Below are 56,834 nucleotides of genomic sequence, written 5' to 3'. Positions count from 1 at the left end.
GGTCCGTCGCGAGGGCGGCCCGTACGGCGGAGGCGAAGTCCTCGCTGTCCGCCTCGACCGGGTGGGAGGTCGCCCGCCCGCCCTGGGCCTGCGAGGGCGGGGTCTTCTTGAGGCTGTTGACCGCGAACCAGGTGGACCGGCCGCCGTCGCGGTCCTCCACGACGGCGGTGCGGACGACCTCGCGCTCGGAGAGGTAGCGGGCGAACGGGACGACCATCGAGTCCGGGGAGGGGCGGGGTTCGAAGTAGGTGCGCTTGGTGGTCTGGCCGTCCACCGAGATGCCGTTCGGGACGGCGGCGAGGACGCTCACCAGGGGGACGGAGTGGTCGACGAGTTCGGCCACGGCGGCGGCGACGCTCGGGACGGTCGTCGGGCCGACGACGCCGACGAGCCTCTCGTCCTTGAGGAGGGTGCGGGCGGCGGTCGTGGCGCGCGCGCCCTGACCACCGTCGTCCAGCGTCCGCAGGACCACGTCGAAGGTGCGGTCCGGGCGGGCGTTGAAGGTCTCCACGGCCAGCCGGGCGCCGCGTTCCTGCGCCCGCCCGGCCGCCTTGGTGGGGCCGCTCAGATCGGTGAGGACGCCGATCGTGTACGCGGGGAGGGCGGCTCCCCCGCCCGTTCCCGTGCCCTTCCCGGCGGGGCCCCGGCCGAGGAGCCAGGCGGTCAGGCCGCCCGCTCCGGCGACGGCCGCCGCCGAGCCGGCCGTCAGGACGCGGCGGCGCGAGACCCCCGTGGGGGGTTCGGGGGCCGCGAGCAGGGTCGGTTCGGGGACCGGCAGATCGAGGACGCGCGAGGACCGCTGCGCGATGAGCGCGGGCAGACCGGGCGGCAGCCAGTCCCCCGCCGGTCCTCCGGCCTCCCCGAGGGCGGCCCGCACCTGCGCGGCCGTGGGGCGGGCCGCCGGGTCCTTGGCCAGGCAGGCCGCGACCAGGGGCGCGATCGTGTCCGGGACCTCGCGGAGGTCCGGCTCCTCGTGGACGGTGCGGTAGACGACGGCGGCCACCGCGCCCGTACCGAAGGGGCGTTCCCCGGTGAGGGCGTACGCGAGGACGCAGCCGAGCGAGAAGACGTCGGCGGCCGGGCCGACCTCGTCCGCGGCGCCGACGCGGGCCTGTTCGGGGGCGAGGAAGCCGGGGGTGCCGATCATCGCGCCCGTGGCGGTCAGCGCGGTCGCCCCGGCGGAGCGGGCGATGCCGAAGTCGATGAGGCGGGGGCCGTCGAGGGCGAGGAGGACGTTCCCCGGCTTGACGTCCCGGTGGACGAGTCCCGCCGCGTGCACGTCGGCGAGCGCGGCGGCGAGCCGGGCGCCCAGCGCCCGTACGGTCGGCTCGGGCAGGGCGCCGTGCAGCCCGACGGCCTCGGCGAGCGAGGGGCCGGGGACGAACTCGGTCGCCAGCCAGGGCTCCCGGGCCTCCGGATCGGCGCCGAGGACGCGGACCACCCAGCGGCCGGTGATCCGCCCGGCGATCCGGGTCTCGCGGCGGAACCGCTCCCGGAAGCCGGGGTCGGCGGCGTGCTCGGCGCGGATGAGCTTGAGCGCGGCGAGCGTTCCGCCGGCGGTACGGGCGAGATAGACCACGCCCATGCCGCCGGCGCCGAGGCGCCCGAGGAGCCGGTGGCCCGCGATCGAGGAGGGGTCGGCCTTGCGGAGCGGCTGCACGGGCGGTCAGGCCTTCGGTGTGTTCTGCCGGGGGACGGGTTGGCCGGGCGCGACGCCGATCGACTTGTAGGCGCCGTTCTGCACGCCGTGCACGAACGTGCCGACGCCGGCGAGGTCGCCGTCCTTGTCGAAGGAGTAACCGCCCATGACACCCGTGTACTTCTTGGCCCGGAGCTGGGCCCAGAGGCCCTTGCGGGCCGGTGGCCGGCCGGCCTTCGCGTTCGTGGCGAGCTGGTCGAGGACCATGTTCACGACGTCGTACGACTCGCCCGTGTAGTACGCGGGAGGGGCGCCGTAGCGCTTGCGGTACGCGGTGACGAATCCGGTGGTCCGCTTCCGGTCCGCGTCCTTGAGCTGGGGGTCCTTCTCGCGGGCCACGGGGTCGAGGACGGGCGCGCCGAAGAACCAGTTCTCGGCGGCGGGTCCGGCCTCCTTCAGGAAGGCGGGGCCGAAGGGGTGCTGGCCGCCGAAGCGGGGCCCGGTGAAGCCGAGTTCGAGGAGGGCGCGGGCGGCGAGGACGGCGGTCTCGCGGACCCCGCAGTGGACGTACGCGTCCATGCCGGCGTCGATCATCTCGCCGAGGATCCGGCGGTAGTCCCGCGTGCGGGCGGGGACGACCCGGTAGAGCGGGTCGATCTTCGCCTGTCCGAAGCCGAACTGGACGCCGCGTACGAGGAGCCAGCTGTACTGGTCGTCCGTGCGTTCCTGGAGGACGCCGGGCTTCTTGACGGTGGGCAGGAGCGTGACGGAGAAAGCGAGGTGCGCGCCGCCCATGGGGTGGTTGGGGATGGCCCGGAGGACCGTGGCGTTGGGCGGGCTCTGCTTGTCCCGCAGGGTGAACAGGTTGAACCCGGCCGAGGTGGTGAGCAGCGGGAGGCCGGCCTCCTCGAAGGCGGGGAGCGCGGCCTGTCCGGTGGCGTCGGAGGTGGGGCCGAGGACGGCGACGACGCCGGGGTCGGTGGTGAGCCCGCGGGCCGCCGCGAGGGCGGCGTTCCGGTCGCCCCGGTCGTCGGAGACCGCGAGTTCGAGGGTGAACGGCTTGTCCTCGCGGGCGTTGAACTGCTCGACCGCGAGGCGGGCGCCGCGCTCCTGGGCCTGTCCGATCTCCTTGGCGGGGCCGGAGAGGTCGGCGAGGACGCCGATCTTCCAGGAGGTGCGGGGAGGGGGGTTCTTGGCGTCGTCCTCGCCCTCGTCGCCCCGGAGGGCCGACCAGGCGGCGACGGAGCCGCCGCCGACGGCGAGGGCGGCGACGCCGGAGGCGAGGAGCAGGAAGCCGCGCCTGCTGCGCTTCGGCGGCCGTGCCGTTCCCGTGCCGGACGCGGTCGCGTCGATCTCGGGCAGGGCGAGCATCCGGGCGGAGCGCTCGGCGATGGTCCGGACGACGGGGGCGGGCAGCCACTCGGCGGTGTCGCCGGGGGCGTCCTCGACGAGCCGTACGCCGATCCCGGCGGCGGTCGGCCGGGCGGCGGGGTCCTTGGCGAGGCAGGCCCGGACGAGGTCGAGCAGCCCCTCGGGCACGCCGGTGAGGTCGGGCTCGTCGTGGACGGTCCGGTACAGGAGGGCGTCCGGGGCGCCGGTGCCGAAGGGCGGGCGTCCGGTCGCCGCGTACGCGAGGAGGCAGCCGAGGGCGAAGACGTCGGCGGCGGGGCCGATGGCGTCGGCGCGGGCCTCGGCCTGCTCGGGGGCGAGGAAGCCGGGGGTGCCGACGACCATGTCGGTGGCGGTGAGGGCGGTCTCGCCGGTGGAGCGGGCGATGCCGAAGTCGATGAGGCGGGGGCCGTCGACGGCGAGGAGGACGTTCCCCGGTTTCACGTCCCGGTGGACGAGGCCGGCCGCGTGCACGGCGGCGAGGGCGCGGGAGACGGCCCAGCCCAGGAGCCGGACGCTCCGCTCGGGGAGCGCGCCGTGCGCGGTGACGGCCTCGCCGAGGGAGGGCCCGGCGACGAAGGCGGTGGCCATCCAGGGCTCGGGGGCGTCCGGGTCGGCACCGGTGACGGGGACGGCCCAGGGGCTGGAGACCCGGCGGGCGGCCTCGACCTCGCGGCGGAACCGGGCCCGGAAGTCGGGCTGGTCGGCCTGGTCGGCGTGGGTGACCTTGACGGCGGCGAGCTCGCCGTTGGCCGTACGGCCCAGGTAGACGACCCCCATGCCGCCGGCTCCGAGCCGCCCGAGCAGCCGGTAACCGGCGATGAGGGAGGGGTCGGAGGGGAGGAGGGGGTGGAGGTCGCCGGGGGTGGTGCTGGCGGGCGGCGGGGGCGGGTTCCCTGCCGGGGGTTGGGACGGGAGCGGGGGTTCGGCCGGCGTCCCTGCCGGGGGCTGGGGCGGGGGCGGGTTCCCTGCCGGTGCGCCTGCCGGGGGCTGGAGCGGGAGCGGGGGTTCGGCCGGTGCGCCTGCCGGGGGCTGGAGCGGATACGAAGGTTCGGCCGGGGACGGGTTTCCTGCGGGTGCCCCTGCCGGGGGCTGGTGCTCCTGGTGCCCGGTCCCGGGCGGGGTCGGGCGCCCGGCGCCGGGCGGGGCCTCGTCCCCGGTCCCGGGCCGGTTCCGGTGGTCGGTGGCGGGCGGGGCTTCGCCTCGGGCCTGGTGGCCGGGTCCGGCCTGGGCCGCGCCCTGGGGCCGCCGCCTGGAGCCCGGCCGGACCGGGGCGCTCGGCAGGGGGCCGATCCGGGGGTCGCGCGGCGCCGGGGGCTCGGCGCCGTTCCCCGGCTCACGGCCGGCCTGCGGCCCATGACCGGCCGCCGGTCCCCGGACGTCCCGCGGCTCCCGGGTCGGCTCCGGCCCTTGGCCGGCCTCCGGTCCTCGGACGTCCTCCGGCTCCCGGCCGTCCTCCGGATCGTGTCCGTCTCTCGGGTTCACAGGGCTCATGACTGGACCTCCAGCTCGTCCTTGACGCGTTCGAGCATGGTGACGAGGGCCTGGACCTGGGCGGTGACGGTGCCGATCGTCGTGTCGGTCGTCTCCTCGCTGTAGCCCGGGGCGCCCTTGACGACGGTGGCGACGGTGACCTGGCCGATCCTCGACTGGTACCAGCCGTAGAACTGCTTCCCGGGGAACTCGGCGTTGTGGTAGCCGCCGCGCTCGCCGAGGGAGTCGGCGGCGGTGTAGTTGCCGCCGAGGCCGAAGGGGTTGCCGAGGGAGATGAGCCCCTCGATGCGTTCGCCGTCGCGCAGCTTCTGGTCCGGGCAGCGGAGCGCCTCCTCCAGGGTCCCGGCCATCTCCCAGTCGGCGTCGTCCTCGGTGCGGTGGACGGTGACGGTGGCGGCGACCCGGAGGGTCCCCCGGCCGTCGACGGCGGGGACCTCGCTGTAGGCGGTGACGCTGTGCAGGACGGTGGAGGGCCGGGTGCCGGTCTCCCACGAGCAGCCGTCCCCGAGCACGGGCCAGTAGTCGGGGTCGCTGAGGTGCGGGGTGCGCTTCACGTAGTCCGGGCCCCAGGCGTCCGGCCCCGCGACGACGGCGAGGGCCAGCCTCCGGGCGTCGGCGGCGTTCTTCGGCGCGCGCTTCGGGTCGGGGGTGAAGTCGAGCGCGGTGGGCGTGGGCGTGGGGGCCGGGGTCGTGCCGGCCCGGGTCGGCGTCCCGCTCGTACTCCCCTTGCCGTCGGGTTTCGCCCCGTCGCCGCGTCCGTCGGCGCACCCGGTCGCGATCAGCCCGCTCACCAGGACGGCACAGCAGGCACGCAGCAGTCTTCGGTCCCCGTACGCCACAGTTCCCCCACGGTCCCTACACGGATTGCCCGAACGGCGATCAGATCGTACGACCTGACGGGTCAACCCACCGTGGCTACAACCTCATTGGGACAAAGCGGTGGCACTCTCGCGACGTGCCTCGTCGTACCGCTCGCGGGCCTCCTGGACCGCGGCGACCTGCTGCTCGCTCCAGTGGGCGAGCTCCCAGACCTGGCGGGCGGCCTCGGCGCCGAGCGGGGTGAGGGCGTAGTCGACGCGGGGCGGGATGACGGGCTTGGCGTCGCGGTGGACGAAGCCGTCCCGCTCCAGGGTCCGGAGGGTCTGGGCGAGCATCTTCTCGCTGACGCCCCCGATGCGGCGGCGCAGCTCGCTGAAGCGGTACGGCCGCTCCAGGAGGGACGCGAGGACGAGCACGCCCCAGCGGCTGGTGACGTGCTCCAGGACGGCGCGCGAGGGGCACATCTGCGCGAACACGTCGGGCAGCGGGGGCACCACGCCCACTTCTTCACTTACTCCCATGCCAGTACCTTACTTCAAAGTGGGCACTGTCGAAAAGTTAGTGCCCCCCGTACGGTGAGTACGTAGCCCACCGCACCCCACGCAGAAGGAAGCACCATGAGCATCGTCGTCACCGGAGCCACCGGACAGCTCGGCCGCCTCGTCGTCGACGCCCTCCTCGACTCGGTCCCCGCCGAGCGGGTCGTCGCCCTCGTCCGGAACAAGGAGAAGGCGGCGGACCTGGCCGGGCGCGGGGTCGAGCTGCGGATCGCCGACTACGGCCGCCCCGAGACCCTCGCGGGCGCCTTCGGGGCCGGCGACCGGGTGCTCCTGATCTCCGGCAGCGAGGTCGGGCAGCGCGTCGCCCAGCACGCCGCCGTGATCGACGCGGCGAAGGCGGCGGGCGTGGCCCAGCTCGCGTACACCGGCGTCCTCGGCGGCGACGACGCCGACTTCGAGCTGGCCGCCGAGCACAAGGAGACCGAGAAGCTGGTCCTCGCCTCGGGCCTGCCGTACACCTTCCTCCGCAACGGCTGGTACAGCGAGAACTACACCGCCAACCTCGCCCCCGTCCTCGCCCACGGCGCCGTCGTCTCCAACGCGGGCGAGGGCCGGATCGCCTCCGCCTCCCGCGCCGACTACGCCGCCGCCGCGGCCGCCGTCCTGACCGGCCCGGCCGAGGAGCACCTGAACAAGGCGTACGAGCTGAGCGGCGACACCGCCTGGTCCTTCGCCGAGTACGCGGCCGAGGTCGCCGCCCGGTCCGGCCGGGAGGTCGCGTACACCCCCGTCTCCGCCGAGGCGCACCTGGAGATCCTCACCGGCGCCGGGCTCCCGCGCCCCTTCGCCGAGATCCTGGTCGACGTCGACCGGGCCGCCGAGCACGGCGCGCTCGCCCTGCGGACCGGTGACCTGACCCGGCTGATCGGCCGCCCGACCACCCCGGTCGGCGTCTCGGTCCAGGAGGCCCTGGACGCCTCCTGAACGCCGGAGGGCGCCTCCCGGGCCCCGCACGGAACAGCACGTGACCGTCATGACCGTATAGCGGTACGGGCATGACAACCCGCCCCGTGCGGCGCTACCGTCGACGGAACGGCCGACAGGACGGCGCGGCACAGGGCGGGAGGTCCGGTGAAGACGGAGAACGAGGGACGAGCAGGCCTGCTCTACGGGATCGGCGCCTATGCCATGTGGGGGCTCGTCCCCCTCTTCTGGCCGCTCCTCAAACCCGCCGGGGCGATCGAGATCCTCGCCCACCGGATGGTGTGGTCCCTGGCCTTCGTGGGGCTCGCCCTGATCGTCCTGCGCCGCTGGGGCTGGATACGGGAGCTGGTGCGCAGCCCGCGCAAGCTCGGCCTGATCACCCTCGCCGCCACCGTCATCACCGTGAACTGGGGCCTCTACATCTGGTCCGTGAACACGGGCCACGTCGTCGAGGCCTCCCTCGGCTACTTCATCAACCCGCTGGTCACCATCGCCCTCGGCGTCCTCGTCCTCCAGGAGCGGCTGCGCCCGGCGCAGTGGGCGGCGGTCGGCATCGGCTTCGCGGCCGTGCTCGTCCTCGCGGTCGGGTATGGGCAGCCGCCGTGGATCTCGCTCGTCCTCGCCTTCTCCTTCGCGCTCTACGGCCTGGTGAAGAAGAAGGTCAACATCGGGGGCCTGGAGTCGCTGGCCGCCGAGACCGCCGTCCAGTTCCTGCCCGCCCTCGCGTACCTGGTCTGGCTCGGCGGGCAGGGGACCCTGGCGTTCGGCTCGCACGGCGCCGGCCACACCGCGCTGCTCGTCGCCACCGGCCTGGTCACGGCGATCCCGCTGGTCTGCTTCGGCGCGGCGGCGATCCGCGTCCCGCTGTCGACGCTCGGCCTGCTCCAGTACCTCGCGCCGACCTTCCAGTTCCTCCTCGGCGTCCTGTACTTCCACGAGGCGATGCCGCCGGAGCGCTGGGCGGGCTTCTCCCTCGTCTGGCTGGCCCTGACGATCCTCACCTGGGACGCCCTGCGGACGAACCGGCGCAGCCGGGCGGCGATCGCGGCGGCGACGGCGGCGGGAGCGGCCGAGGCGGCGGGTCCGATCGAGACGGCGGGTCCGATCGGGACGGCGGGTCCGGCGGAGGCCGCCGAGGTCACGGGTCCCGCCGGGGCCGCTCCCACCGCCGGACGCTGACCGCGCCCGCGCACGCGTGCGCGGGGCGGGGCCGGAGGGTCAGGCGCCCGGCCGGACGACGTCGAAGACCTGCTTCTGGAGGCCGTTGGCGTAGACCTCGTGCTCGACCAGCGCCAGCTTCTGGGCGTCCTTGTCCGTGGCGCTGAAGAGCCGCTTGCCCGCCCCGAGCAGGAGCGGGAAGACGAGCAGGTGGTACCGGTCGATCAGGCCCGCGTCCGACAGGGCCCGGTTCAGCGCGGCGCTGCCGTGGACGATGACCGGGCCGCCCTCGGTCTCCTTGAGGGCGGCGACCTCGTCGAGCGAACGCAGGATCGTGGTCTCCCCCCAGTTCGGGACCAGGTCGTCCTCGGCGAGGGTGGTGGAGACGACGTACTTCGGCATCACCTTGTAACCCGCGAAGTCCTCCATGTCCGGCCACACCGGGCTGAACGCCTCGTAGCTGACGCGGCCGAGGAGCATCGCCGCGGCCTCCTTCTGCTCCCGGTCCTTGATCTCGAACGCCTCGGGGAGGAACGCGACGTCCTTGAACGTCCATCCGGAGTTCCGGTAGCCGGGCTCGCCGCCGGGAGCCTCGACGACGCCGTCGAGCGAGACGAAGGCGGTGCTGATCAGAGTGCGCATGGGAGGCTTCCTCGGTCTCTCGTGTCCGGTCGGCAGGGGTTCCTTCGGTGCGCGCCCCGTCCTCGTTCGCGGCCGTCGCGCGCCTGCCATGTTCCATGACCGCGGATCTTGAGGAAACTCATCGGTCGTCGCCGTGACGGAGACACCCGTAATCGGTTCGCGTGCGGCGGGCGGGCTCCGCAGAATGGGCCGGATGGAACGCCTGAAGGAGATCGCCGCCCGTCTGTCCGGGGTCGAGGGGGTCGTCGGGGTGTGTCTGGGCGGCAGCCGGGCGCGGGGGACGCACGCCCCGACGTCCGACTACGACCTCGGCCTGTACTACCGGGCGCCGCTGGACACCGACGCCCTGCGCCGGCTGGCGGCCGGGCTGACCGGCGGTCCGGTGGAGGTGACCGAGCCGGGCGGCTGGGGGCCGTGGGTGGACGGCGGCGGCTGGCTGACCGTCGACGGCCACCACGTGGACTGGATCTACCGCGACGTGGACCGGGTGGACCGGATCCGGCGGGAGTGCGCGGAGGGCCGTTTCGAGATCGGCACCCAGCCCGGCCACCCCCTGGGCGTCTACTCGCCCTCCTACGTCGGCGAGTTGGCGCTCGGACGCGTCCTGGCCGATCCCTCCGGCGAACTCCGGGACCTCCGGGAGCGGTGCCGCGCCTACCCGGACGCGCTGCGCGGGGCGCTCGTCGGGAACGCGCGCTGGGAGGCGCCGTTCATCCTGGCCGGCGCCCGGAAGGGAGCGGCGCGCGGGGACTCCTTCTACGTGGCGGGCTGTCTCTTCCGCGCGGTCGGCCTCCTCGTCCAGGCCCTGCACGCGCACGCGGGGAGCTGGGTGCTGAACGAGAAGGGGGCGGTACGGGAGGCGGGTGCGCTGCCCTCGTCGCCGCCGGACTTCGCGGACCGGGCCCACTCCCTGCTCGCCGCCCTCGGCACCTCCCCGGACACCCTGGCGGCGGCGCTGGACGCGGCGGACGCCCTGACCGCCGAGGTGTGCGGGGCGCTGGAGTAGCGGGGGATAACCGGTGGTGGCGCGGCGGGGGCCTCCCCCACCCTGGGCCCATGGAAGAACCGAAGTACCGGATCCGGGCGCTCCACACGGAGCGCACGGTCACCGTCTACCAGGCGTACCGGCCCGGGATCGGGCTGCCGGCGGCGCGCGAGGGCCGGTTTCCGGCCGTCTGGAAGCGGGACCGGATGACGTGGATCAAGCCGTCGTTCCTGTGGATGATGTACCGCTCGGGCTGGGGCCTGAAGGAGGGTCAGGAGACCGTCCTCGCCGTGGAGATCACCCGCGAGGGCTTCGAGTGGGCCCTGCGGAACGCCTGCCTCTCCCACTACGCGCGCGGCTTCCACCCCGACCGGGAGGCGTGGAAGCGGGAGTTGCGGAGGTCGCCGGCCCGGGTCCAGTGGGACCCGGAGCGCGACCCGCGCCTGAACCCCCTCCCGTACCGCTCGCTCCAGCTCGGCCTGTCGGGCGAGGCGTCCCGCCGGTACGCGGACGAGTGGACGGTCTCGATCGCCGACGTGACCCCGCTCGCCCACCGCGTCCACGCCCTGGTCCGGGCCGGCGACACGGACGGCGCCCGGGCCCTGCTGCCCCGGGAGGAGCCGTACCCGGAGCCGGAAGGGCTCCTGGACCACCTGCGGGCGGAAAAGGAGGCCGTTCCGGCGGAAAGGTCCGTTCCGGTGGCACGGGGGGAGCGGGAGCGTTAGAACCGGTGGCATGAGACCCCTGCACTGGAAGCTCGTCGTCGACGCCGCGGACCCGCACGCGCAGGCCGCCTTCTGGGCCGCCGCCCTGCGCTACCGGGAGGAGGACCACAGCCCGCTCGTGCGGCGGCTGCTCGGGATGGGGGCCGTGCCCGAGGAGGTGACGACCACCGTGCACGCGGGCACGGAGGACGAGCGGCTCGGCTGGCGCGACCTCGCCGCCGTGCGGCACCCGGACGAGCCGTACGACGAGGACACCGACGCGGGCCTGGGCCACCGGATCCTCTTCCAGCGGGTCCCGGAGGCGAAGACCGTCAAGAACCGCGTCCACCTGGACCTCCACGCGGAGGAGGGCGACCGGGAGAAGGAGGTCGCCCGCCTGATCGGCCTCGGCGCGACGGTCCTGCGCGAGGTGGACGAGCCGTCGGGGTCGTGGGTGGTCATGGCGGACCCGGAGCGGAACGAGTTCTGCGTGCAGTGAGGGCCCTTCCGCCCCGGCCCGGCCCGCGCCGTGCGTGACCGTCCCCGGGGTGCCCCGCGCACCCCGGGGACGCCGCCGTGCCACCGGGGTGCGCGAGGACCGGCCCGGGGGCCGTTCCGTCGTGAACGGGCTTCTCCGTCAGGCGCGTCGGCGCGCCGCCGGGCTCATCGGCCCGCCCCTCCCCTGAGGGAACCCTCGGGAGAGCCACCGGGAGGGCCTTCGGAAGAGGCCCCGTAGGAGCCGCCCCCGGGAGAGGCCAGCGCCCGGTCGGTGAGGACGCCCGCGGCGCCGGTGTAGGCCGCCGGGTCGAGCAGGCGGGTCAGCCGCTCCTCTCCCAGGCCCGCCGACACGACCCGGTCGTCCGCCGCCAGGACGGCGACCAGTGGTCGTCCGCCGGTCCGGGCCGCCCTCGCGGCCTCGGTCAGCACCTCCTTGGCCGCCGCCTTGCCCAGCGCGCCGGCCAGGTGGGCGGTGAGGCGTTCGGTGACGAGCTGGCCCCCGGTCAGCGCGAGGTTCGCCCGCATCCGCTCCGGGTCCGGCCGCAGCCCGCCGGCCAGTTCCACGGCGCACTCCGCGGCCCCGCCGACCAGCCGCAGCGCCTCGCGGAGCGGCTGCCACTCGGCGTGCCAGGCCCCGGCCGACCGCTCGTCCTCCGACACCAGGGACTGGGTGAGGCCGGCCGCCAGGTGCGGGACCTGGAGCGCCGCGCTGCGGATCAGCGTGGCCAGCACCGGGTTGGCCTTGTGCGGCATCGCCGAGGAGACCCCGCGTCCCGCCGGGGCCGGTTCGGCCACCTCTCCGGTCTCGGTCCTGGCGAGCAGCTGGACGTCCACGGCGAACTTGCCGAGCGCGCCGGCGGCGAAGCCGAGGGCCGCCGCCAGGTCCGCGAGCGGCGTCCGCAGCACGTGCCACGGGAGGGTGGGCTCGGCGAGTCCCGTCTCGTCCGCGTACGCGGCCACCAGCCTCCGTACGTACTCCTCCACGTCGGTCACCCGGGCGTCCACGGCCGCGTATTCGAGGTATCCGGCCAGGGTGCCCGCGGCGCCGCCCAGCGCGACGGGCAGCCCCTGGTCCCGCACCCGCCCGAGGCGGTCGCGGGCGTCCAGGACCAGCCGCCGCCAGCCGGCCGCCTTCAGGCCGAACGTCGTCGGGACCGCCTGGAGCGCCAGCGTGCGGCCCGCCATCGGCGTGTCCCGGTGCTCGCCCGCCAGCCGCGCCAGCGCGCCGGCGCAGGCGTCCAGGTCGTCGCAGACCACGGTCAGCGCGCGCCGGGCCACCAGCATCGCGCCCGTGTCGAAGACGTCCTGGCTGGTCGAGCCCCGGTGGACGTACTCGGCGGCGGCCGGGTCCTGCCGCGCCACCACCGCGGTGAACGCCGACACCAGGGCCACCACGGGGTTCGCGGTCTCCCGCGCCGCCAGCGCGACGGCCCGTACGTCGAGCTCCTCCGCGCGCGCCAGGCTCGTGATGACGGACGCCGCGCCGGGGGGCACGGTGCCGAGCCGTGCCTGCGCCCGCGCGAGCGCGGCCTCCGCGTCCAGCATCGCCTGGAGCCAGGCCACGTCGCCGACGACGGCCTCCACCGCGCTGCCCGCCCGCACGGGCGAGAGCAGTCCCAGATCCGCCACCCCGTGGGTGGTCCCGTCCGGCGTCACGCCGACACCTCCATCAGTTCGTCGTCCGAGGGGTCGTGGGTGCGGGCGTGCCCCAGGGTCAGCGCCGCGCGGGCGATGGCGTCGGAGTCGCCCAGCGTCACCGAGTCCACGCCGGGCCTGATCCCGGCGGCGGTCACCCAGTGGACGCCCTCCGTCGGCACGCCGTACGCGAAGCGGCGCGGATGGGCCGCGCCCCGGAGGTCGACCATCCGGTAGGGCCGGTCCGTCACGGCGAGCCCGCCCGTCTCGTGGTCGCCGGACGCGGAGGGCACCCGGTGCGCCCGGATCTGGCCGACGGCGAGGAGCCGCCGCAGCAGCGGGTCGGCGGTGCGCCGCAGGTCGTGGTCGGGGAGCCGGGCCTCGACCAGCGTCGCGGCCCGCACCACGGGTCCGGGCACCGCGTCCGACCAGGCCGTGAAGGCCGGTTCGGGGCCCGCCTCGTCCAGCTCCACCCGCAGCCGCGGGCCGATGACGTCGAGGACGCCCGCCTCCATGAGGGCGCGCATCTCCTCGATCCGGGAGGGCGGCGGCCCGATCGACAGGAAGGCGTTGAGGGGCGTGTACCAGCCGTCCAGGTCGTCGCGGTGCGAGGCGCCGTCCAGGCCGCGGTGGTCGACGGCCAGCCGGATCTCGTTGCGCAGGTCGCGCAGAACGTCCAGCGCGGCCTTCACCGGGCCGTCGACGTTGCCCTGCCTGGCCGACGCCAGGTCGTCGGCCAGGTGGCCGAGCAGCCAGGTCCTGAAGGCGTCCCGGTCGGCGAACGCCGTCCGTCCGTAGGGTCTGGCCACGCGGTCCCAGTCCCAGCGCAGGTCCTCGGGGACGGCGTGGCGGTCCAGGACGCCGGCCTCCTCGCCGGGGTTCCTCGCGGCCAGGTAGGCGCCGGTCAGGGCCGCCCGCTCGCCGGGGCGTCCGAGGCTCGCGATCAGCGCGCCGTAGTAGACGCCCTCCACCTCCTTCGCGATCAGGGGCCAGAGCTGCCGGCGGAAGTCCAGGCCCTGGTCGCCGCTCTCCTTGCGCAACTGCTTGATCATCTGCTCGGTGAGCAGGCGGGGCATGTACCGGCCGTGGGCCCCCTTCTGGTTCTCGCCGCGCGCCGCGTACGGGACGCCGCGCCGGGAGCCGGCGTACAGCCGCGGCTCGTCGCCGGAGGGCACGTACACCAGGGAGTCCGTCGCGTCGCGGACGAAGCGTCCGCCCCGGCCGGTCGTGAACAGGGCCGTGTAGTCGAAGAAGTTGAGGCCGAGGCCGCGCAGGACCACCGCCGAACCGGGTGCGACGCCCGTCAGGTCGACGTCCGCCGGGTTCGCGGGCCGCAGGTAGCGCAGCCCGTGCCGCTCCGCCGCCCGGGCCGTGTCGTCCTCCTCCCGGGAGGGGCGCACCTCCATGTGTCCCTGGGCGCTGATCACGGCGTCCAGGCCGTCCAGGACGGTGCCGTCCTCCAGCCACACGCGCTGCGGGCCGCCCGGCACCACTGCGTCGTCCAGGGACAGCGCCCGGCAGCGGTGCACCCGCACGGTCACGTGACCGGGCGCGCGGGCGACGACGCGGTCGAACGCCTCGCATAAATAAGCCCCGTACAGCGCCCGGGTCGGGTAGCTGTCGGGGCCGAGGGCAGCCGCCTCCTCCCGTATCGGATCCTCGACGGCGTCCCCGCCCGCGCCGTGGGCGAGGGCGCGCGCCCACTCGTAGAGGCTGGGGCCGGTCTCGATCGGGCCCGCGACGTCGACGCTCTCGTCGGTGTACACCGTCACCTGCGAGGCCACGGTGTTCATGAGCAGGTGCCGGGGCTGGTCGGTGCGCCACACGCGGCCGGCACCCGCCGGGTACGGGTCGACGACGTGGACGGTCACCGCGGCGTGGCGGGGCGCGACGCGCTCGTTGGCGCAGAGCCGTTCGAGGACGGACAGGCCGCGCGGCCCGGCGCCGATGACGCACAGGTGTGTCTCACTGGCAGCGAATGCCATGGAAGGGACCTCCGGAGCAGGGGGAAGGGAGAGGGGCGGAGGGACGAGGCGTCCCCGCCCTCGCGGAGAAGCGGCCCGCCACGGGTCACGCCCGTGGCACGCCGCCTTCCGGCGAGCCTGCTCCGACAGGTGGGACGTGGTCCCGTCCGCGACGAACAGCTCGGTCACCGACACCTGTTGCCTCCCCCTGCCGGGACCGCCGCCGGATCCCGCTACCGCCGATCATCGATCGGGACGGCGCACCGTCCGCCTCCGGAGCCCCGGCATGCCCGATTCGGCACCCGCAACGTCCGAGAAGGCACTGTTGCGCGACCGGCGGGAACCGTGAGCGGCGTTCCCGGCCCGCGGTCCCTCCGTCAGGGGCGCCGGACCTCGAAGTGGAAGCAGCCGTACTCGACGGCCCGGACGTGGACCAGGGCGACGGCGGGGTCCGCGAAGGCCTCGGCGAGGGCCCGGTCGAAGCCCTCACCGGGGTTCTCGGGGAGTTCCAGGAGCCGGCCGCCGACGATCCGGCCCTCCGCGTCGTACCGGCGGAGGGTGCGCAGGGCCCCGAGCCGTGCGAAGGGGTACTCCTCCGAGGGCGCGGGTCCTCCGCACTCTCCGGCGTGCACGAAGACGGGGCCCTGCTCGTCGTACGCGCCGGGTTCGGCCCCCGTCTCCGCCGCCCAGCGCCGCAGCGGCGCGTACGAGACGAGGGCGATCCGCTCGCCGGGGGCGGCGGGGCGCAGACAGCAGCGGAGAGGCTCCCCGCCCTCGGTGGCCGGGTACGGGACACAGGGGCGTCCGGCGTCGTCGACGGCGCGCAGCTCGGCGAGGGCGGCGGGCGGGACGGCCCGGGGGGCGTGGGTGGTGGTGGGGATGCTCATGCCTCCAGCGTCGGTCCGGCGCGGCCCGCCCGCTGGCGGTATTCGGACGTGACGGCCGGGACCCGATGGCGGATGGGGCCTCAAGGGGCGGCGGAGGGAACGGAGTCGTCGAAGACCTCGACAGACGCTCCCGTCCGGTGAGCGAACGCTCCTGACCGGTTTCCGCTCTTGACGTGAACACATCCCGTCACTGAACATTCAGCACGCCCAACAGAACGCACGTGCACCAGAACACCTGCGCAACGGAACACCTGCGCGAGTGAACGCACGCGCAACGCAACGCCCGCACGGCGGAACACCCGTGCACCGCACAACTGAACACCGCACACGCACACGTACAGCTCCAACGCCTCGCGGCCTCCCGAGCCCGGGGCGTCTCGCACGTTCCGTCCCATCCCCGTTCGGAATCCGGAGCCCCCACATGAACATCTCCGTGCCCAGACGCGTCACCGCGGTCGCCGCCCTCGCGGCGCTCGCCCTCGGCGGCCTCACCGGGACCAGCGCCACCGCCCGGCCCGCCGAGGCCGCCGGTGCCGCCGCCGCGCCCGACATCTCGCTCACCGCCGTCAAGCAGCACTTGACGGACCTCCAGTCCATCGCCACCGCCAACGGCGGCAACCGGGCCCACGGCCGCACCGGCTACAAGGCGTCCATCGACTTCGTGAAGGCGAAGCTGGACGCCGCCGGATACACCACCAGCCTCCAGACGTTCACCACCAGCGGCGCCACCGGCTACAACCTGATAGCCGACTGGCCGGGCGGCGACCCGAACCAGGTCCTGATGGCCGGCTCGCACCTCGACTCGGTCTCCTCGGGCCCCGGCATCAACGACAACGGCTCCGGCTCCGCCGCGATCCTGGAGACCGCCCTCGCCGTCTCCCGCGCCGGCTACCAGCCCTCCAAGCACCTGCGGTTCGCCTGGTGGGGCGCCGAGGAGCTGGGCCTCGTCGGCTCGAAGTACTACGTCAACAACCTTCCGACGACCGAGCGTTCGAAGATCAAGGGCTACCTGAACTTCGACATGATCGGCTCGCCGAACCCGGGCTACTTCGTCTACGACGACGACCCGGCGATCGAGCAGACCTTCAAGAGCTACTTCTCCGGCCTCGGCGTCCCGACCGAGATCGAGACCGAGGGCGACGGCCGCTCCGACCACGCCCCCTTCAAGAGCGCGGGCGTCCCCGTCGGCGGCCTCTTCACCGGCGCGAGCCGCGTGAAGACCAGCGCGCAGGTCTCCAAGTGGGGCGGTACGGCGACGGCGTTCGACCGCTGCTACCACTCCTCCTGCGACACCACGTCGAACATCAACGACACCGCCCTGGACCGCAACAGCGACGCCGTCGCCCACGCGATCTGGACGCTGTCCGCCGGTTCCACGAACCCGCCCACCGGCAAGGTCTTCGAGAACACCGCCGACGTCGCCGTCCCGGACAACGGCGCCGCGGTCACCTCGACGGTCAACGTCACCGGCGTCACCGGCAACGCGCCCGGCAACCTCTCCGTCGGCGTGGACATCGTCCACCCCTACAAGGGCGACCTCGTCGTGGACCTCGTCGCCCCGGACGGCTCGGTCTACAACCTGCACAACCAGACCGGCGGCAGCGCCGACAACATCGTCCAGACCTACACCGTGAACGCCTCCTCGGAGGTCGCCAACGGCGCCTGGAAGCTCCGCGTCCAGGACAGGGGCCCGGCCGACGTCGGCTACATCAACGCCTTCAAGCTGACCTTCCCGTAGCGGACGGTCCGACGAAACGCCCGGGCGGGTCGGTGACCACAGCCCCCGACCCGCCCGGGGTCCCAACGAGATCGGCGGCTCTTACTTGCCGGCGTTCGCCGCGTCCACCAGCGCGTCCTTCGTCACCGCGCCGACGTAGACCTTGCCGTCGTCGGTGAGCAGCGCGTTCACCAGCTTCGTCTTGAAGACGGTGCCCGAGCCGAACTTCCCGGTGACCTCGTCGCCGAAGGAGTCCAGGAAGCCCTGGATCTCCTTCGGCGCCTCGTCCGTCTCGGGCGCGGGGGCGCCGGTGTCGAACCTCGCGATGGTCGTCCAGCCCTCGCCGATGACGTTCAGGCCCTTGCCGAAGTCCTCGAAGCCCTTCCCGAAGTCCTTTCCGAACTCCTTCTCGAAGTCCTTCCCGAAGTCCTCGGGGAGCTTCTCCTGCTTCCGTGCCTCCTCCGCCGCGCCCTCCGTCACCTTCGCGCCCTTCGGCGCCTCGAAGGCGAAGACCGACGCGTCCGGCCGGGCGAAGTCGACCTTCGTGAAGCCCGCGTCCACGACCGGCTTGCCGCCCTCCACCGAGGAGAGCGTGAACTTCAGCGGGGTGCCGTTCGCCGCGTCCACCGCGATCTTCACCGACGCGACCGTCGAACCGGCCTGCTTCGGCTTGATCAGGAGCTGGTACGCGTCCCGGCCCGCCACCTTCGCCGTGCCGTCGACCGTGATCGACGTGGTGTCGCCGGCCGCCTTCAGGACCTCGTCCGCGAGCTCCTTGGGCGTCGCGGGCAGCTCCTTCTTCTCCTTCTCCCCGGCCGCCGGGCCATCGGAGGCGTCCTTCTCGTGGAAGACCTCGTTCGACTTGCTGTCGTAGGCCCAGAGGTCGTCGCCGTTGTGGATCAGGCTGTACTCGTCGGAGCCGTCGAGCAGGGTGAGCCGCTGGCGCTCGGGGCCGTCCGCCGCCAGGCGCAGCGTGTGGGTGCCCGAGGCGAGTTCGGTGAGCTTCTGCGAGGGGTCCGCCGTGGAGGAGACCGCACCGCCGCCCAGGCCCCCGAGGCCGGAGGCCAGACCGCCGAGGGCCGGCAGGCCCAGGTCGGTGGAGACCTTGAAGGTGCCGGAGAGGGTCTGGGTCTCCGAGCCCGCGATCTTCTCGATGAGCTGCTGGGCGGTGATCTCGGGAAGGTCCGGGTCGCCGGACGCCGCGAGCGCCGGGACCAGACCGATGGTCGCCGCGGCCACACCGGCCACCGCGACGGGGACGACGTACCGGCTCGCCTTGCGACGGGCCCCGCCGCGCGCCTCGTCGCGGCTCTCGCCGACGGTCTCGCCGGGGACTTCGTTCGCTGCCATGGTCTCCGCTACCTCCGTGCGCCCTGGAGAGGCCCCGAACGGCCTCATGTGGTCGATGTACCCCATCTCACCAAACGGGGGAACGGAACGCGTCAGCCCCCGGGATCAACCTCGCCTACCCCTTGGGGATGACCCGACCCCGAGACGGCCGGGGACCCGCACATGCGGAACTCCCGGTTCCGCGAAGGCGGGGCCCGTGCTCCCGGGCGAGACTGGCTGGAGGGGGACGGGGCGAGAGGAGCCGTCATGGCCGAGGGGCTCTCCGCGGTGGCGCGCACCGGGCGCCACGCCGCGCACGTCACGGCCGCGACGGCCGCCGGGTTCTATCCGGCGCTCTACCTCCTGGACCGGCCGGTGGCCGGGATCTACGCCCTGTTCACCCCCATCGCGTTCGGCATCCTCTCCCCGCTGCCCGGGGCGGGCCGGGACCGCGCCGCGACCGTGCTGCGGGCGGTGCCGGCCGCCGCCGTGCTCGTCGTCCTCGGGACCGTGCTCGCGGTCGGGACCTGGCCGGCCGTCGCGGGCATGCTGGCGGTCGGGTTCGCGCTAGCCTTCGGGGCGGCCTGCGGGCCCCGGACCGCGGGCGCCGCCCCCGGGCTCCAGCTCTTCTACATCCTGGCCTGCTTCCCGCCGTACGAGCCGGGGACCCTGCCGCAGCGGCTCGTCGGACTCGCCGTCGGCGGGGCGCTCCTGGCCCTGGCCGAGGCGTTCCTCTTCCCGGACGCGCCGGAACCCTCGTACCGCGGGCGGATCGCGGACGCCCTGGACGCGGCGGCCCTAGCCGCCTCCGGGGTCGTACGCGGGGAGGGGCCGGATCCGGAGACCGCCGGGCGGCTCGGGGCGGCCGGGCGGGAGCTGCGCCTGTCGCGGCTGCCCGCCGGGGCCCGGCCGACGGGCGCGGGCCGGACGGACCGGGCCCTGGCCCAGGCGGGGGCCGCGACCCGCCGGCTCCTCGACCAGCTCGCCCTGCTCGCCGCGCACGTCCCGGCGCCCGGCGACACGGTCTCGGCGGACCTGCTGCGGGGGATCGCGGCGAGCTGCACGGAGACGGCCGGGGCCCTGCGGAGGGGCGACCGGGGGCGCCGGGGCCGGACCCTCCCCGGCCCGCAGCTCCTCGAAGAGATGGTCGCGGACTTCCTGAAGGCGCGCGGCGGGGCCGCCGCCGGGCCGGAGCCCGCCCCGCGCGCCGTCCTGGTCCGGCGGTCGACGGTCCTGACGGCGGCGGTGTCGGCGGTGACCGTCCGCACGGCCGCCTCCCTCGCGCTCGGCGGGCGCGAGCGGCTCCACGGGCTGCCCCGCGAGCAGTTCTGGTACGCGGCGGAGGGGCCGGCCCGGCTGCTGGCCGTCCGGATCAGGGGCAATCTGACCCGGCGCTCCGTCGTCTTCCAGAACGCGCTGCGCACCGCGCTCGGCCTGGCGCTGGCCCGGCTGGTGGCCGGTTCGCTCGACCTGTCGCACGGCTTCTGGGTGCTGCTCGCCGTCCTGACGCTGGGACGGACCACGGCGGGCGCCACCTGGTCGGCCGTGCGGTCGGCCGCCGCCGGGACGCTGGCGGGGGCGTTCGCGGCCGGGCTGCTGATCGTGGGGGCCGGGGGCGCGTCCGACGTGTACGCGGCGCTGCTCGTGCCGATGATGCTGGTGGCCTTCACGCTGGGCCCGCTCGGCGGCCCGGCGTGGGGCCAGGGGCTCTTCACGCTGGTCGTCGCCACGGCCTTCGCCCAGATCGCGCCGGTGACCTGGCGGCTCGCGGAGGCCCGGCTGGTCGACGTCCTCACCGGCAGCGCGATCGGCCTGCTGTGCGGCCTCCTCGCCTGGCCCGCCGGGGCCCGCGCCGAGATCCGGTACGCCATGTCGGCCCTGCTGCGGTCCGCCGCGCCGTTGGTGCGGGCCACTGCGACGGCGGTGACGGACGGGAGCGGGCGGGTCGCAGCCCCGGCCCTGGCTCAGGCCCAGGCCGGACCGTCCGCGTCCCCCGAAGAGCCCGGGGACCCCGGACCCCCCTCCCCCGGCGTACGGCTCACCCTGCACCGGCTCCGGATCGCCGAGGCGGCCTACGCGCAGTACCGGACGGAGCCCGCCGCCTCCGCCGCCGAGACCGCCCACGACTGGCTCGCGGTGCTCGACCACGGGTCGCGCACGCTGGTCGGCGCCTACTGGCTGCCCCGTACGGACGGCATGCCGGGGCTGCCGCCGGAGGCCCGGCGCTGGGCGCGGGAGGCGGCCGAGGAGGTGGTCGCGGCGACCGTGCGGGCGGCGGGGTTCCCCCCGGACGGCGTACGGACCGGGCCCGCGCCCCTGCCGCCGGAGGTGGCGGAGCGGGTCCCCGCGCCGCTCCTCGCCCCGCTCACGGACGTGGAGGTCTGGCTCCGGGCCCTCGCCCGGGACCTGGAGGCGGGTGCGGCCCCGCAGGCTCCTCAGGCTCCTCAGGCACCACAGGCACCACAGGCACCGCAGGCCCCGCAGGCACCACAGACCCCGCAGGCCCAGGACACGTCCTAGCCCGCCCGGTACACCACCGCGTCGCACAGCTCCGCGAGCGCCGACTTGGCGTAGCCGTCGGGCAGCGGGGCCAGCATCGCGCGGGCCTCCTCCGCGTAGCGCACGGTGTCCCGGCGGGCCTGCTCCAGGGCCGGGTGGGCGCGCAGCCGGCGCAGGACCTCGGCGTGCCGGGCGTCGTCGGTGAGGTCGCCGTCGACGAGGGCGACGAGTTCGACGTCCTCGGGGCGCCCGTGCGCGGCGGCCGCGGCCCGCAGGTGCAGGACGGGCAGGGTCGGGATGCCCTCGCGCAGGTCGGTGCCGGGGGTCTTGCCGGACTCGTGGGAGTCGGAGGCGATGTCGAGGACGTCGTCGGCGAGCTGGAAGGCGACGCCGAGCCGCTCGCCGTACTGGGTGAGGGTGCCGACGACGCTCTCGTCGGCGCCGGCCATCATGGCGCCGAAGCGGCAGGCGACGGCGACGAGGGAGCCGGTCTTGCCGCCGAGGACGTCGAGGTAGTGGTCGACGGGGTCGCGGCCGTCGGTGGGTCCGGCGGTCTCCAGGATCTGGCCGGTCACCAGGCGCTCGAACGCCTCGGACTGGATGCGGACGGCCTCCGGGCCGAGGTCCGCGAGCGTGTGGGAGGCGCGGGCGAAGAGGAAGTCGCCGGTGAGGACGGCGATCGAGTTGCCCCAGCGGGTGTTGGCGCTGGGGACGCCGCGCCGGACGTCGGCCTCGTCCATGACGTCGTCGTGGTAGAGCGTGGCGAGGTGGGTCAGCTCGACGACCACGGCGGCGGGCACGATGCCGGGCGCGTGGGGGTCGCCGAACTGGGCGGCGAGCATCACGAGCAGCGGGCGGAAGCGCTTCCCGCCGGCCAGGACGAGGTGCTGCGCGGCCTCCGTGATGAAGGGGACGTCGCTCTTGGTGGCGTCCAGGAGGCCCGCCTCCACGGCCGCCAGACCGGTCTGGACATCGGCCTCAAGAGCCTGGTCCCGCACGCTGAGGCCGAACGGCCCGACGACGGTCACGAAGGGGTCTCCTGTCTGCTGACGCCTGCTGTCGATCACATGGTCGGCAGCGATCACACGGAACGATCAGGCGGATTGTCGATGTGTCGCCGGATTCACTCAAGCCAGCGTATCCGGTCACCTTTCGATCACCGTGGGCGCCTTCCCGTCACCCCCGGTATGTTCGAGATCGGCCGATACCTTCAGGAGTGGGCGTTTTGTCGCGAACGAACATCGACACCGACCCGGACGGCGAGCAGCCCCCGCCGGAGGACGACCGCGCCTTCCTCGGGCACCCGAAGGGCCTGCTGACCCTCTCGGGCCTGGAGGTCTGGGAGCGGTTCTCGTTCCTCGGCATGCAGGCGATCCTCGTCCTCTACTTCGCCGCGGCCGTCTCCGACGGCGGACTCGGCATGGCCCCGGGCACCGCCGCCTCGGTCTCCGCCGCCTACGGCACGCTGGTCTACCTGGTCTCGGTGGCCGGCGGCTGGCTCGCGGACCGCGTCCTCGGCTCGTACCGCGCCGTCCTCTGGGGCGGGATCCTGATCGCCTGCGGCCACTACGCCATGGCGGTCCCCACGGCCGCCATGACCTGGGTGGGGCTCGGCCTGATCAGCGCCGGCACCGGCCTGCTCAAGCCGAACGTGGCGACGATGGTCGGCAAGCTCTACCGCACCGACGACGACCGCCGCGACGCCGGTTTCGCGCTCTACTACATGGCGATCAACATCGGCGCCTTCGCCGGTCCGCTGATCACCGGCTGGCTCGCCGACCACGAGGGCTACCACTGGGGCTTCTCGGCCGCCGCGATCGGCATGACCTTCGGCCTGGTCCAGTACGTGGCGGGCCGCCGTCACCTGGCCGGACGCAAGCACGCCGCCGAGTTCGCGCTCGCCCCGGACGCCCTGCGCCGGGCGGTCCGGCTGATGGTCGCGGGGGCGGTGGCCGTGGCGGTCGCCGCCACGGTCCTGGCCCTGGCCGGATGGCTGACGATCGACCGGTTCGTGGACGTGCTGACCCTGATCTCGGTGGTCGCGCCGGCCGTCTACTTCTGGGTGATGTTCACCAGCCCCCGGGTCACGGCCGAGGAGCGCGGCCGGCTGCGGCCGTACGTCGTGCTCTTCCTCGCCTCGGTGGTGTTCAACTTCATCCTCTTCCAGGCGTACTCGACGATGATCCTGCTGGCCTCCACCAACGCCCGCACCACCATCCTCGGCTTCGACTTCCCGGCGAGCTGGTACGCCTCCGCCCTCGGCGCCTTCGAGGTGGCCCTGGCGCCCGTGGTGGCCGCCGTCTGGTCCCGGATGGGCCACCGCCAGCCGCACGTCTCGAACAAGATCGCGTTCGGGACGGTCCTGGGCGGCCTGTCGTTCCTCCTGATGGTCCTGCCGACCTCCGGGCACGCGGACGACGCCTACCGGATGGCCGCGTGGTGGATCGTCGGCTCGTACGTGCTGCTCGGCCTCGGCGACGTCCTCGTGGAGACCTCCGGGATGTCCGCCACCAGCAAGCTCGCCCCGAAGGCCTTCTCCAGCCAGACGATGTCGCTCTGGTTCCTCTCCCTCGCCCTGGCCAACGGGATCCAGGCCCAGACCGTGAAGCTCTACGACGACGTCTCCAAGCCCGTGTACTTCGGCGTGAACGGCGCGGTGGCCGTCGCCGTCGGACTCGTCGTGATCGCCCTGGCGCCCTGGCTGCGCCGCACCATGCACCCCGTCCACTGAGCGCCGCGCCCGCCCTCCGCCCCGAGGTGACCCGATGCCGAAGATCCGCACCGACTTCCCGTACGAGACCCGCCGCGAGGACGTCCGCGTCCCGATGCCGGACGGCACCCCGCTCTACGCGCGCGTGTGGCGCCCGGTCACCGAGGAGCCCGTACCGGCGCTCCTGGAGTACCTGCCGTACCGCCTGAGCGACTGGACCGCGCCCCGCGACCACCAGCGCCACCCCTGGTACGCGGGCCACGGCTACGCCTCCGTACGGGTGGACGTGCGCGGCCACGGCAACAGCGGGGGCCTGCCGGGCGACGAGTACGACGCGACCGAGCTGGCGGACGGCGTGGCCGTGGTGAACTGGCTCGCCGAGCAGCCCTGGTGCACGGGGAGCGTCGGCATGTTCGGGATCTCCTGGGGCGGCTTCAACTCGCTCCAGATCGCCGCCCTCGCCCCCGAACCGCTGAAGGCGGTCGTCACCGTCTGCTCCACCGACGACCGGTACGACAACGACGTGCACTACATGGGCGGCTCGGTCCTCGGCGTCGACATGCACGCCTGGGGCGCCACCATGCTCGCCTTCTCCTGCCGGCCGCCGGACCCGGAGCACGTCGGCGACGAGTGGCGGTCGATGTGGCTGCGGCGCCTGGAGGCCGTGGAGCCGCTCGTCGACACCTGGCTCTCCCACCAGACCCGGGACGCGTACTGGAAGCACGGCAGCGTCTGCGAGGACTACGGCGCGATCGGGGCCGCCGTCCTCGCCGTGGGCGGCTGGCACGACCCGTACCGGGACACCGTGCTGCGGCTCGTCCGGCACCTGCCGGCGGACCGGGTGCGCGGGATCGTCGGGCCCTGGTCGCACCAGTACCCGGACCGGGGGCTTCCGCCCGGGCCCGCGATCGGCTTCCTCCAGGAGACCCTGCGCTGGTGGGACCACCACCTCAAGGGGGCCGCGAACGGCGTCATGGACGAACCGCCGCTGCGCTCCTGGATCAGCGACTCGCACCCGCCGGCCACCGTCTACGAGGAGCTGCCGGGCCGCTGGGTCGCCGACCCCGCCTGGCCGTCCCCGAACGTCACCCCCGTCGCGTACGGCTTCCAGGGCTCCCCGGTGGTCGTCGACTCGCCCCAGCAGACCGGGATCGACGCGGGCCGCTTCTTCCCCTTCGGCAACGACGCCGACCTGCCGCCCGACCAGCGCGAGGAGGACGCCCACTCGGCCTGCTTCGACTTCCCCGTGCCCGAGGACGGCGATCCCGTCGAGATCCTGGGCCGCCCGTCCGTGACCCTGTCGCTGCGCGCGGCCGCGCCCACCGGGCAGGTGATCGCCCGGCTCTGCGACATCGCCCCGGACGGCTCCTCCACCCTCGTCACCCGGGGCGCCCTGAACTTCTCCGCCCGCCACGGCCGCGACCGGGCCGAGCCGGCCAGGATCGGGGAGACGGAGGCGTTCACCTTCGAACTGAACGGCATCGGCCACGCCTTCGCGCCCGGCCACCGGGTGCGGCTCGCGGTCTCCTCCACGTACTGGCCGTGGATCTGGCCCCGGCCCGACGCGGCGGGCTTCACGCTCGACCCGGCGGGCTCCTCCCTCACCCTGCCGGTCCGCCACCGCACCGAGGACGCGGTCACGTGGGAGGAACCGGAGCAGGCCGCGCCCCTGGAGGTCGTGTACCCGGCCTCACCGGAGGAGCGGCGCCCGGAGCGGGTGGTGGTCCGGGACGTGGCCAAGGGCGAGTGGCGCCTGGAGGTGGACCCCAAGTACGGCGGCACGCGCGTGTACCCGGACGGCCTGGAGTTCACCGAGGACGCCCTGGAGACCTACACGATCGAGGAGAGCGGCCCGCTGACCGCCCGCACCCGCTCGGACTGGACGATCCGGCTGCACCGCCCCGACCGGGACTGGGACGTCGGCGTGGAGACCCGCTCGGAGATCACCTGCGACGCGGAGGCGTTCCACACCTGGAACGAGGTGGTGTGCAAGGAGGGCGACGAGGTCGTCTTCCACCGCACCTGGGAGAAGCGGATCCCCCGCACGGCGGGCTGAGCGCCGCCGTACGGGGGATCCGGACCCGCTTACGCCTGCGAACCGGCCTTGCGGCGGCGGGCGACGAACACCGCGCCGGCGCCGAGGGCGACGGCCCCGGCGGCGGCGAGGCCGATCATCGGCAGCGCGTCGTTCGAGCCGGTGGCGGCGAGGTTGCCGTCGGTCACCGGGGTGCTGGACGAACCGCCCTGCTGGGTGGTGCCGGTGTTGCCGGTGGTGGGCACCGGGGCGGGCGTCGTGGTCGACGACGGGGTGGGGGTCGGCTTCGGCTTGTCGCCCTTGGCGGCGAGGATGTCGAACTCGGCGGTCCCGGGCTCCTCACCGATTCCGCAGGAGCCGTCGTTGTTCTCGTACGCGCCCATGGCGAAGACGACGCCGGGGCCCGCCGGGGTCTTGGGGGCGACCGTGAGGCGCAGCTTCACGTCGTAGTGGCCGCCCTTGAGCAGCTCGCCGATCTCGATGGCGTTCCCGTCGTCGCTGAGCGGCGTCCACTCCAGGACGTCGGCGGAGGACCACTCGACGGTGATGTACTCCTCGAAGAAGTCCTCGTCCTCGATGCTGTCGGGCATCGCGGCGGCGAAGGCGTAGGCCTCGACCTCGTCGAGGGTCCTCTGCGAGGTGTTGGAGACGCGCAGCGAGAAGAGGGCGCTGGTGCCGGCGGTGATCTTCTCCGGACCGTCGAGGGAGACCTTGACGGTCTTGTCGTCGGCGCACTCCTGACCGATCTCCTCGAAGAGCTCCAGCTCCTCCTTGGCGGCGGCGAGTTCCTTGGCGGCGGCCTTCTCCACCTTCCGGGCGAGGTCGAGCGTCGTGAAGGCCGCGACGCGCGCCTCCTCCAGGGCCTTGGCGGTGTCCTTCGCCTTCGTGTCGGCGGCGGTCTTGGCGGTGGTGGCCGCCTCGGCGGCCGCCTTCGCCGTCGCCACGGCCTCGTCGGCGGCCTGCTTCTCCTCGTCGGGGGCGTCCTCGGCCAGCTTTTCGCGGGCCTCCTCTGCCTTGGCGAGCTCCGTGTCGGCGGCGGTCTTGGCGGCGGCGGCCGCCTCGGCGGCCTTCTTCGCGTTGGAAGCCGCCACCACCAGCGGGTGGTCGGCCTTGTCCAGTGCCTCGATGGCGGCGTTGGCCTTGGCGACCTCGGCGACAGCCGCGTCGTACTCCTTCTGCGCCAGCTCGACCGCGGCCTTGAGCTCCACCAGCGTGGGCGGCTTCTCGTCCTCGCCGGCCGTCGGCTTCTGCGTGGAGGCGGGCGACGGCTTGGTGTCGGCGAAGGCGGGGGCGGCGGACAGGAGGACGAGCGGCGTGGTGACGGCGGCGGCCACGGCGGTCGCGAGCATGCGGCGGATCTTCACGTTGTGGACCTTTCCCTGGTCAGGGGGTCGAAAGAAGAACGGGACGCGCTCCTGCGGCTACTTCACGCGGCGCGTCGCCACGGCGATCGTAGGCGCCCGGGGCCCGCCCCGGCAGGCCCGTTCCCGCGACCCGGACCCGGCGGGAGGCACCGGCCGGCACCCAAAGGGAGCGAACGCGGACAGTTGCCCACGGAGGCCGCACTTTCCGTGTGATCCATGTCATCAGCGCCCGGCGGCCCGACCCGTAACGTGTCCCCCACACCCGTGGAAAGCGAGGCAGGTACCGATGTCCGAGCACAGCCCGCTCGACCTGGCCGAGGGCGATCCCTTCGGCCCGCACAACCTCCCGTACGGCGTCTTCTCCACCGCCGAGGAGCCCGACCGGCGCCGGCTCGGCGTCCGGATCGGCGGGTACGTGCTGGACGCGGGGGCCGCGGCACACGCGCTCGGCTCCCCCTACGCGGCGCTGCTCGCGCAGCCCAGCCTCAACCCGCTGCTCGCCGCCGGGCGGACCGCCTGGCGCGACGTCCGCCGGGCGCTCACCGCCTGGGTGACGGTCCCCGCGCACCGGGCGGACGTCGAGCCGCTCCTGCACCCGCTGGACGCGGTGACGCTGCACCTGCCGTACGAGGTCGCGGACTACGTCGACTTCTACGCGAGCGAGCACCACGCGACCAACGTGGGCCGGATCTTCCGCCCCGACGGCGACGCGCTGACCCCCAACTGGAAGCACCTGCCGATCGGTTACCACGGACGCGCGGGCACGGTCGTGGTCTCCGGCACCGACGTCGTGCGCCCCTCCGGGCAGCGCAAGGCGCCGTCCGACCCGGCCCCGGTCTTCGGGCCGTCGGTGAAGCTGGACATCGAGGCGGAGGTCGGCTTCCTGGTCGGCACCCCGTCGGAGCTGGGCCGGCCGGTGCCGCTCGCCGACTTCCGGGAGCACGTCTTCGGTCTGACGCTGCTCAACGACTGGTCGGCGCGGGACGTGCAGGCCTGGGAGTACGTGCCGCTCGGCCCGTTCCTGGGCAAGTCGTTCCAGACGTCGGTCTCGGCGTGGGTGACGCCCCTGGAGGCCCTGGACGCGGCCCGCACCGCCCCGCCCGCGCGGGACTTCCCGCTCCTGCCGTACCTGGACGACGCGGACGAGGAGGAGCAGGGCGGCTTCGACCTGCGGATCACCGTCGAGATCAACGGCGAGGTGGTGGCCGAGCCGCCGTTCTCCTCGATGTACTGGACGGCGGCCCAGCAGCTCGCCCACATGACGGTGAACGGCGCGTCCCTGCGCACCGGCGACCTGTACGGCTCCGGGACGGTCTCCGGGCCGGAGGTGGACCAGCGCGGTTCGCTCCTGGAGCTGACCTGGAACGGCCGTGACGCGCTCGAACTGTCCGGCGGGAAGCGGACGTTCCTGGAGGACGGCGACGAGGTCGTCCTGACGGCGTGGGCGCCGGGCCCGGACGGCACCCGGGTCGCCCTGGGCGAGGTCCGGGGCCGGATCGCCCCCGCCGTCTGACCGTCAGGCGGCCCGCCAGAGGGCGGGGACGTTCGGCGGCTGCCAGCCGGGCTGGGCGGTGTGGGCCTGGAGGCACACGTAGCCCGTCCCGCCGTAGGTGACGGCGTCCCCGGCCCGGTAGGCGGTGCCGACCGCCCAGCTGCCCCCCGGCGGCTGGGTGGTCGGGGTGGGCGTCGGCGTCGGGCCGGGGTTCTGCGGCACGTTCAGGACGAAGTCGAAGGCGGCCTCGCGCGCCCCGCCCGCGTCCCGCACGGTCATGAGCAGCCGCGGGTCGAAGAGGGTGTCGGTGTTGTTGCGGGGCTCGCCCGGGAAGTACAGCTGGGTGGTGAGCACCGGGCGGCCGGGGGCCTGGACCTTGACGTGGAGGTGCCGGGTGCGGCCCGGGTAGAGGCCGGGCACGATCGTGGTGAGCTTGAAGGAGCCGTCGGCGCCGGTGAACTGGTGGCCGCGGAAGCGGAACCCGGTGTTGTCGTAGGCGCCGTTGGTGTCGGCCTGCCAGAAGTCGAGCAGGACGCCGGATATCGGCCGGCAGGCGAGCCCGAAGACGTACCCGCCGACGGTGAGCCGGACGCCGGGGGTGTTGGACTCCAGCAGGCTGGAGCGGAGCGGGGAGTTGGGCTTGAAGTACGGGCCCTCCATCTGCTCCGGGGTGGGGTCGTCGCCGTCGTCGCACGTGGGGGTGAGGGCGGGCGCCTGCTCGCCGCCGGTCAGGGTGCGGGCGAGCGCGGGGACGCCCATGAGCACCGCGGGGGCCGCCATGCCGGCCGCGAGCGCGGCCCGCAGGACGGTCTTGCGGCTGACGTGCCCGGTGCTGGTCTCGTGGTCCATGTGCCTGGCTCCTCGGGTGGGGGCTGGGATCGGCAACGAACCTAGGGGCCCGCGGCACCGGGTTCGATGGACGGAACACGGCGGTCGTGGTCTTTTCGGAAGCGCCCGGGGCTGCGGCCGACCTCCCGCCGGAAGAACCGGCAGAAGTAGGCGGCGTCGTCGAACCCGACCCGGGCGGCCACCTGCCGCACGGGCAGCCCGGTGGCGACGAGCAGCCGCTGCGCCTCCCGCACCCGCTCCTGGCGCAGCAGCGCGGCGGGCGTGCGGCCGGTGGCCGCCCGCACCACCTCGGTGAGGTGTCCGGGGGTCACCCCGATCCGCTCGGCGCACTCCCGTACGGAGAGCCCGGCGGTCCCGGCGGTGCGGGCGAGCCGCAGGAACTCCTCGGCGAGGCCGCGCGGCGGCGGCAGGTCCCCTCCCCCTCCCCCGCCGCCGGGCAGCCGGACGGCCCGTACGAGGAGGACGTGGAGCAGGGACCGCAGCACCCCGGCGAACCCGTCGGCCCCGTGCCGGTACTCCTCGGCCAGGTCGCCCATCAGCCGGGCCGTGCGCTCGTGGGTGGCGGCGTCGAGGTCCGCCCAGGGCCGCTCCCCGAGCCGTCGCAGCAGCTCCTCGTCGTCGGGCCCGCCGACCAGGAACTCGGGCGTGAAGAGGGCGAGCGACCCTTCGAGCCCCCGCACGCCCTCCCAGTGGTGCACCTGTCCGGGCAGGATCACCCCGAGCTGCGGCGGCCGCACCTCGTACCGCTCCAGGTCGAGCACGTGGACGCCGCTGCCCTCGGTGACGTGCACGATCTCGTAGAAGGTGTGCCGGTGCGGGTACGCGGCCCGCGACATCGGCCCCATCGCGTCGAACCCCCCGGCGGCGAAGGGCACCTGGTCGGGCAGCCGCAGTTCGAGCCGGTGCACGGGCGGGTCGCCGGGCCTCGGGGCGTCGCAGGGGGTGCCTGGTAAGACGGTGGTGCCGCGCATCGTGCCGCTTCCCTTCCGACGACTGGTACAGACCATTCGGGGCGGCTTCCACGATGGCACGGCGTCCGCCGGGGGTGAAGTGCGCCGAAGGGCCCGGCTCCTGGAGGAGCCGGGCCCTTCGTGCGCGTCCGTCCGGCGCTACCGCACGAACACGCTCGCCTGGTTCGCCAGGTCCAGGAAGTACTGCGGCGCGAGGCCGAGGACCAGGGTGACCGCCACGCCCGCCGTGATGGCGACGGTGGTGAAGGCCGAGGGGACGGCGACCGTGGGGCCGTCCGCCTTGGGCTCGCTGAAGAACATGAGCACGATGACCCGGATGTAGAAGAAGGCCGCGATCGCCGAGGAGAGCACGCCGACCACCACGAGGGCGCCCGCGCCGCCCTCCGCCGCCGCCTTGAAGACCGCGAACTTCCCGGAGAACCCGGAGGTCAGCGGGATGCCGGCGAAGGCGAGGAGGAAGACCGCGAAGACCGCCGCGACGAGTGGCGAACGGCGCCCGAGACCGGCCCACTTGGAGAGGTGGGTGGCCTCGCCGCCCGCGTCCCTGACCAGGGTGACGACGGCGAAGGCGCCGATCGTCACGAAGGAGTACGCGCCCAGGTAGAACAGGACGGAGGAGATGCCGTCGGGGGTGGCGGCGATGACGCCCGCGAGCAGGAAGCCCGCGTGCGCGATGGACGAGTACGCAAGGAGCCGCTTGATGTCGGTCTGGGTGATGGCGACGATCGCGCCGCCCAGCATGGTGAGGATCGCGACGCCCCACATGACCGGCCGCCAGTCCCAGGTGAGGCCCGGGAGCACCACGTAGAGCAGGCGGAGCAGCGCGCCGAAGGCGGCGACCTTGGTCGCGGCGGCCATGAAGCCGGTGACCGGGGTCGGGGCGCCCTGGTAGACGTCCGGGGTCCACATGTGGAACGGCACGGCGCCGACCTTGAAGAGGAGGCCCATGAGGACCATGGCGAAGCCGATGAGGAGCAGCGCGTCGTTCCCCATGGTGTCGGCGAGCGCCGGGTTCACCGAGGCGACCGCCCCGTCGACGACGTCGGCGATCGTGGCGTACGAGACGGAGCCCGCGTAGCCGTAGAGCAGGGCGATCCCGAAGAGCAGGAAGGCCGAGGAGAAGGCGCCGAGCAGGAAGTACTTGACGGCCGCCTCCTGCGACATCAGCCGCTTGCGGCGGGCGAGGGCGCACAGCAGGTACAGCGGGAGGGAGAAGACCTCCAGGGCGATGAAGAGCGTCAGGAGGTCGTTGGCCGCCGGGAAGACCAGCATGCCCGCGACGGCGAAGAGGGCGAACGGGAACACCTCGGTGGTGGTGAACCCGGCCTTGACCGCCGCCTTCTCGTGGTCGCTGCCGGGCACGGCGGCGGCCTCGGCGGCGAAGGAGTCGACCCGGTGGCCGTGGTCGGCCGGGTCGAGCCTGCGCTCGGCGAAGGTGAAGACCGCCACGATCGACGCGAGCAGGATGGTGCCCTGGAGGAAGAGGGCGGGTCCGTCGACCGCGATGGCGCCCATGGCCGCGATGTGGGCCTTGGTGGAGCCGTAGCCGCCGGCCGCCAGGCCGACGACGGCGGCGAAGGAGGCGGCGAGCGCGAGGACGCTCAGGAAGACCTGGGCGGTGTAGCGGCCCCTGCGGGGCACGAAGGCCTCGACGAGGACGCTGAGGACCGCGGCGCCGACCACGATGAGCACGGGCGCGAGCTGCGTGTACTCGATGTGGGGCGCCGGGATCTTCTCCAGCGGCTCGGCGGCGGTCGCCCACAGGGTGTGGACGGAGGATGCGACAGCGGGAGTGCTCACTTGGCCGCCTCCACTTCTGGCTGGGGGTCCTTCTGCTGGACGTCGGACATGGTGTGCCGCACCGCCGGGTTGACGACGTCCGTCAGCGGCTTCGGGAACACCCCGAGGAAGATCAGGAGGGCGATCAGCGGGACGACCACGGCCAGCTCGCGCGGCCGCAGATCGGGCAGCTTGCCGACCCCCTCCTTCACCGGCCCGGTCATCGTCCGCTGGTACAGGACGAGGGTGTAGAGCGCGGCGAGGACGATGCCGGTGGTGGCGACGACGCCGGCCACCGGGTAGCGGGCGTAGGTGCCGACCAGGACCAGGAACTCGCTGACGAACGGCGCGAGTCCGGGCAGCGACAGGGTCGCGAGGCCGCCGATCAGGAAGGTGCCGGCGAGCACCGGCGCGACCTTCTGCACGCCGCCGTAGTCGGCGATGAGCCGCGAGCCGCGCCGGGAGATCAGGAACCCGGCGACCAGCATCAGGGCGGCGGTCGAGATGCCGTGGTTGACCATGTAGAGCGTGGCGCCGGACTGGCCCTGGCTGGTCATCGCGAAGATGCCCAGGATGATGAAGCCGAAGTGCGAGATGGACGCGTAGGCGACCAGGCGCTTGATGTCCCGCTGGCCGACGGCGACGAGCGCCCCGTAGACGATGCTGATCAGGGCGAGGACGACGATCGCGGGCGTGGCCCACTTCGAGGCCTCGGGGAAGAGCCCGAGGCAGAAGCGGAGCATCGCGAAGGTGCCGACCTTGTCGACGACGGCGGTGATGAGGACGGCGACCGGGGCGGTGGCCTCCCCCATCGCGTTCGGCAGCCAGGTGTGCAGCGGCCACAGCGGCGCCTTCACCGCGAAGGCGAAGAAGAAGCCGAGGAACAGCCAGCGCTCGGTGCTGGTGGCGATCTCCAGGGAGCCGTTGGCCCGGGCCCCGGCGATCTCGGTGAGCGAGAAGTTCCCCGCGACCACGTACAGGCCGATGACGGCGGCCAGCATGATCAGGCCGCCGACCAGGTTGTAGAGGAGGAACTTGACGGCCGCGTAGGAGCGCTGGGCCGCCGCGTTCTCGTCGGAGCCCGCGTGGGCCCGGTCGCCGAAGCCGCCGATGAGGAAGTACATCGGGATGAGCATGGCTTCGAACAGGATGTAGAAGAGGAAGACGTCGGTGGCCTCGAAGGAGAGGATCACCATCGCCTCGACCATGAGGATCAGGGCGAAGAAGCCCTGCGTCGGCCGCCACCTCTTCGAGGAGGTCTCCAGGGGGTCGGCGTCGTGCCAGCCGGCCAGGATGACGAACGGGATCAGCAGCGCGGTGAGCGCGATCAGCGCCACCCCGATGCCGTCCACGCCCAGCTCGTAGCGGACCCCGAAGTCCTTGATCCAGGCGTACGACTCGGTCAGCTGGTACCGCTCGCCGCCGGGCTCGAACCGTACGAAGACGGTCCCGGCGAGGACGAGCGTGGCGAGCGAGACGAGCAGCGCCAGCCACTTGGCGGCGGTGCGGCGGGCGGCGGGCACGGCGGCGGTCAGGATCGCACCGACCGCCGGCACCGCTGCCGTCACCGTAAGGAGCGGGAAGGACATGACAGTTACACCGCCCTCATCAGCAGGGTCGCGGCGATCAGCACCGCCGTACCTCCGAACATGGAGACCGCGTACGAGCGGGCGTAGCCGTTCTGGAGCTTGCGCAGCCGGCCGGAGAGCCCGCCGACGCCCGCCGCGGTGCCGTTGACCACGCCGTCCACCAGGGAGTGGTCGACGTAGACGAGCGAGCGGGTGAGGTGCGTGCCGCCCGTGACGAAGACGGCGTGGTTGAAGTCGTCCTGGAGCAGGTCGCGGCGGGCCGCCCGGGTGAGCAGCGAGCCGCGCGGGGCGACCACCGGGACGGGCCGGCGCCCGTACTGGAGGTAGGCAAGGCCGACGCCGATCACCATGACGGCGACGGTGCAGGCGGTGACGGCCGCGGCGCCGATCGGCGGGTGGCCGTGCTCGTAGCCGGTGACCGGCTCCAGCCACTCGACGAACCCGGCGAACTCGAAGACCGCGCCTCCGGCGACCGAGCCGACGGCGAGCAGCACCATCGGGATCAGCATGGACTTCGGCGACTCGTGCGGGTGCGGCGCGTTGCCGTTCTCGTCGGGCTGCCAGCGCTTCTCGCCGAAGAAGGTCATCAGCATCACGCGGGTCATGTAGTACGCGGTGATGGCCGCGCCGAGCAGGGTAACCGCGCCGAGGATCCAGCCCTCGGCGCCGCCCTTCGCGAACGCCGCCTCGATGATCTTGTCCTTGGAGAAGAAGCCGGACAAACCGGGGAAGCCGATGATCGCGAGGTAGCCGAGGCCGAAGGTGACGAAGGTGACCGGCATGTACTTCCGCAGGCCGCCGTACTTCCTCATGTCGACCTCGTCGTTCATGCCGTGCATGACCGAACCGGCCCCGAGGAAGAGCCCGGCCTTGAAGAAGCCGTGCGTCACCAGGTGCATGATCGCGAAGACGTAGCCGATGGGGCCGAGGCCGGCCGCCAGGATCATGTAGCCGATCTGCGACATCGTCGAGCCGGCCAGCGCCTTCTTGATGTCGTCCTTGGCGCAACCGACGATCGCACCGAACAGGAGCGTGACGGCGCCGACGATGGTGACGACGAGCTGCGCGTCCGGGGCCGCGTTGAAGATGTCGGCGGAGCGGACGATCAGATAGACACCGGCGGTCACCATCGTGGCCGCGTGGATGAGGGCCGAGACCGGGGTCGGGCCCTCCATCGCGTCCCCGAGCCAGGACTGCAGCGGCACCTGGGCCGACTTGCCGCAGGCCGCGAGGAGCAGCATCAGGCCGATCGCGGTCAGCGTCCCCTGCGAGGCCTGGCCGGTCGCCTCCAGGACCGGCCCGAAGGCGAAGGTCCCGAAGGTGGTGAACATGATCATGATGGCGATCGAGAGGCCGATGTCACCGACCCGGTTGACCAGGAACGCCTTCTTCGCGGCGGTGGCCGCGCTGGGCTTGTGCTGCCAGAACCCGATGAGGAGGTACGAGGCGAGGCCGACGCCCTCCCAGCCGAAGTACAGGAGCAGGTAGTTGTCGGCGAGGACGAGCAGCAGCATCGCCGCGACGAACAGGTTCAGATAGCCGAAGAACCGGCGGCGCCGCTCGTCGTGCTCCATGTATCCGATGGAGTACACGTGGATGAGGGTGCCGACCCCGCTGATCAGCAGGACGAACGTCATGGAGAGCTGGTCGAGCTGGAAGGCCATGTCCGCCTGGAAGCCCTCGACGGGGATCCAGGTGAAGAGCCGCTGGTGCAGGGCCCGCTCCTCGGCCCCCTTGCCGAGCATGTCGGCGAAGAGCGCCAGGCCGATCGCGAAGGAGACGGCCGCGAGGAGCGTGCCGATCCAGTGGCCGACCCGGTCGAGCCGCCGGCCGCCGCAGAGCAGCACGGCCGCGCCGAGCAGGGGCGCCCCGACGAGCAGAGCGATGAGATTTTCCACGGTCAGCCCCTCACAGCTTCATCAGGCTTGCGTCGTCGACCGAGGCCGAGTGGCGGGCACGGAAGACGGACACGATGATCGCGAGCCCGACGACGACCTCCGCGGCGGCGACGACCATCGTGAAGAAGGCGACGATCTGGCCGTCGAGGTTGCCGTGCATGCGGGAGAAGGTGACGAACGCGAGGTTGCAGGCGTTGAGCATCAGCTCCACGCACATGAAGACCACGATCGCGTTGCGCCGGATCAGCACCCCGGCCGCGCCGATGGTGAACAGCAGGGCGGAGAGATACAGGTAGTTGACGGGATTCACCGGTTGGCCTCCTCTTCGTCCCGGTCCCGGCCGAGCCGTTCCTCGGAGCGCTGCTCCAGGGCCTTGAGGTCGGCCATGGCCTCGGCGGACACGTCCCGGATCTGGCCCCGCTTGCGCAGGGTCCCCATGACGGTGAGCTCCGCCGGGGTGCCGTCGGGCAGCAGGCCCGGGACGTCCACGGCGTTGTGCCGGGCGTAGACGCCGGGCGCGGGCAGCGGCGGCACGTGCTTCCCCTCCCGCACGCGCTGCTCGGCGAGCTCGCGCTGGGTGCGGGCGCGTTCGGTGCGCTCGCGGTGGGTGAGGACCATCGCGCCGACGGAGGCGGTGATGAGGAGCGCGCCGGTGATCTCGAAGGCGAAGACGTACTTGGTGAAGATGAGGGCGGCGAGGCCCTCGACGTTTCCGCCGCGCGCGCTGTTCGCGGCGCCGAGGCCGGCGAACTCGGTGATCGAGGCGTTCCCGATGCCGGCGGAGAGCAGGACGCCGAAGCCGAGGCCGCAGGCGACGGCCCACCAGCGCTGGCCCTTGAGCGTCTCCTTCAGCGAGTCCGCGGCCGTGACGCCGACCAGCATGACGACGAAGAGGAAGAGCATCATGATCGCGCCGGTGTAGACGACGATCTGGACGACGCCGAGGAAGTACGCGCCGTTGGCCAGGTAGAAGACCGCCAGAATGATCATGGTTCCGGCGAGGCAGAGCGCGGAGTGGACGGCCCTGCGCATCAGGATCGTGCACAGCGCGCCGATGACGGCGACCGTGCCGAGGACCCAGAACTGGACGGCCTCGCCGGTGGAGGTGGCGTACGCCGCGAGGGTCTCGGCGGCGAGCGGGGCGAGGTGCGCGCTCACGCGTCCACCTCCTCGTCGGCGTCGTCCTTCTCCCCCTTGGACACGGCGGCCTGGCGGACGGTGCCGGGCGCGGCCCCGGTGACCAGGCCCCGGTAGTAGTCCTGCTCGTCCGTGCCCGGGAAGATGGCGTGCGGGGTGTCGACCATCTCCTCCTGAAGGCCGGCGAGGAGCTGCTCCTTGGTGTAGATCAGGTTCGCCCGGGAGGAGTCGGCCAGTTCGAACTCGTTGGTCATCGTCAGCGCGCGCGTGGGGCAGGCCTCGATGCACAGGCCGCACAGGATGCAGCGGGCGTAGTTGATCTGGTAGACGCGGCCGTAGCGCTCGCCGGGCGAGTAGCGCTCCTCGTCCGTGTTGTCCGCGCCCTCCACGTAGATGGCGTCGGCGGGACAGGCCCAGGCGCACAGCTCGCAGCCGACGCACTTCTCCAGGCCGTCGGGGTGACGGTTGAGCTGGTGCCGGCCGTGGAAGCGGGGCGCCGTCGTCTTCTGCTGCTCCGGGTACTGCTCGGTCAGCCGCTTCTTGAACATGGCCTTGAAGGTCACGCCGAAGCCGGCCACCGGATTCTGGAAGTCAGACACCGTCCGTCTCCTTTCCATCACTCGCAGTAGCAGTATCGGGGGCGCCACTGACAACGAGGTCCCGGTCGTGCCGCGGCCTGCGCCGGGGCACGGGCGGCAGGGACTGTCCGGGCTTGGGCGGTACGGGGAAGCCTCCGGCCATCGGGTCGAAGGCGGGCTCGTCCCCGGGGGCGGGCGCCGCCGCCTTCCCCTTCCGGTCGCGGAAGAGGTCGACCACGAAGGAGAGGAGGAGCAGGGCGAGCACCGCCCCGGCCACGTACAGGACGATGTTCGTGAACGCGATGTTCTCGTTGCGCAGCGCCCGGACGGTGGCGACCAGCATCAGCCAGACCACGGAGACCGGGATGAGGACCTTCCAGCCGAGCTTCATCAGCTGGTCGTAGCGGACGCGGGGCAGGGTGCCGCGCAGCCAGATGAAGAAGAACAGCAGCAGCTGCACCTTGATCACGAACCAGAGCATCGGCCACCAGCCGTGGTTCGCGCCCTCCCAGAAGGTGGAGACCGGGTACGGGGCCCGCCAGCCGCCCAGGAAGAGGGTCACCGTCACGGCCGAGACCGTCACCATGTTCACGTACTCGGCGAGCATGAACATCGCGAACTTGATGGACGAGTACTCGGTGTTGAAGCCGCCGACGAGGTCGCCCTCGGACTCCGGCATGTCGAAGGGGGCGCGGTTGGTCTCGCCGACCATCGTGATCACGTAGATGATGAACGAGACCGGCAGCAGGATCACGAACCAGCGGTCCGCCTGCGCCTCGACGATCGCCGAGGTCGACATCGACCCGGAGTAGAGGAAGACGGAGGCGAAGGCCGCGCCCATGGCGATCTCGTAGGAGATCATCTGCGCGCAGGAGCGCAGTCCGCCGAGGAGCGGGTACGTGGAGCCGGAGGACCAGCCGGCCAGGACGATGCCGTAGATGCCGACGGAGGCGACCGCGAGGACGTACAGCATCGCGATCGGCAGGTCGGTGAGCTGCATCGTGGTGCGGTGGCCGAAGATCGAGACCTCGTTGCCCGCCGGGCCGAAGGGGATCACGGCGATCGCCATGAAGGCGGGGATCGCGGCCACGATCGGGGCGAGGACGTAGACGACCTTGTCGGCCTTCTTGACGATCACGTCCTCCTTGAGCATCAGCTTGACGCCGTCCGCGAGGGACTGGAGGAGGCCCCAGGGGCCGTGCCGGTTGGGGCCGACGCGCAGCTGCATCCAGGCGACGACCTTGCGCTCCCACACGATGGAGAAGAGCACGGTCACCATCAGGAAGGCGAAGCAGAAGACGGCCTTGACCGCGACGAGCCACCAGGGGTCCGTGCCGAACATGGACAGGTCTTCGGCGGCGAGCGGGACGCTCATGCCTGCACCTCCGTGACGTCGGCGGGGCGCGGGGCCGCCGGGCCGATGCGGACCAGGTCGCCCGGGCGGGCGCCGGTGTCGGAGAGGACGCCGTGCCCGGTCGAGTTCAGCGGGAGCCAGACGACGCGGTCGGGCATCTCGGTGACCAGGAGCGGGAGGGCGACCGAGCCGGCCGGGCCGGTGACATCCAGGAGGTCGCCGTCCTTGACCCCGGTGTCGGCGGCGGTGTCGGCGGAGAGCCGGGCGACGGCCGCGTGCCGGGTGCCGGCGAGGGCGGTGTCGCCCTCCTGGAGGCGTCCGAGGTCGAGCAGGAGCCGGTGTCCGGCGAGGACGGCCTCGCCGTCGCCGGTGCGGGGCGCGGGCCGGCCGGGCTCGGCGGGCTCGGTGGCCCGCTCGTGGTGCCGGCCGCCGAGCCGGTCCAGCTCCCGGCGTACGGCCCTGAGGTCGGGCAGGGCCAGGTGGACGTCGAGGGCGTCGGCCAGCATGTGCAGGACGCGGGCGTCGGTCGGGGCGAGCGGCCGGGTCATCTGCTCCGGCTTGAGCGCGGCCTCGAACATCCGGGCCCGGCCCTCCCAGTTCAGGAAGGTGCCGGACTTCTCGGCGACGGCGGCGACCGGCAGGACGACGTCGGCGCGGTCGGTGACCTCGCCGGGCCGCAGCTCCAGGGAGACCACGAAGGCCGCGTCGAGCGCCTCGCGCGCGCGTGCCGGGTCCGGCAGGTCGGCGACCTCGACGCCGCCGACGAGCAGGGCGGCGAGTTCGCCGGTGGCGGCGGCCTCGACGATCTGGCCGGTGTCGCGGCCGTAGCGGGCGGGGAGGGCGCGGACGCCCCAGACGGCGGCGACCTCCTCGCGGGCGCGGGGGTGGGTCGCGGGCCGGCCGCCGGGGAGGAGCGCCGGGAGCGCGCCGGCCTCGACGGCGCCGCGTTCGCCGGAGCGGCGCGGGATCCAGACGAGCCGGGCGCCGGTGGCGGTGGCGGCGCGCAGGGCGGCGGTGAGCGCGCCGGGCACGCCCGCGAGGCGCTCGCCGACGGCGAGGACGGCGCCCTCCTGGCGGAGGGCCTCGGCGGCGGCGAGTCCGTCGCCGGTGAGGCCGACCCGGGAGGTGAGGGCGTCGAGCCACTCGGTCTCGGTGCCGGGGGCGGCGGGCAGCAGGGTGCCGCCGGTCTTCTCCAGGCCCCGGGTGGCGAACGCGGCGACGGCGTAGGTCTTCTGGCCGTGCTTGCGCCAGGCCTTGCGCAGCCGCAGGAAGACGCCGGGGGCCTCCTCCTCGGACTCCAGGCCGACGAGGAGGACGGCCGGGGCGGCTTCGAGCGAGGTGTACGTGACGCCCGACCCGTCCAGGTCCCGGCCGTGTCCGGCGACGGCGGAGGCCAGGAAGTCGGCCTCCTCGCCGGAGTGGACCCGGGCCCGGAAGTCGACGTCGTTGGTGTCGAGGGCGACCCGGGCGAACTTGGCGTACGCGTAGGAGTCCTCGACGGTCAGCCGGCCGCCGGCCAGGACGCCGGTGCGGCCGCGGACGAGTCCGCGGGCGGCGGCCTCCAGGGCCTCGGGCCAGGAGGCGGGCTCCAGCTCACCGGTCGCGGCGTTCCGCACGAGCGGGGTGGTGAGCCGGTCGCGCTGCTGCGCGTACCGGAAGCCGAAGCGGCCCTTGTCGCAGATCCACTCCTCGTTGACCTCGGGGTCCTCGGCGGCGAGCCGCCGCATGACCTTGCCGCGCCGGTGGTCGGTGCGGGTGGCGCAGCCGCCGGAGCACTGCTCGCACACCGACGGCGAGGAGACCAGGTCGAAGGGGCGGGAGCGGAAGCGGTAGGCGGCGGAGGTGAGGGCGCCGACCGGGCAGATCTGGATGGTGTTGCCGGAGAAGTACGACTCGAAGGGGTCGCCCTCGCCGGTGCCGACCTGCTGGAGCGCGCCGCGCTCGATCAGCTCGATCATCGGGTCGCCCGCGACCTGGTTGGAGAAGCGGGTGCAGCGGGCGCAGAGCACGCAGCGCTCGCGGTCCAGGAGGACCTGGGTGGAGATCGGGATCGGCTTCTCGTAGGTGCGCTTGACGCCCTCGAAGCGGGACTCGGCCTGTCCGTGGGACATGGCCTGGTTCTGGAGGGGGCACTCGCCGCCCTTGTCGCAGACGGGGCAGTCCAGCGGGTGGTTGACGAGCAGCAGCTCCATCACGCCGTGCTGGGCCTTCTCGGCGACGGGGCTGGTGAGCTGCGACTTCACCACCATGCCGTCGGTGCACGTGATGGTGCAGGAGGCCATCGGCTTGCGCTGGCCCTCGACCTCGACGATGCACTGGCGGCAGGCGCCGGCGGGGTCGAGGAGGGGGTGGTCGCAGAAGCGCGGGATCTCGATGCCGAGCTGTTCGGCGGCGCGGATGACCAGGGTCCCCTTGGGGACGGAGACCTCGATGCCGTCGATGGTCAGCGTGACGAGGTCCTCCGGCGGCACGGCCGGGCTGCCGCCTCCCGCCGGTCCGGACTCGGTGACGGTCATGCGGTCACCTCCTTGTGGTTGTCCGCCCAGGCGGTCGACTTGGCCGGGTCGAAGGGGCAGCCCTTGCCCGTGATGTGCTGCTCGTACTCCTCGCGGAAGTACGTGAGGGAGGAGAAGATCGGCGAGGCGGCGCCGTCGCCGAGGGCGCAGAACGACTTGCCGTTGATGTTGTCGGCGATGTCGTTGAGCTTGTCGAGGTCGGACATGGCGCCCTTGCCTGCCTCGATGTCGCGCAGGAGCTGGACGAGCCAGTACGTGCCCTCGCGGCACGGTGTGCACTTGCCGCAGGACTCGTGGGCGTAGAACTCGGTCCAGCGGGTGACGGCCCGGACCACGCAGGTGGTCTCGTCGAAGCACTGGAGCGCCTTGGTGCCGAGCATGGAGCCGGCGGCGCCGACGCCCTCGTAGTCGAGGGGCACGTCGAGGTGCTCGTCGGTGAACATCGGGGTGGAGGAGCCGCCGGGGGTCCAGAACTTGAGGCGGTGGCCGGGGCGCATCCCGCCGCTCATGTCGAGGAGCTGGCGCAGGGTGATGCCGAGCGGGGCCTCGTACTGGCCGGGCGAGGCGACGTGCCCGGAGAGCGAGTACAGCGTGAAGCCCGGGGACTTCTCGCTGCCCATGGAGGTGAACCAGTCCTTGCCCTTGTTGAGGATCGCGGGAACGGACGCGATGGACTCGACGTTGTTCACCACGGTGGGGCAGGCGTAGAGGCCGGCGACCGCGGGGAAGGGGGGCCGCAGCCGGGGCTGGCCGCGGCGGCCTTCGAGCGAGTCGAGGAGCGCGGTCTCCTCGCCGCAGATGTACGCGCCGGCGCCGGCGTGCACGGTGAGTTCGAGGTCGAGTCCGCTGCCCAGGACGTTCTGTCCGAGGTAGCCGGCGGCGTAGGCCTCGCGGACGGCCTCGTGGAGGCGGCGCAGGACGGGGACGACCTCGCCGCGCAGGTAGATGAAGGCGTGGCTGGAGCGGATCGCGTAGCAGGCGATCACGATGCCCTCGATGAGGGAGTGCGGGTTGGCGAAGAGGAGCGGGATGTCCTTGCAGGTGCCGGGCTCGGACTCGTCGGCGTTGACGACGAGGTAGTGCGGCTTGCCGTCGCCCTGCGGGATGAACTGCCACTTCATGCCGGTGGGGAAGCCGGCGCCGCCGCGGCCTCGGAGGCCGGACTCCTTGACGTACGCGATGAGGTCGTCGGGGCTCATCGCGAGGGCCTTGCGCAGGCCCCGGTAGCCCTCGTGGCGCTCGTAGGTCTCCAGGGTCCAGGACTCGGGCTGGTCCCAGAAGGCCGAGAGGACGGGAGCGAGGAGCTTCTCCGGGCTGCTGTGGTTGATCTCGGTGGCCAAGGTCATCACTCCCCCTCCTGACCGGAGGTCTCACCGCGCGGGTGGACGATTCGACGGTGCGGCTGCTCGCCCTTGGCCAGTCGGAGGCCGACGAGGGAGGCGGGGCCCGCGCCGCCGGTGGCCTCGACGGCGCCGGGGCGCTCGTCGGGGAAGCCGGCGAGGATGCGGGCGGTCTCCTTGAAGGTGCAGAGCGGGGCGCCGCGGGTGGGTTCGACGGTCCGGCCGGCCCGCAGGTCGTCCACCATCTTCTTGGCGGACTCGGGGGTCTGGTTGTCGAAGAACTCCCAGTTGACCATCACGACGGGCGCGAAGTCGCAGGCCGCGTTGCACTCGATGTGTTCGAGGGTGACCTTGCCGTCCTCGGTGGTCTCGCCGTTGCCGACGCCGAGGTGCTCCTTCAGCTCGTCGAAGATCGCGTCGCCGCCCATGACCGCGCACAGCGTGTTGGTGCAGACGCCGACCTGGTAGTCGCCGGAGGGCTTGCGCCGGTACATGGTGTAGAAGGTGGCGACGGCGGTGACCTCGGCTGTGGTGAGGCCGAGGACGTCGGCGCAGAACGCCATGCCGGTGCGGGTGACGTGGCCCTCCTCCGCCTGCACGAGGTGCAGCAGCGGCAGGAGCGCGGAGCGGGAGTCCGGGTAGCGGGCGACGACGGCCCGCGCGTCCTCCTCCAGGCGGGCGCGGACGTCCGCCGGGTAGCCGGGGGCGGGGAGCTGGGGCATGCCCAGGCTGATCTGCTCGGTCATCGGTCGACGCCTCCCATCACGGGGTCGATGGAGGCGACGGCGACGATGACGTCGGCGACCTGGCCGCCCTCGCACATCGCCGCCATGGCCTGGAGGTTGGTGAAGGACGGGTCGCGGAAGTGGACCCGGTAGGGGCGGGTGCCGCCGTCGGAGACGACGTGCGCGCCGAGCTCGCCCTTGGGGGACTCGACGGCCGCGTAGGCCTGGCCGGGCGGGACCCGGAAGCCCTCGGTGACCAGCTTGAAGTGGTGGATCAGAGCCTCCATGGAGGTGCCCATGATCTTCTTGATGTGTTCGAGGGAGTTGCCGAGTCCGTCGGTGCCGAGCGCGAGCTGCGCGGGCCAGGCGATCTTCTTGTCGGCGACCATGACCTCGCCGGGCTCCAGGCGGTCGAGGCACTGCTCGACGATCCGCAGGGACTGGCGCATCTCCTCCAGGCGGACGAGGAAGCGCCCGTAGGAGTCGCAGCTGTCGGCGGTGGGGACCTCGAAGTCGTAGTCCTCGTAGCCGCAGTACGGGTCGGTCTTGCGCAGGTCGTGCGGGAGGCCCGCGGAGCGCAGGATCGGTCCGGTGGCGCCCAGCGCCATGCAGCCGGTGAGGTCGAGGTAGCCGACGTCCTGCATGCGGGCCTTGAAGATGGGGTTGCCGGTGGCGAGCTTGTCGTACTCCGGCAGGTTCTTCTTCATGGTCTTCACGAACTCGCGCACGGCGTCGACGGCGCCGGGCGGGAGGTCCTGGGCGAGGCCGCCGGGGCGGATGTACGCGTGGTTCATGCGCAGGCCGGTGATCAGCTCGTACAGGTCCAGGATCATCTCGCGGTCCCGGAAGCCGTAGATCATGATCGTGGTGGCGCCGAGCTCCATGCCGCCGGTGGCGATGCAGACCAGGTGCGAGGAGAGCCGGTTGAGCTCCATGAGCAGGACGCGGACGACGCTGGCGCGGTCCGGGATCTGGTCGGTGATGCCGAGGAGCTTCTCCACGCCGAGGCAGTACGCCGTCTCGTTGTAGAACGAGGTGAGGTAGTCCATGCGCGTGACGAAGGTGGTGCCCTGCGTCCAGGTCCGGTATTCGAGGTTCTTCTCGATGCCGGTGTGGAGGTAGCCGATGCCGCAGCGGGCCTCGGTGACGGTCTCGCCGTCGATCTCCAGGATGAGGCGGAGCACGCCGTGGGTGGAGGGGTGCTGGGGCCCCATGTTGACGACGATCCGCTCGTCGTCGGCCTTGGCGGCGGACCGGACGACCTCGTCCCAGTCGCCGCCGGTCACCGTGTAGACGGAGCCTTCGGTGGTCTCTCGCGGAGACGCGTGGGGAGTGGTCACGAGTAGGACCTCCGCTGGTCCGGAGCCGGGATCTGGGCGCCCTTGTACTCGACGGGGATGCCGCCGAGGGGGTAGTCCTTGCGCTGCGGGTGGCCCGGCCAGTCGTCCGGCATCATGATCCGGGTGAGGGCGGGGTGGCCGTCGAAGACGATGCCGAAGAAGTCGTACGTCTCGCGCTCGTGCCAGTCGTTCGTCGGGTAGACGGCGACGAGGGACGGGATCCTCGGGTCGGTGTCCGGGGCCGAGACCTCCAGGCGGATCATCCGGCCGTGGGTGAGCGAGCGCAGGTGGTAGACGGCGTGCAGCTCGCGGCCCTTGTCGTGCGGGTAGTGCACGCCGGAGACGCCGGTACAGAGCTCGAAGCGGAGCGCCGGGTCGTCGCGCAGGGTGCGGGCCGTGCGGACCAGGTGCTCGCGCTCGACGTGGAAGGTGAGCTCGCCGCGGTCGACGACCGTCTTCTCGATCGCGTTCCCGGGGAGGAGCCCCTGCTCCTCCAGGGCGCCTTCGAGTTCGTCGGCGACCTCGTCGAACCAGCCGCCGTAGGGGCGGGCGGCCGGGCCGGGGAGCCGGATCGAGCGGACGAGGCCGCCGTAGCCGGAGGTGTCGCCGCCGCTCTGGGCGCCGAACATGCCGCGCTGGACGCGGACCTCCTCGCCGTGGTCCCCGCGCTGGCCCGGCAGGTTCTGCGCGCTGAGGTCCTTCTCGGGGTTGGGTGTCTCGTCGCTCACCGGAGCAGACCCTTCAATTCGATGGTCGGCAGTGCCTTGAGCGCCGCCTCCTCCGCCTCGCGCGCCGCCTCCTCGGCGTTCACGCCGAGCTTGGAGGCCTGGATCTTCTGGTGGAGCTTGAGGATCGCGTCGATCAGCATCTCGGGGCGCGGCGGGCAGCCGGGCAGATAGATGTCGACCGGCACGATGTGGTCGACGCCCTGGACGATCGCGTAGTTGTTGAACATGCCGCCCGAGGAGGCGCAGACGCCCATGGAGATGACCCACTTGGGGTCGGGCATCTGGTCGTAGACCTGTCGCAGGACGGGCGCCATCTTCTGGCTGACCCGGCCGGCCACGATCATCAGGTCGGCCTGGCGCGGCGAGCCGCGGAAGACCTCCATGCCGAAGCGGGCCAGGTCGTACCGGCCGGCTCCGGTGGTCATCATCTCGATGGCGCAGCAGGCGAGGCCGAAGGTCGCGGGGAAGACGGACGCCTTGCGCACCCAGCCCGCGGCCTGTTCGACCGTCGTCAGCAGAAAGCCGCTCGGGAGTTTCTCTTCGAGTCCCATTAGGTGCCCCTCAGCCCCTCAGTCCCATTCCAGGCCGCCGCGCCGCCACACGTAGGCGTAGGCGACGAAGACGGTGAGCACGAAGAGCAACATCTCCACGAGCCCGAAAAGCCCCAGGGCGTCGAAGGTGACGGCCCAGGGGTAGAGGAAGACGATCTCGATGTCGAAGACGATGAAGAGCATCGCCGTCAGGTAGTACTTGATCGGGAAGCGGCCGCCTCCGGCGGGCGTGGGGGTGGGCTCGATGCCGCACTCATACGCTTCCAGTTTCGCCCTGTTGTACCGCTTTGGCCCGATGAGCGTGGCCATGACCACGGAGAAGATCGCAAACCCCGCACCCAGGGCACCGAGCACGAGGACGGGCGCGTACGCATTCACGCTCCTCGCTCCTTCCAGTCGTCCTTGACCGTTGGACCGCACCGCCGCGCCGTGAAAGATCGCCCCCATGTGAGGCAGTTCACAAGCCCGGCTGCCCCGCATCTTATGCCTGCCCCTCTGTGATCTGCGACACGGGGTGCAGCACGTAGTTTGTGATCTCCACCACCTGACGAAGGATCATGAAGTCGGATGAGCGGTGATCTTGTCGCGCGAAGCGCCCAGGTGATCACCAGATGTGACATCCGTACCGGAAATCGCTGCTCGAAGGGGGTGTCGCACTATCAAGTGTTGGCCACTACAAGCAAATTGGCGGTGGATGCGGACGGGTGATAAAGGGTCCGCCCGTCGCCCGGTCGGGGGGTCGCGCGTACGGAGGTGGACACGTGCGCGTTTTCACGAGCTCGAACGTGAGGTGCATCACACCGCTATGGTTCGAAAAGAAGGGGGCTTGGCCAAGGGTGTCAAGGAGTGGTAAGCGTCGGGCAATTCGGGCTTTTCAATGAAAACCCTTGATCAAGGCCCGGATGACTCATGCCCGATTTGCCCGTTACGGCGTCAATAAGGGCGCTAAAGAAGCGGATTCACAGGTTCCGAACGTAACTGTGGCGCAACCCACGTTTCTTGAAGGAAACCGTCAAGCCCTGATAGCGGTTGTTCCCATGTCCCAGACCGCTCACATACCCAGCCACCGGAAGCCCCGCCGCAGCGCTTCGAAGCTCGCGCTCCGCGCCGGAGTCGCCGGTGGCGTCCTCGGCACCATCGCGGTGGCCGGTGCCGCCGGACCGGCGAACGCCGAGCCGGTGACCGAGACCATCGAAATGCCCACCCTGGGCTCGCTCGACGTCGGCACGAACCTCGCGAGCGCGGTCGCCGCCTCCGCCGAGGCGTCCCAGCAGGAGGCCCTCGACCAGAGCCTCCAGAGCCTGGAGCAGACCGCCTTCCAGAAGGCCTCCCAGGAGGCCAAGAAGGCCAAGGCCGAAGCGGACCGCAAGGCCGCGGCCGAGCGCGCCGAGAAGGCCCGCCTGAAGGCCGAGAAGGAGCGCCAGGAGGCCGCGGAGGCCGCCGAGCGCGCCTCCCGCACCAGCACGCGCACCCAGCTCGCCTCGGACTCGTCGAACGACGGCGGCTCGTCCTCGTCGTCCTCCGACAGCGGTTCGCGCGCCTCGGACAGCGGCAGCCGGTCGGAGGCCCCCAGCGGCTCCGCCGCCTCGATCGTGGCCTTCGCCCGCGCCCAGGTCGGCGACGCCTACATCAGCGGCAGCACCGGCCCCAACGCCTGGGACTGCTCCGGCCTCGTCCAGGCCGCCTACCGCGCGGCCGGCATCGACCTGCCCCGCATCTCGTACCAGCAGTCGAGCCGGGGCAGCTCCGTCTCCCTGAGCGACCTCCAGCCGGGCGACATCCTGTACTGGGGCAGCCGCAGCGGCTCGTACCACGTCGCCATCTACGTCGGCGGCGGCAAGTACGTCGGCGCGCAGAACTCCTCCACCGGCGTCGTCGAGCGCTCCCTCGACTGGGACCCGCCGTCGGGCGCCGTGCGCATCCTCTGAGCGCTCCCGCCCGGGCACTCACACGGAAGGGCCGTCACTCCTCGGGGGAGTGACGGCCCTTCGCCGTGCGCGGGGCCCGTCAGGCCTTCGGGCCACCTTGGTTCCGCTGAGGTAACCATCGGACGAGAAATTTCCTACCGCCGGTGGTACGTTTCAGGTATGAGCAGTCACGTGGCACCCCAGGCCGTCGAGCGGGCCGGCAAGAGATCCGTGTCGCTCGCCCAGTCCTTGATCAAGGAAGTCGAGGAGCGCACGGGCAAGAGCGGGTTCTCCTCCGTCGTGGCCGAAGCGCTGGAGGAGTGGCTCGCCGCGCAGAAGCTCCGCGAGGTCGTGACCGCCGACCGCAAGGCGTTCGGCCCCGTCTCCGCCGAAGCGCGGCGGCAGGCGGAACAGGAGTGGTAAGCAAGCGCCTCAAGATCAAGGCGAAGAGCGAGGGCACACTCGTCCTCGACGCACAAGGGCTTTCACTGCACGTCGACGGTGACGAGGGGATGCGCGCGCGCATCGAGGTCGCTCAGCAGAGCGGCCGACGTGTGGCGCTGTCCGCACTCACGCCCCTGGAGGTGCGCCGGACGGGAGAAGCCGCCAAGCGACTCCAGTTCCTGCTTTCGCGGTTCGATGTGAAACCGGTCGACGACGCGGTGACGGAAGCCGCAGCAAAGTTGCTGGACACCACGGGCCTTGACGGGCACGAATGCCTCGTGGACGCACTCGTGGTCGCCACGGCCGCACTCTGCACTCCCCCGGTGCTCCTCGTGACTTCCGACACGTCGCACATCCCAGCGCTGTGCAAGGCTGCCGAGGAACTTCCAGGCTCACCGAAAGTGAAGATCGTCAACGTCTGAAGGCCGAGTGCTGCCGAGAGCCTGGCCGCTCAGCTCTCCACCGAGCGGCCAGGGCTTGAATGATCAGGCCTTCGGCGCCACCTTCGACAGGCCGTTGATGATGCGGTCCATCGCGTCGCCGCCCGTCGGGTCGGTCAGGTTCGCCAGCATCTTCAGGGTGAACTTCATCAGGAGCGGGTGGGTCAGGCCGCGCTGGGTCGCGATCTTCATGATCTTCGGGTTGCCGATGAGCTTCACGAAGGCGCGGCCGAGCGTGTAGTAGCCGCCGTAGGTGTCCTTGAGGACCTGCGGGTAGTTCCGCAGGGCCAGTTCGCGCTGGGCCGGGGTCGCGCGGGCGTGCGCCTGGACGATGACGTCGGCCGCGATCTGGCCCGACTCCATGGCGTACGCGATGCCCTCGCCGTTGAACGGGTTGACCAGGCCGCCCGCGTCGCCGACGAGCAGCAGGCCCTTGGTGTAGTGCGGCTGCCGGTTGAACGCCATCGGCAGGGCGGCGCCCCGGATGGTGGTCGTCATGTTCTCCGGGGTGAAGCCCCAGTCCTCCGGCATCGAGGCGCACCAGGCCTTGAGCACCTCGCGCCAGTCCAGCTCCTTGAACGCGGAGGAGGAGTCGAGGATGCCGAGGCCGACGTTCGAGGTGCCGTCGCCCATGCCGAAGATCCAGCCGTAGCCGGGCAGCAGCCGGTCCTGCGGGCCGCGCCGGTCCCACAGCTCCAGCCAGGACTCCAGGTAGTCGTCCTCGTGCCGCGGGGTGGTGAAGTACGTGCGGACCGCGACGCCCATCGGCCGGTCGTCGCGCCGGTGCAGGCCCATGGCGAGGGAGATGCGGCTGGAGTTGCCGTCGGCGGCGACGACCAGCGGGGCGTGGAAGGTGACCTCGCGCTTCTCCTCGCCCAGCTTGGCGTGGACGCCGGTGATCCGGCCCGTGCGGTCGTCGATGATCGGGGCGCCGACGTTGCAGCGCTCGTACAGGCGGGCGCCGGCCTTCTGCGCCTGCCGGGCGAGCTGCTCGTCGAAGTCGTCGCGCTTGCGGACGAGTCCGTAGTCCGGGTACGAGGCGAGCTCCGGCCAGTCCAGCTCCAGGCGGACGCCGCCGCCGATGATCCGCAGGCCCTTGTTGCGCAGCCAGCCGGCCTCTTCGGAGATGTCGATGCCCATGGCCACGAGCTGCTTGGTGGCGCGGGGGGTGAGGCCGTCGCCGCAGACCTTCTCGCGCGGGAACGCGGTCTTCTCCAGGAGGAGGACGTCCAGGCCCGCCTTCGCCAGGTAGTAGGCGGTGGTCGAGCCGGCCGGGCCCGCTCCGACGACGATCACATCTGCGCTGTGCTCGGAGAGGGGCTGCTCGGTCACGACGGATCTCCCTAAGGGGTCGAGGGAAGGACGGGGAAAGTCTAGGGGCGGGGCGGAAGGGCGGCGGGGTTACGGCTTGAAGCCCCGGTGCAGGGCGACGATGCCGCCCGACAGGTTCCGCCAGGCCACCTTCGACCAGCCGGCCTTCTGGAGCAGGCCCGCCAGGGCCGGCTGGTCCGGCCAGGACTGGATGGACTCGGCCAGGTACACGTACGCGTCGGGGTTGGAGGAGACGGCACGGGCCACCGGCGGCAGCGCGCGCATCAGGTACTCCTCGTACACCGTGCGCAGCGGCGCCCAGGTCGGGTGCGAGAACTCGCAGATGACGACCCGGCCGCCGGGCTTCGTCACCCGGTACAGCTCGCGCAGCGCCTGCTCGGTGTCCTGGATGTTCCGCAGCCCGAAGGAGATCGTGACGGCGTCGAACACGTCGTCGCGGAAGGGCAGCTTCGTGCCGTCGCCGGCCGTGAACGGCATCCACGGGTGGTTCTTCTTGCCGACCCGCAGCATCCCGAGGGAGAAGTCGCACGGGACGACGTACGCGCCCGCCCGCGCGAAGGGCTGCGAGGAGGTGGCCGTGCCGGCGGCGAGGTCGAGGATCTTCTGCGCGGGGCGGGCGTCGACCGCCTTCGCGACCTCCTTGCGCCAGCGGCGGTCCTGGCCGAGCGAGAGCACGTCGTTGGTGAGGTCGTAGTTGGCCGCCACGTCGTCGAACATCGACGCGACTTCGTGCGGCTGCTTGTCCAGGGTGGCGCGGGTCACGGGAGTTCGGCCTCGCAGAATCGGAGACGGGCGGGCGGTCCCATTGTCTCAGGGCCCCGCGCGCCCCGGTCGGCAGGGCGCGCTCGACGGCGCCGGGCGCGCCGGGCGTTCAGCGGGCCCGGTGGACCAGGCGCCCGCCGAGGACGGTGGCGACGCAGGTCGACGCGCCCAGGCGGACCAGGGAGGCCCGGTCGGGCACGTCGAAGACGGCGAAGCGGGCGGGGCCGCCCGGGACCGGCGCGGGCAGCAGCACCAGCGGGACCGGGGAGAACGACGGCGGGCCGGGCAGCCGCTCCGGGCGGCGGCCGACGGCGAGGCCGGCCCGGCGCACCGCGTCCGCGGCGGCCCGGCCGCGCAGCTCGCCCGCGACCGCGACCGTCCCGTGGGCCAGGAGCCGCTGCACGCCCCGGCGCGCGGAGGCGCCGCGGCGCGCGGGATCGGCCCGGAAGATCCGCTGCGCCCGCTCCCCCGTGATCGGCTCGGTGCCGAACCCCTCGGCCTCCCGGGGGTCCGGGTGGTACATGCCTTCGAGCAGCTCGGGGGCGTACGGGTTGAGCAGGCCCGGGGTGAGGATGCCGGGCCACCGCCGCACCCGTGCCCCGGGGCGGACGGCGGCCAGGTCCTCGTAGGGGCCGACGGCGGCGACGAGGGCGCCGTCGACCAGAACGGCGCTCTCGGGGGTCGCCTCGGCGACGTGGATCGTCAGCACGGCGTGATCAGTTCGCGTCGAGGAGCTTCAGTTCCGGGTGGGCCGTGCCGCCCTCGATCGCGATGGACGAGATGTGGGAGACGACGCGCTCGTCGACCGGGTCGTTCGCCGGGTCGTCGTGGACGACCAGGTGCTCGTACGTGGTGGAGCGCTGCGCCGGGACCCGGCCCGCCTTGCGGATCAGGTCGATGATCTCCAGGCGGTTGGAGCGGTGCCTGGCGCCGGCGGAGGAGACGACGTTCTCCTCCAGCATGATCGAGCCGAGGTCGTCGGCGCCGTAGTGCAGGGAGAGCTGGCCGACCTCCTTGCCCGTGGTCAGCCAGGAGCCCTGGATGTGGGCGACGTTGTCCAGGAACAGCCGGGCGATCGCGATCATGCGCAGGTACTCGAAGAGCGTGGCCTGCGTGCGGCCCTTGAGGTGGTTGTTCTCGGGCTGGTACGTGTACGGGATGAAGGCCCGGAAGCCGCCGGTCCGGTCCTGCGTGTCGCGGATCATGCGCAGGTGCTCGATGCGCTCGGCGTTGGTCTCGCCGGTGCCCATGAGCATGGTGGAGGTGGACTCCACGCCGAGGCCGTGGGCGATCTCCATGATCTCCAGCCAGCGCTCGCCGGACTCCTTCAGGGGCGCGATGGCCTTGCGGGGGCGCTCGGGCAGCAGCTCGGCGCCCGCGCCGGCGAAGGAGTCGAGTCCGGCGGTGTGGATGCGGCCGATCGCCTCCTCCACGGAGACGCCGGAGATGCGGGCCATGTGCTCGATCTCGGAGGCGCCGAGGGAGTGGATGACGAGCTGCGGGAACTCGGCCTTGATCGCGGCGAAGTGCTTCTCGTAGTACTCGACGCCGTAGTCCGGGTGGTGGCCGCCCTGGAACATGATCTGGGTGCCGCCGAGCTCCACGGTCTCCGCGCAGCGGCGCAGGATGTCGTCGAGGTCCCGGGTCCAGCCCTTCTTGGTGTCCTTCGGGGCGGCGTAGAACGCGCAGAACCGGCACGCCGTCACGCAGACGTTCGTGTAGTTGATGTTCCGCTCGATGATGTACGTCGCGATGTGCTCGGTCCCCGCGTACCGGCGGCGGCGCACGGCGTCGGCGGCGGCGCCGAGGGCGTGCAGGGGCGCCGAGCGGTAGAGGTCGAGCGCCTCCTCGGGGGTGATCCGGCCGCCCGCGGCGGCGCGGTCCAGAACGGACTGCAGTTCGGCCTTCTCGGTCACCGGGTTCGTCCCTTTCGGAGGGGTACTGACAGACCGAACCAGCGTACGCCAGGGGCCCGGGGCGCCTCCGGCGGGGAGCGGCCGGGGAGTCGCCGGGAAGCCGCCGGCCCGGGAGGCGGACGGCGGAATGACGGACGGCGGAATGAACGGGCGGGAAACCCTTATCCCCTTTCGGGCGGCTTCGGGGCGTCCGTCGGGGCGTCCGCATTCCGTCCGGCCGTTCGCGCGCGTCTCCGGAATGGGTCCGGGGCACGACGGGAATTACATCGGTGTGAATATCCGGGTGCCCGCTCGGAGGGCCGCGCGGTCAGCCGCGCGGAGGCCGGAGGAGTTCCACCTCGACGTCCGCCGGAAAACCGGTCGAGGGGCCGGTGCGGCGGGCGAACTCACGGGCTCCCGCCAGTTGTTCGGGGCCGAATCGGAAGTCGAGGGTGCGGAAGTACCGCTCCAGGAGTTCGGCGTCGAAGGCCTCCCAGCGGGCCGCCTGCTCGGCCACCTTGGTGACCTCCTCCAGGGAGAGGTCACGGGAGGCCAGGAACGCCTGGTGGACCTCGTGGACGGTCTCCGGCTCGCGCGCCAGGTAGTCCTTCCGCACCGCCCACACGGCGAAGACGAACGGCAGGCCCGTCCACTCCTTCCACATCAGGCCCAGGTCGTGGACCTGGAGGCCGAGCCGGGGCGCGTCGTGCAGCGAGGCCCGGAGCGCGGCGTCGCCGATGAGGACGGCCGCCTCGGCCTCCTGCATCATCAGGCCGAGGTCCGGCGGGCAGGTGTAGTAGTCGGGCGACACCCCGTAACGCTCGGCCAGGAGGAGCTGGGCGAGGCGCACGGAGGTGCGGGAGGTGGAGCCGAGCGCCACGCGGGCGCCGTCGAGCTCCTCCAGGGGCCGCTGGGACACGATCACGCAGGACATCACGGGTCCGTCGCAGCCGACGGCGATGTCGGGGAGGGCCACCAGGCCGTCCGCGTTGCGGAGGAACTCGACGAGGGTGACGGGGCCGATGTCCAGGTCGCCCCGGACGAGCCGCTCGCTGAGCTTCTCCGGGGTGTCCTTGGTGAGCTCCAGGTCCAGGAGCGTCCCCGTGCGCGCCAGGCCCCAGTAGAGGGGGAGGCAGTTCAGGAACTGGATGTGCCCGACGCGGGGCCGGCTGCGCTGGTCGTCGGTTGCTTTGTCCACATCGTGAGGCTAGACCCGTCTCACGGACCGGGCATCGTCGGGGCACGCGCGTCAGCACGGAAGAGGCGTTCAAACACTCGGGTGACGTGATCTTTCCCTCTACCCTCCCGAGCGTTCTGCGTGCTACGCTCAACGCAAGTTGCAGTTTGGTTTCCCTTGCAGTACAGAGCCTGCGGAGCATGTGACCCGCAGGCTTTTGTAGTTTTCAGACTTGTTTGCAGGTTCTGGAGCAGGGCAACCCTTTGGCCCAAGGAGGGCTTATGGCTACCGGAACCGTCAAGTGGTTCAACGCTGAAAAGGGCTTCGGCTTCATCGCCCAGGACGGCGGCGGCCCGGATGTCTTCGTCCACTACTCCGCGATCAACGCGAACGGCTTCCGTTCGCTCGAGGAGAACCAGCTCGTGACCTTCGACGTCACGCAGGGCCCGAAGGGCCCGCAGGCGGAGAACGTCTCCCCGGCCTAAGTTGCCCGGGTCGGCGATCGCGCACGACTAGAGCAGTACCCAAGGAGCCCCGCTCCGTGCCTCGCGGCACGAGCGGGGCTCCTGCCCTTTTCCGGGGCCCGCCGGGTCTCCGGGCCCGCCGGGCGGATCAGCAGGTGGGGATCACGGCCCCGTTGTTGTCGCGGGCCTCGTCGTTGCCCCAGCGGGACAGGTAGTAGGCGGAGACGTGGGCGTTCCGCCCGTTCTTCCCCGCGTACACGGTGTCGAGGTCGGTCCGCAGCCACCAGTGGTTGTAGTTGCCGGAGGCGTCGCGGATCTCCTGGCCCCAGACCTTGCAGTAGACGTAGTTCGTGCCGGCGTTCAGCACGCCCTGGGCGTTGCCCGTGTTGGCCTGGGCGTAGCCGACGGCGTTGGCGAAGGTGTCGACCCAGTACTTCCCGCCCCCGCCGGAGCAGCCGTTGTCGCTGGTCAGGTGCCTGGAGCCGTAGGAGCCGGGGTAGGGCGCGAGGGAGGCGCCGTTGATCACGATGGGCTGTCCGACGCCGTTGTAGAGCTGCTCGTAGTGGATGTGGGCGCCGGAGCTGTTGCCGGTGGAGCCGGTGGTGCCGATCTGCTGGCCCTGGGAGACGGCGGCGCCGTGGGCGACCGAGTAGGCGTTGAGGTGGAAGTAGTACGTCTTCCAGCCGCCGCCGTGCTCGATCACGATGTAGTTCCCGGCGCCGGACGGCTGGGAGTAGCGGTAGGCGGTGCCGGACGCCGAGGCGAGGACCGGGGCGCCGGCGGTGCCGCCGCCGTCGGAGCGGACGAAGTCGAGCGCCTGGCGGACCTCGGCCGAGTGGTGGCTGTAGGTCCACTTCTGGCCGCAGGCGAAGGGCGCCTTGAAGAGCGGCGCGGCTTGGGCGGGGGTCGCGGTGGCGAGTGCGGTGAGCAGGCCCGCGACGAGCGCGAGCAGGGTGCCGAGAGGGGTGATCCGTGCACGCATGCGTCCTCCGGTACGTGGGGTGGCGGGACGTGGTGGAGCGTGGTGGGACAAGGGTCGACGCGCGTTGAACGGACCTCAGCGTGCCGGAAGATCGCGTGTCGCAGTAGACCGCGTGGGCCACACCCGGACGGGGCCGGTTACGTAGTCTGGACACATGACCGAACGCAAGCCGCCGGGAGTGAGCTTCGAGTCGTTCGTGGACAAGCAGATCCGCGAGGCGGCGGAACGGGGCGAGTTCCGGAGCCTGCCGGGCTTCGGGAAGCCCCTCCCCGACGACTCGGCGCCGTACGACGAGCTGTGGTGGATCAAGGGCAAGATGCACCGCGAGGGCGCGTCCGTGCTGCCGCCGGCGCTCGCCCTGCGCAAGGAGGCCGAGGACGCGGAGGCGGCGGTGGCCGGGGCCGTCTCGGAGAGCCAGGTCCGCCGGATCCTCGGCGAGATCAACACGAAGATCGCCGAGGCCCTGCTGCGCCCGCCGGCCGGGCCGCCGCTGAACCTGCGGCCGTTCGACGTGGAGGCGATGGTGGAACGGTGGCGGGCGGGCCGTTCCTGACCCTCGGCACCGCCCGTAAGGCCCTACGGAAGGAGTCCGCATGAACAGCGCCGCTCTGCTGGTCGACGCGTTCGGCCGGGTGCGCGAGGCCGTCCACGGGGCCGTGGAGGGCCTCACGGAGGACGAGTTGACCGCCCGGGTCGATCCGGAGGCGAACTCGATCGCCTGGCTCGTCTGGCACCTCACCCGCATCCAGGACGACCACCTGGCGGGCGCCTTCGGCATGGAGCAGCTGTGGACCAGCGAGGGCTGGGCGGACCGCTTCGGACTTCCCTTCCCCGAGAAGGCCACCGGGTACGGCCAGACGAGCGCGCAGACGGGGCAGGTCCGGGCCCCCTCCGACCTCCTCCTCGGCTACCACGACGCCGTGCACGACCGGACGGCGGAGCTGGTCGGGGCGGTGACGGACGCGGATCTGGACCGGGTCGTGGACGCCGCCTGGGACCCGCCGGTCACCCTCGGCGTGCGGCTGGTGTCGGTGATCTCGGACGACCTCCAGCACGCGGGGCAGGCGGCGTACGTGCGGGGCGTGGTGGAGCGGGGCTAGGGCGTGTGTCGAAAGTCCCGCCCGGCGGCGAACCCGTACACGGGCGGGACGACCGGGTTCGCCCCGGCCTCGCGGGAAGGCCGCACCGACGCACAACCATTCGCCCTCCCCATGGGTCCCCTCCGCGACGGCGGACCACCGCCGCACCACGCCTTCCGGGAGAGGGACCCCTTTGATCCACACGCGTACGCCCCGGCGGCGTCTCGCCGCGGCCGTCGTCGCCGTGCTCGCCGCCACCGGCACCGGCCTGACGGCCCCGGCCGCGGCGGTCGGCGCGCCGGCCGCGGCTCCTTCCGCCGCCCCGGCCACGGCCACCGCCCCGGCGGTCGTGCCCTACCCGGTCGGCCGGGCGGATCTCGTCGGAGCCGGCACCACCGGGTTCATGACCTGGACCCTGGACGACCGGGGCCACCACGCCGTCTGGACGCGGTACTCCGACGGCAGGAGGCAGGAGCCGTGGCCGGGCGACGACCTGGTCACCGTCGCGCACGCCTCCGACGTGGCCGTGCGCGTGACACCGAACGAGTACGTC

General features: G+C 72.6%; 50 protein-coding genes (2 of these 50 only partly in view). 17 read left to right on the top strand and 33 right to left on the bottom strand.

Translation table 11 applies throughout. The features are described 5' to 3' along the window. From AB0398_RS18885 to AB0398_RS18870, 4 genes are all read right to left on the bottom strand, one after another. A protein-coding gene (locus tag AB0398_RS18885) for a bifunctional serine/threonine-protein kinase/ABC transporter substrate-binding protein (protein WP_366376409.1) crosses the window boundary here: on the bottom strand, positions 1-1,660 show its 5' portion. It extends 542 nt beyond the left edge of the window; 1,660 of the gene's 2,202 nt are visible here — the first part of the coding sequence; it begins with the start codon at positions 1,658-1,660; the stop codon falls past the left edge of the window. Positions 1,661-1,666: 6 nt separating this feature from the next. After that, entirely contained in the window at positions 1,667-3,850 is a 2,184-nt protein-coding gene (locus AB0398_RS18880) for a bifunctional serine/threonine-protein kinase/ABC transporter substrate-binding protein (protein WP_366376445.1), read from the bottom strand. A 668-nt stretch (positions 3,851-4,518) separates the two neighbouring features. Continuing rightward, positions 4,519-5,313 (bottom strand): hypothetical protein, encoded by a 795-nt coding sequence (locus tag AB0398_RS18875; RefSeq protein ID WP_366376407.1) that lies wholly within the window; start codon positions 5,311-5,313, stop codon positions 4,519-4,521. Between the two features lie 132 nt (positions 5,314-5,445). Further along, positions 5,446-5,862: a helix-turn-helix domain-containing protein gene (locus AB0398_RS18870; RefSeq protein ID WP_366376405.1), complete on the bottom strand. Its 417-nt coding sequence runs from the start codon at positions 5,860-5,862 to the stop codon at positions 5,446-5,448. 96 nt (positions 5,863-5,958) lie between these two features. Here AB0398_RS18870 and AB0398_RS18865 point away from each other — a divergent pair, with 96 nt between their 5' ends. Together AB0398_RS18865 and rarD are read left to right on the top strand one after the other, a co-directional pair. Beyond that, the gene (locus tag AB0398_RS18865; RefSeq protein ID WP_366376403.1) at positions 5,959-6,825 is read left to right on the top strand and encodes an NmrA family NAD(P)-binding protein; all 867 of its coding nucleotides are present in this window, start codon (positions 5,959-5,961) and stop codon (positions 6,823-6,825) included. A gap of 147 nt (positions 6,826-6,972) precedes the next feature. Continuing rightward, positions 6,973-8,004 carry an EamA family transporter RarD gene (rarD, locus tag AB0398_RS18860; RefSeq protein WP_366376401.1) on the top strand — a complete coding sequence of 344 codons (1,032 nt, stop codon included), beginning with the start codon at positions 6,973-6,975 and terminating at the stop codon, positions 8,002-8,004. A gap of 39 nt (positions 8,005-8,043) precedes the next feature. Here rarD and AB0398_RS18855 read toward each other — a convergent pair whose 3' ends face one another. Then, positions 8,044-8,625 carry a dihydrofolate reductase family protein gene (locus AB0398_RS18855; RefSeq protein WP_366376400.1) on the bottom strand — a complete coding sequence of 194 codons (582 nt, stop codon included), beginning with the start codon at positions 8,623-8,625 and terminating at the stop codon, positions 8,044-8,046. A gap of 193 nt (positions 8,626-8,818) precedes the next feature. On the opposite strand from AB0398_RS18855, the gene AB0398_RS18850 reads away from it, so the two are divergent. From AB0398_RS18850 to AB0398_RS18840, 3 genes are read left to right on the top strand one after another with little or no spacing between them, the layout of a single operon-like run. Beyond that, positions 8,819-9,631, top strand: coding sequence for a nucleotidyltransferase domain-containing protein (locus AB0398_RS18850; RefSeq protein ID WP_366376398.1), 813 nt, complete (start codon positions 8,819-8,821; stop codon positions 9,629-9,631). Positions 9,632-9,681: 50 nt separating this feature from the next. Continuing rightward, positions 9,682-10,335 carry a DUF4291 domain-containing protein gene (locus AB0398_RS18845; protein WP_366376396.1) on the top strand — a complete coding sequence of 218 codons (654 nt, stop codon included), beginning with the start codon at positions 9,682-9,684 and terminating at the stop codon, positions 10,333-10,335. Between the two features lie 10 nt (positions 10,336-10,345). Further along, positions 10,346-10,813 (top strand): VOC family protein, encoded by a 468-nt coding sequence (locus AB0398_RS18840; RefSeq protein ID WP_366376394.1) that lies wholly within the window; start codon positions 10,346-10,348, stop codon positions 10,811-10,813. 164 nt (positions 10,814-10,977) lie between these two features. Here AB0398_RS18840 and pcaB read toward each other — a convergent pair whose 3' ends face one another. The 3 genes from pcaB to AB0398_RS18825 form a co-directional block, all read right to left on the bottom strand. Then, the gene (gene pcaB / locus AB0398_RS18835) at positions 10,978-12,468 is read right to left on the bottom strand and encodes a 3-carboxy-cis,cis-muconate cycloisomerase (RefSeq protein ID WP_366376392.1); all 1,491 of its coding nucleotides are present in this window, start codon (positions 12,466-12,468) and stop codon (positions 10,978-10,980) included. Continuing rightward, positions 12,465-14,432 carry an FAD/NAD(P)-binding protein gene (locus AB0398_RS18830; protein WP_366376390.1) on the bottom strand — a complete coding sequence of 656 codons (1,968 nt, stop codon included), beginning with the start codon at positions 14,430-14,432 and terminating at the stop codon, positions 12,465-12,467. The genes pcaB and AB0398_RS18830 overlap by 4 nt, the downstream gene beginning before the upstream one ends. A gap of 356 nt (positions 14,433-14,788) precedes the next feature. Then, positions 14,789-15,298, bottom strand: a complete 510-nt coding sequence (locus tag AB0398_RS18825; protein ID WP_366376388.1) for a DUF1203 domain-containing protein — start codon at positions 15,296-15,298, stop codon at positions 14,789-14,791. 421 nt (positions 15,299-15,719) lie between these two features. Between AB0398_RS18825 and AB0398_RS18820 the strand changes: the two genes are divergently transcribed. Continuing rightward, positions 15,720-17,036, top strand: a complete 1,317-nt coding sequence (locus AB0398_RS18820) for a M28 family metallopeptidase (protein ID WP_366376387.1) — start codon at positions 15,720-15,722, stop codon at positions 17,034-17,036. Positions 17,037-17,117: 81 nt separating this feature from the next. Here the strand turns inward: AB0398_RS18820 and AB0398_RS18815 are convergent, their stop codons facing one another. Next, positions 17,118-18,365 (bottom strand): DUF2092 domain-containing protein, encoded by a 1,248-nt coding sequence (locus AB0398_RS18815; protein WP_366376385.1) that lies wholly within the window; start codon positions 18,363-18,365, stop codon positions 17,118-17,120. Positions 18,366-18,611: 246 nt separating this feature from the next. On the opposite strand from AB0398_RS18815, the gene AB0398_RS18810 reads away from it, so the two are divergent. Then, on the top strand, positions 18,612-20,864 hold the full coding sequence (locus tag AB0398_RS18810; RefSeq protein WP_366376383.1) for an FUSC family protein: 2,253 nt from the start codon (positions 18,612-18,614) through the stop codon (positions 20,862-20,864). Here the strand turns inward: AB0398_RS18810 and AB0398_RS18805 are convergent. Further along, complete coding sequence (locus AB0398_RS18805; RefSeq protein WP_366376382.1) at positions 20,861-21,871, bottom strand: polyprenyl synthetase family protein; 1,011 nt, start codon at positions 21,869-21,871, stop codon at positions 20,861-20,863. The genes AB0398_RS18810 and AB0398_RS18805 overlap by 4 nt on opposite strands. A 197-nt stretch (positions 21,872-22,068) precedes the next feature. Between AB0398_RS18805 and AB0398_RS18800 the strand changes: the two genes are divergently transcribed. Further along, positions 22,069-23,574, top strand: coding sequence for a peptide MFS transporter (locus tag AB0398_RS18800; RefSeq protein WP_366376381.1), 1,506 nt, complete (start codon positions 22,069-22,071; stop codon positions 23,572-23,574). 34 nt (positions 23,575-23,608) lie between these two features. Continuing rightward, positions 23,609-25,609 (top strand): CocE/NonD family hydrolase, encoded by a 2,001-nt coding sequence (locus AB0398_RS18795; protein WP_366376380.1) that lies wholly within the window; start codon positions 23,609-23,611, stop codon positions 25,607-25,609. Between the two features lie 29 nt (positions 25,610-25,638). Here AB0398_RS18795 and AB0398_RS18790 read toward each other — a convergent pair whose 3' ends face one another. Continuing rightward, a complete protein-coding gene (locus tag AB0398_RS18790) occupies positions 25,639-26,952 on the bottom strand; it encodes an LAETG motif-containing sortase-dependent surface protein (protein ID WP_366376378.1) in 1,314 nt (437 codons plus the stop codon). A 286-nt stretch (positions 26,953-27,238) separates the two neighbouring features. Here AB0398_RS18790 and fahA point away from each other — a divergent pair, with 286 nt between their 5' ends. Then, positions 27,239-28,465 carry a fumarylacetoacetase gene (gene fahA / locus AB0398_RS18785; protein WP_366376376.1) on the top strand — a complete coding sequence of 409 codons (1,227 nt, stop codon included), beginning with the start codon at positions 27,239-27,241 and terminating at the stop codon, positions 28,463-28,465. A 3-nt stretch (positions 28,466-28,468) separates the two neighbouring features. Here fahA and AB0398_RS18780 read toward each other — a convergent pair whose 3' ends face one another. From AB0398_RS18780 to AB0398_RS18705, 16 genes are all read right to left on the bottom strand, one after another. Beyond that, positions 28,469-29,293: a carbohydrate-binding protein gene (locus AB0398_RS18780; protein ID WP_366376374.1), complete on the bottom strand. Its 825-nt coding sequence runs from the start codon at positions 29,291-29,293 to the stop codon at positions 28,469-28,471. A 41-nt stretch (positions 29,294-29,334) separates the two neighbouring features. Continuing rightward, complete coding sequence (locus AB0398_RS18775; protein WP_366376373.1) at positions 29,335-30,201, bottom strand: AraC family transcriptional regulator; 867 nt, start codon at positions 30,199-30,201, stop codon at positions 29,335-29,337. A 201-nt stretch (positions 30,202-30,402) separates the two neighbouring features. Then, positions 30,403-32,064, bottom strand: a complete 1,662-nt coding sequence (gene nuoN, locus AB0398_RS18770) for an NADH-quinone oxidoreductase subunit NuoN (protein WP_366376372.1) — start codon at positions 32,062-32,064, stop codon at positions 30,403-30,405. Continuing rightward, positions 32,061-33,632, bottom strand: a complete 1,572-nt coding sequence (locus AB0398_RS18765) for an NADH-quinone oxidoreductase subunit M (RefSeq protein ID WP_366376370.1) — start codon at positions 33,630-33,632, stop codon at positions 32,061-32,063. The genes nuoN and AB0398_RS18765 overlap by 4 nt, the downstream gene beginning before the upstream one ends. 5 nt (positions 33,633-33,637) lie before the next feature. Then, the gene (nuoL, locus tag AB0398_RS18760; RefSeq protein WP_366376368.1) at positions 33,638-35,530 is read right to left on the bottom strand and encodes an NADH-quinone oxidoreductase subunit L; all 1,893 of its coding nucleotides are present in this window, start codon (positions 35,528-35,530) and stop codon (positions 33,638-33,640) included. Positions 35,531-35,540: 10 nt separating this feature from the next. Further along, positions 35,541-35,840: an NADH-quinone oxidoreductase subunit NuoK gene (gene nuoK, locus AB0398_RS18755; RefSeq protein WP_030208826.1), complete on the bottom strand. Its 300-nt coding sequence runs from the start codon at positions 35,838-35,840 to the stop codon at positions 35,541-35,543. After that, entirely contained in the window at positions 35,837-36,688 is an 852-nt protein-coding gene (locus tag AB0398_RS18750) for an NADH-quinone oxidoreductase subunit J (protein WP_366376366.1), read from the bottom strand. Before AB0398_RS18750 ends, nuoK begins: the two co-directional genes overlap by 4 nt. After that, positions 36,685-37,284: an NADH-quinone oxidoreductase subunit NuoI gene (gene nuoI / locus AB0398_RS18745; protein WP_366376364.1), complete on the bottom strand. Its 600-nt coding sequence runs from the start codon at positions 37,282-37,284 to the stop codon at positions 36,685-36,687. Before nuoI ends, AB0398_RS18750 begins: the two co-directional genes overlap by 4 nt. Beyond that, on the bottom strand, positions 37,259-38,620 hold the full coding sequence (gene nuoH / locus AB0398_RS18740; RefSeq protein ID WP_366376363.1) for an NADH-quinone oxidoreductase subunit NuoH: 1,362 nt from the start codon (positions 38,618-38,620) through the stop codon (positions 37,259-37,261). The genes nuoI and nuoH overlap by 26 nt, the downstream gene beginning before the upstream one ends. Beyond that, a complete protein-coding gene (locus AB0398_RS18735) occupies positions 38,617-41,115 on the bottom strand; it encodes an NADH-quinone oxidoreductase subunit G (RefSeq protein ID WP_366376362.1) in 2,499 nt (832 codons plus the stop codon). Before AB0398_RS18735 ends, nuoH begins: the two co-directional genes overlap by 4 nt. Next, positions 41,112-42,464 (bottom strand): NADH-quinone oxidoreductase subunit NuoF, encoded by a 1,353-nt coding sequence (gene nuoF / locus AB0398_RS18730; protein ID WP_366376360.1) that lies wholly within the window; start codon positions 42,462-42,464, stop codon positions 41,112-41,114. The genes AB0398_RS18735 and nuoF overlap by 4 nt, the downstream gene beginning before the upstream one ends. Beyond that, positions 42,461-43,201 (bottom strand): NADH-quinone oxidoreductase subunit NuoE, encoded by a 741-nt coding sequence (gene nuoE / locus AB0398_RS18725; RefSeq protein WP_366376359.1) that lies wholly within the window; start codon positions 43,199-43,201, stop codon positions 42,461-42,463. Before nuoE ends, nuoF begins: the two co-directional genes overlap by 4 nt. Beyond that, the gene (locus AB0398_RS18720) at positions 43,198-44,520 is read right to left on the bottom strand and encodes an NADH-quinone oxidoreductase subunit D (protein WP_366376357.1); all 1,323 of its coding nucleotides are present in this window, start codon (positions 44,518-44,520) and stop codon (positions 43,198-43,200) included. Before AB0398_RS18720 ends, nuoE begins: the two co-directional genes overlap by 4 nt. Further along, entirely contained in the window at positions 44,517-45,248 is a 732-nt protein-coding gene (locus AB0398_RS18715) for an NADH-quinone oxidoreductase subunit C (RefSeq protein WP_366376355.1), read from the bottom strand. The genes AB0398_RS18720 and AB0398_RS18715 overlap by 4 nt, the downstream gene beginning before the upstream one ends. Next, complete coding sequence (locus AB0398_RS18710; RefSeq protein ID WP_366376353.1) at positions 45,245-45,799, bottom strand: NADH-quinone oxidoreductase subunit B family protein; 555 nt, start codon at positions 45,797-45,799, stop codon at positions 45,245-45,247. Before AB0398_RS18710 ends, AB0398_RS18715 begins: the two co-directional genes overlap by 4 nt. A gap of 18 nt (positions 45,800-45,817) precedes the next feature. Further along, the gene (locus tag AB0398_RS18705; RefSeq protein ID WP_019888619.1) at positions 45,818-46,177 is read right to left on the bottom strand and encodes an NADH-quinone oxidoreductase subunit A; all 360 of its coding nucleotides are present in this window, start codon (positions 46,175-46,177) and stop codon (positions 45,818-45,820) included. Between the two features lie 659 nt (positions 46,178-46,836). On the opposite strand from AB0398_RS18705, the gene AB0398_RS18700 reads away from it, so the two are divergent. From AB0398_RS18700 to AB0398_RS18690, 3 genes are all read left to right on the top strand, one after another. Next, on the top strand, positions 46,837-47,727 hold the full coding sequence (locus AB0398_RS18700) for a C40 family peptidase (protein WP_366376351.1): 891 nt from the start codon (positions 46,837-46,839) through the stop codon (positions 47,725-47,727). Positions 47,728-47,886: 159 nt separating this feature from the next. Further along, on the top strand, positions 47,887-48,129 hold the full coding sequence (locus AB0398_RS18695; RefSeq protein WP_096624880.1) for a hypothetical protein: 243 nt from the start codon (positions 47,887-47,889) through the stop codon (positions 48,127-48,129). Next, positions 48,123-48,572 (top strand): DNA-binding protein, encoded by a 450-nt coding sequence (locus tag AB0398_RS18690; protein WP_366376349.1) that lies wholly within the window; start codon positions 48,123-48,125, stop codon positions 48,570-48,572. The genes AB0398_RS18695 and AB0398_RS18690 overlap by 7 nt, the downstream gene beginning before the upstream one ends. A gap of 63 nt (positions 48,573-48,635) precedes the next feature. Here AB0398_RS18690 and AB0398_RS18685 read toward each other — a convergent pair whose 3' ends face one another. The 5 genes from AB0398_RS18685 to AB0398_RS18665 form a co-directional block, all read right to left on the bottom strand. Then, complete coding sequence (locus AB0398_RS18685) at positions 48,636-49,922, bottom strand: geranylgeranyl reductase family protein (RefSeq protein ID WP_366376347.1); 1,287 nt, start codon at positions 49,920-49,922, stop codon at positions 48,636-48,638. Between the two features lie 69 nt (positions 49,923-49,991). Next, the gene (locus AB0398_RS18680; RefSeq protein WP_366376345.1) at positions 49,992-50,684 is read right to left on the bottom strand and encodes a demethylmenaquinone methyltransferase; all 693 of its coding nucleotides are present in this window, start codon (positions 50,682-50,684) and stop codon (positions 49,992-49,994) included. Between the two features lie 109 nt (positions 50,685-50,793). After that, complete coding sequence (locus AB0398_RS18675) at positions 50,794-51,393, bottom strand: hypothetical protein (RefSeq protein WP_366376343.1); 600 nt, start codon at positions 51,391-51,393, stop codon at positions 50,794-50,796. Positions 51,394-51,400: 7 nt separating this feature from the next. After that, positions 51,401-52,600, bottom strand: a complete 1,200-nt coding sequence (mqnC, locus tag AB0398_RS18670) for a cyclic dehypoxanthinyl futalosine synthase (protein WP_366376341.1) — start codon at positions 52,598-52,600, stop codon at positions 51,401-51,403. A 307-nt stretch (positions 52,601-52,907) separates the two neighbouring features. Next, a complete protein-coding gene (locus AB0398_RS18665; RefSeq protein WP_366376340.1) occupies positions 52,908-53,777 on the bottom strand; it encodes a menaquinone biosynthesis protein in 870 nt (289 codons plus the stop codon). Positions 53,778-54,037: 260 nt separating this feature from the next. Here AB0398_RS18665 and AB0398_RS18660 point away from each other — a divergent pair, with 260 nt between their 5' ends. Beyond that, positions 54,038-54,241, top strand: coding sequence for a cold-shock protein (locus AB0398_RS18660; protein WP_015035453.1), 204 nt, complete (start codon positions 54,038-54,040; stop codon positions 54,239-54,241). A gap of 127 nt (positions 54,242-54,368) precedes the next feature. Here the strand turns inward: AB0398_RS18660 and AB0398_RS18655 are convergent, their stop codons facing one another. Continuing rightward, the gene (locus AB0398_RS18655; RefSeq protein WP_366376338.1) at positions 54,369-55,202 is read right to left on the bottom strand and encodes a M23 family metallopeptidase; all 834 of its coding nucleotides are present in this window, start codon (positions 55,200-55,202) and stop codon (positions 54,369-54,371) included. Positions 55,203-55,356: 154 nt separating this feature from the next. Here AB0398_RS18655 and AB0398_RS18650 point away from each other — a divergent pair, with 154 nt between their 5' ends. The 3 genes from AB0398_RS18650 to AB0398_RS18640 form a co-directional block, all read left to right on the top strand. Further along, complete coding sequence (locus tag AB0398_RS18650; protein ID WP_366376336.1) at positions 55,357-55,755, top strand: DUF1992 domain-containing protein; 399 nt, start codon at positions 55,357-55,359, stop codon at positions 55,753-55,755. Between the two features lie 40 nt (positions 55,756-55,795). Continuing rightward, positions 55,796-56,302, top strand: a complete 507-nt coding sequence (locus AB0398_RS18645) for a DUF664 domain-containing protein (protein WP_366376334.1) — start codon at positions 55,796-55,798, stop codon at positions 56,300-56,302. 172 nt (positions 56,303-56,474) lie between these two features. Next, positions 56,475-56,834 carry the beginning of a VCBS repeat-containing protein gene (locus tag AB0398_RS18640; protein ID WP_366376333.1) on the top strand. Its footprint extends 1,935 nt past the window's final position, so only the first 360 of its 2,295 coding nucleotides appear in the window; the start codon lies at positions 56,475-56,477; its stop codon lies off the right edge, out of view.

The sequence above is a fragment of the Streptomyces sp. NPDC086147 genome (assembly GCF_040702165.1).
In the GTDB taxonomy this organism is placed as follows: domain Bacteria; phylum Actinomycetota; class Actinomycetes; order Streptomycetales; family Streptomycetaceae; genus Streptomyces.
Note: the sequence above shows the minus strand (reverse complement) of the source record. Positions and strands in the feature narration are given on the sequence as shown.

Excerpts from the sequence above, each read along its gene's own strand:
- AB0398_RS18870 (WP_366376405.1), bottom strand. The coding sequence starts at position 5,862 with ATGGGAGTAAGTGAAGAAGTGGGCGTGGTGCCCCCGCTGCCCGACGTG.
- AB0398_RS18865 (WP_366376403.1), top strand. The coding sequence starts at position 5,959 with ATGAGCATCGTCGTCACCGGAGCCACCGGACAGCTCGGCCGCCTCGTC.
- AB0398_RS18855 (WP_366376400.1), bottom strand. The coding sequence starts at position 8,625 with ATGCGCACTCTGATCAGCACCGCCTTCGTCTCGCTCGACGGCGTCGTC.
- AB0398_RS18850 (WP_366376398.1), top strand. The coding sequence starts at position 8,819 with ATGGAACGCCTGAAGGAGATCGCCGCCCGTCTGTCCGGGGTCGAGGGG.
- AB0398_RS18845 (WP_366376396.1), top strand. The coding sequence starts at position 9,682 with ATGGAAGAACCGAAGTACCGGATCCGGGCGCTCCACACGGAGCGCACG.
- AB0398_RS18840 (WP_366376394.1), top strand. The coding sequence starts at position 10,346 with ATGAGACCCCTGCACTGGAAGCTCGTCGTCGACGCCGCGGACCCGCAC.
- AB0398_RS18830 (WP_366376390.1), bottom strand. The coding sequence starts at position 14,432 with ATGGCATTCGCTGCCAGTGAGACACACCTGTGCGTCATCGGCGCCGGG.
- AB0398_RS18825 (WP_366376388.1), bottom strand. The coding sequence starts at position 15,298 with ATGAGCATCCCCACCACCACCCACGCCCCCCGGGCCGTCCCGCCCGCC.
- AB0398_RS18820 (WP_366376387.1), top strand. The coding sequence starts at position 15,720 with ATGAACATCTCCGTGCCCAGACGCGTCACCGCGGTCGCCGCCCTCGCG.
- AB0398_RS18815 (WP_366376385.1), bottom strand. The coding sequence starts at position 18,365 with ATGGCAGCGAACGAAGTCCCCGGCGAGACCGTCGGCGAGAGCCGCGAC.
- AB0398_RS18810 (WP_366376383.1), top strand. The coding sequence starts at position 18,612 with ATGGCCGAGGGGCTCTCCGCGGTGGCGCGCACCGGGCGCCACGCCGCG.
- AB0398_RS18795 (WP_366376380.1), top strand. The coding sequence starts at position 23,609 with ATGCCGAAGATCCGCACCGACTTCCCGTACGAGACCCGCCGCGAGGAC.
- fahA (WP_366376376.1), top strand. The coding sequence starts at position 27,239 with ATGTCCGAGCACAGCCCGCTCGACCTGGCCGAGGGCGATCCCTTCGGC.
- AB0398_RS18780 (WP_366376374.1), bottom strand. The coding sequence starts at position 29,293 with ATGGACCACGAGACCAGCACCGGGCACGTCAGCCGCAAGACCGTCCTG.
- AB0398_RS18765 (WP_366376370.1), bottom strand. The coding sequence starts at position 33,632 with ATGTCCTTCCCGCTCCTTACGGTGACGGCAGCGGTGCCGGCGGTCGGT.
- nuoI (WP_366376364.1), bottom strand. The coding sequence starts at position 37,284 with ATGGAAAGGAGACGGACGGTGTCTGACTTCCAGAATCCGGTGGCCGGC.
- nuoH (WP_366376363.1), bottom strand. The coding sequence starts at position 38,620 with ATGAGCGTCCCGCTCGCCGCCGAAGACCTGTCCATGTTCGGCACGGAC.
- AB0398_RS18735 (WP_366376362.1), bottom strand. The coding sequence starts at position 41,115 with ATGACCGTCACCGAGTCCGGACCGGCGGGAGGCGGCAGCCCGGCCGTG.
- nuoE (WP_366376359.1), bottom strand. The coding sequence starts at position 43,201 with ATGACCGAGCAGATCAGCCTGGGCATGCCCCAGCTCCCCGCCCCCGGC.
- AB0398_RS18710 (WP_366376353.1), bottom strand. The coding sequence starts at position 45,799 with ATGGGACTCGAAGAGAAACTCCCGAGCGGCTTTCTGCTGACGACGGTC.
- AB0398_RS18700 (WP_366376351.1), top strand. The coding sequence starts at position 46,837 with ATGTCCCAGACCGCTCACATACCCAGCCACCGGAAGCCCCGCCGCAGC.
- AB0398_RS18695 (WP_096624880.1), top strand. The coding sequence starts at position 47,887 with ATGAGCAGTCACGTGGCACCCCAGGCCGTCGAGCGGGCCGGCAAGAGA.
- AB0398_RS18660 (WP_015035453.1), top strand. The coding sequence starts at position 54,038 with ATGGCTACCGGAACCGTCAAGTGGTTCAACGCTGAAAAGGGCTTCGGC.
- AB0398_RS18655 (WP_366376338.1), bottom strand. The coding sequence starts at position 55,202 with ATGCGTGCACGGATCACCCCTCTCGGCACCCTGCTCGCGCTCGTCGCG.
- AB0398_RS18650 (WP_366376336.1), top strand. The coding sequence starts at position 55,357 with ATGACCGAACGCAAGCCGCCGGGAGTGAGCTTCGAGTCGTTCGTGGAC.
- AB0398_RS18645 (WP_366376334.1), top strand. The coding sequence starts at position 55,796 with ATGAACAGCGCCGCTCTGCTGGTCGACGCGTTCGGCCGGGTGCGCGAG.